Raw genomic sequence first — 57,513 nt, 5'->3', positions numbered from 1 at the left:
GCTCAGCCCGGGAATGCCCATGGCGGCGAAGTCGTAGTCATAGCGGACTTGCCACGATTTCTCATCTTCGTTACCGAAGTCATTGATCTGCAACAGATTGATCAGCGAGTTATCGCCGCCGCTGATGTAGGCAAAGCCGGTATCGCCACTCATCTTCTGATAGCCACCGGTGAAGCCATGACCACCGATCTTGTAGGTGAAGAGCGCGCCAAAGGCGTTGTTGTCGACGTTGCTGCCGCCATCGTCGGTGGAACGCACGTAGCGCAGATCGGTCTTGAAGCTCTGGTTGTCACCGATCGGCAAGATATGCACGACGTTGAAGTTGTGCTGGTCGTAAATGCCGTCCAGCCCGCCGTAGTAGTAGCTACCGGTCAGCTCAGGGGTGAACTGGTAACGGCCGCCGGCAAACAGGAATTCATCGCTGGTGGTCTTGTTGCCAAAGGTGATGTTGCGCAGGCCACTGTTGAAAACGGTCATGTCTTCGCTGTTCGACGAATCGCGATAGCTAATGTCGGTGAGCTTGCCGGCATCGAGGGTCAGCCCTTCGATTTCCTTGCTTTGCAGCCAGGCGCCGCGATAGGTGTTGGGCAACAGGCGGCTGTCGTTACGCATGATGACCGGCAGCACCGGCTGCAGGGTGCCGACATGCAGGGTGGTGCTGGACAGCTTCGCCTTGGCCGTCACCCCGGCCGAGCCATAATCGTCCTGCGGCTGATTGGACGAGTCCCGTTGCAAGATGCCGGTCCCCGAGCGATCGGGGCTGGAGTCGAGTTTGACGCCAAGCAAACCGAGGGCGTCGACGCCAAAGCCGATCGGACCTTCGGTGTAGCCGGACTCGACTTTCAAGATGAAGCCCTGAGCCCATTCCTCGGCCTTGGCTTGTGTGGACTCGCTGCCGCGAAAATCGCGGTTCATGTAGAAGTTGCGCAGCTCGATAGCCGCTTTGCTGTCGTCGAAGAAAGCCGCGCTGGCGGGTCCGGCGACGCTCAGTGCGGCGCCTGCGCATAGCAGTTGGCAGATGGTCTTGCGGTCATGTTGCATGGGGTTTCCTCTTGTTGTTATTGGTGCAGCGTTGCGGATGAATCATTGGCAAAGTCGTACCGATTCAGGTCTGCGCCTGTTTGGAACGATGGAACTGCTTGAGCGAATGCCGTGCCAGTCCCTGCGAACCAAGAGAAAAAGATGAATAGAATCTGAAACAAGCGAGCCAGAGGGGTGCAGGCGGTTGGCCGGCAGAGGCGAAGAGGGCGAGGGGTGAACCAAACATGTCCGCCATGTTGGACATGTACTGAAATGCGGGGCTGCTAATGTCCAGCAGGCCGGACGCTTGCTGGAGGTCGAGCGTGGATAACTGGAGCAGTCTGTGTCGCCGGCAGGGGCATCGCGCGAGCAGGTTTGTCGTTGCGCGCCATGCGCATGCATTGATCGGGGCAGGCGGCTTCAGTGGGGTGGGCTCGCACCCACCCCGCTTCATTACCAGCCTTTCTGGTTTTTTACGCAGACGAAGCTCGAGGCCTTGTTCACGTCGCGCTTGCTGACGTATTCGGCCAGGCCGGGTATTCGCACAGCGGACGGGTACGACCCGGCACCGCGGCGGTGTCGGTGACGACCTGCCGCTTGGGCACGATGCCTCGTTCGACCCAGTTTTCCAGCGTCGTCAGCGAATCCCAGGCGGCGTTGAATACCGTGCTGGCCGCATGGGCGTAGCCGGGGATTTCGTAATAGCGCATGAACCGTCGGGTCTGGCCGACGCCCATGTCCCGCTGCACGCGCTGGTAGTATTCGGCCGTCGCGCGAGTGCTGACCAGCTGATCCGAGGTGCCGTGAGCCATGAGAATTTTGCCGCCGTTGTCGGCGAACGCCGAGAGATCGGTCTGGTTGACGTCCTGACGCAGCGACAGCGCATCGACTCGCGCCTGCCAGGGCCCCAGGTTGGTCGGGTCCAGCGTCAACGAGTTGAAGGCTGGATTACGGGTGACGAAGTAGCGCACCCACTCATCCCAGAACCCCGAATGATAAGGCGCTCCCTCCGCGAAACCGGTGTCGTGTACGGGCATCGGATAGTCCGGCTGCAACGTATTCAAGCCCAGCCGATTGACCACCAATTGCAGCCCTTCGCCCGGGCGTCCGAGATCGGTGCCCCAGGTATTGAAGCCGGGGTAGCCGCGCTCGCCGCTGGCCAGTGGCCGGCTGAAGCGGATGGGCGTGTCGAACACCTTGAGGGCCTTGATCTGCGCATCGGACAGGCAGTCATTGCCGGTATCGGCTCCGCCACGACAGCGCAGCGGACGGCCGTTGAGCTTGGCCTTGGCGGGATCGAACCGGGCATTGCAGGCCGCCTGATTGCTGATCACCCGGTCACGTGCGCCGTCCAGCTCGTCGCAGGCTTGCATCGACGCCTCCAGCAATGCCGCGCGTTTCTCCAGGTTGGGAAAGGCGCCGGGAGCGGCCAAGGCTCTGGTGATGCGACCGAACTGCAGATCCAGCGCCGCCGCGTTGTAGGCGGGGTAAAGGACGATCGCGCCCTGGAAATCCTTTGGCCACTGCTGCACCACCGCCAGCGCCTCGCGCCCACCGGTTGAGCCGCCGGCGAAATAACTGCGCAACGGCTGGCGACCGTAACGTTGCTCGATCAGGTACATCGCGGTGTCGCGGGTTTTCTTCAGCGCATCGTGGGCGTAATTGGTCAGCGCTTCGTCGTTCCAGGCGAAATCGCCAGGGTTGACCGGATTGGCGACGTGCCCCGAGTCGCTGGCGAATACGGCATAGCCACGGCCCAGCGGCGTCGGCTGGTCGACCGGTCCGGCCGGGACGTTGCCCGCCACGTTGGGAACGGTGCCGTTGTAGCCGCCACCGCCGTACATCATCGCCTTGTCGTTCCATTGTTCTGGCAGAACGATGCGCATCTTGATCGTTGGTGCGCTCGGATCGACCGGGGCAATTTCGACGCTCAGGTCGCAATGCGCGCCGAAGGTCTACGGCGTGCTGCCACCGCCCGCCACCAGCGTGGCGGCGGTGACCTTGGCACCGGAAGTAGGCAACGCGATCGCCGCGCTGGGAACCTTGGTTCCGGCCATTTCGTTGCAACTGGCGGCGAGAGTGGGTTGGGCAATCGCCGCTGCCAGTAGAGCGGGAGCGGCAAGCAGCAGACGCGACGACGCCGAGCGGCGTGCGTGGGTTGCACGGAGTGCTTTCATGGGGGCTTCCTTCTTCTTGTTGTCGTGCCCGCGGCAGACGCCACGAGGCGAGTGCGCCCGGACGAAAGAATACGGCAGCGGCCAGGCGCATCAGCCGGAGCCAAACGCGTGCCAGGCCCAAGCGCTGAGGCTCAGCTCCCGATAGCCGGTCGATCGTCTGGTATCGCGCCGCTCTCGCTCGATGAAGATGAAATTAGTTCGGGTGCCCGTCAGTGCGGATCGCTGTCCAGTGGAAGCGACATGACGGGCTGTAATGTCCGCGTGAATGGACAGTCTGTCTTGCAGTCCGGACTGTCCGGCGGTGTGTGGTGCCAAGAACAATCGGTTCCCGCCTAGCGAGCGACAGGAAGCCCTATTGGATGCTGTTCGCCTAGCAAGCTTCCGGCACTTATCTCGGGATCTGGTGCTTCTGCCCAGACAACGATTATTATCGCCGCCCGTTTTTTCATTTCGGAACATTGGAATGAATTGCCGTCCCGGTTGTGGTGCCTGCTGTATTGCCCCTTCGATCAGTTCGCCTATCCCTGGCATGCCTTTCGGTAAGCCGGCTGGAGCGCGTTGTTCGCATCTTTCCGATTCGAATCTGTGCGGGCTGTTTGGGTCACCTGCAAGGCCAGCTGTTTGTGCTGCTTTCAAGGCCGATCGTAGTATCTGTGGCGATCATCGGGATGATGCGATTCGATTGCTTGGCTGGTTGGAGCAGGCGACTGCCTGATCACTGGCTTGATCGTTCTTGCGCTCCCGCCTGGTTTCGCCGATACCGTTGCTTGGAGTGTTTTCCCTTGGCCTTGTTTGGCCATTTGATCCGGATTCGCCGCGAGGGCGCGCCTCCTACAATTCGGTGCAGCCTTGGACAGCGATTGCCATTTATTCCTGCGTAGGAATGCTGTCCTGATCCCCGCGTCAGCGGCGAGTGGTCTAGCGCGCAGACCGGGCGTAGAACGTCCGGAGCAGTCACTCCCACGCGGAGCATCGAGCGATCAAGGATGGACCAGACTTTTCTGGATTTATCTGCCCAGAAAAAAGAAACCCCGCCGATTTGGCGGGGTTTCTCAGCAGTCTTGGACTGTATTTCCAGCTAACAACTCAGCGAGGCAGGTCGCGCTGCGGGTGGCCGGTGTACAGCTGACGCGGGCGACCAATCTTCTGGCCGGATGCGATCATTTCTTTCCAATGCGAAATCCAGCCGACGGTGCGTGCCAGGGCGAAGATCACCGTGAACATGCTGGTCGGAATGCCGATCGCCTTGAGAATGATGCCCGAGTAGAAGTCGACGTTCGGGTACAGGTTGCGCTCGGCGAAGTAGGGGTCGTTCAGCGCAATCTCTTCCAGCTTCATTGCCAGTTCGAGTTGCGGATCGTTGATACCCAGCTCACCCAGCACTTCGTCACAAGTCTGCTTCATGACCTTGGCGCGCGGGTCGAAGTTCTTGTAGACGCGATGGCCGAAGCCCATCAGCTTGAATGGATCATTCTTATCCTTGGCCTTGGCCAGGAATTTCTCGATGTTCGATACATCGCCGATCTCGTCCAGCATGGTGAGGACGGCTTCGTTGGCGCCGCCGTGTGCCGGGCCCCAGAGTGCTGCAATGCCAGCGGCAATACAGGCGAATGGGTTAGCGCCGGTGGAGCCTGCAAGGCGGACGGTAGAGGTAGAAGCGTTCTGCTCGTGATCGGCGTGCAGAATAAAGATGCGGTCCATGGCCTTAGCCAGCACCGGGCTGATCGGCTTCACTTCACAAGGTGTGTTGAACATCATGTGAAGGAAGTTTTCAGCGTAGTTCAGGTCGTTGCGCGGATACATCATCGGCTGACCCATGGAGTATTTGTAAACCATGGCGGCCAGAGTCGGCATCTTGGCGACCAGGCGTACCGCTGAAATTTCGCGATGCTTCGGGTCGTTGATGTCCAGCGAGTCGTGATAGAACGCCGACAGCGCACCGACAACACCACACATGATGGCCATGGGGTGTGCATCGCGGCGGAAACCATTAAGGAAAGACTTGAGCTGCTCGTGAACCATCGTATGGTTTTGCACGGTGCTGATGAACTTCGCCTTTTCCTCGGCGGTAGGCAATTCGCCATTCAGCAGGAGGTAGCAGGTCTCGAGATAATCTGCTTTTTCGGCCAGTTGTTCGATCGGGTAGCCGCGATGCAACAGAACGCCTTTGTCACCGTCGATGTAGGTGATCTTGGATTCGCAAGAGGCGGTGGACATGAAGCCGGGATCGAAGGTGAAACGACCCGTGGAGGTCAAGCCTCGAACATCGATTACGTCAGGCCCAACGGTGCCGGTTAGAACGGGCAGTTCGATGGCGTCTGCGCCTTCGATGATCAACTGCGCTTTGTTGTCAGCCATGTATGGCCTCCTGTTTTATGCTTGGAATCATCATGGCCCCCCACGCAGGGCCCGCATCACTATAGTGAGATAAATCTCAAAGTCAATTTGCGCGGGCTCCCTGTTACAGAGGGCTTTTAGGGGTGAATTCGCAACCAGAAGATGCTATTTACGGCATTTGTAAACAGGGGCGCCATCCGCCTTTAGTGGCACTTCACCACATTGTCATTAGCCACCTAACTGTTTATACTCGGCGACCGACCGGCAGGGGCCTAACAGGCAGTTTCCTGTGGGTTGTCACTCGTGGGTGGCGGGTACCGCTGCGTGCTCTTCCCAACAACTGCCCTGCGTTTTCGGGGGCTCTCAAGTGTGAAAAAAAGCCGTGAAAAGCCAACGACCTGTAAACCTAGATCTTAGGACAATAAAGCTCCCAATCACTGCCTACACCTCAATCCTTCATCGCATTTCCGGCGTGATACTGTTTGTTGGTGTGGCCATTCTGCTGCTTGCGCTGGATGTCTCGCTTTCTTCTGCCGAAGGCTTCGAAGAAGTGAAAGCGTATATCAGCAGCCCGCTAGCCAAGCTGGTGGTCTGGGCGCTGCTTTCTGCATTGCTGTATCACCTGGTGGCTGGTGTGCGTCACCTGATCATGGACACCGGGCATGGTGAGACGCTGGAAGGCGGCAAGCTGGGCTCGAAAATCGTTCTGGCCGTTTCGGCGGTGCTGATCGTTCTGGCGGGAGTCTGGATATGGTAACTAACGTCACGAACTTCTCGCGATCGGGTCTGTACGACTGGATGGCTCAGCGCGTCTCTGCGGTGGTTCTCGCGGCTTATTTCATTTTTCTGATCGGATACCTGCTTGTGAATCCGGGGCTGGAATACGCTCAGTGGCAGGGACTCTTCTCGTCCAGCTGGATGCGTATCTTCAGTCTGCTGGCGCTGGTCGCCCTGAGTGTGCATGCGTGGGTTGGTATGTGGACGATTTCCACTGACTACCTGACCAACATGGCAATCGGTAAGTGGGCTACCGGTGTGCGTTTCCTCTTCCAGGCAGTGTGTGGCATCGCCATGTTCACATTCTTCGTCTGGGGTGTGCAGATTCTTTGGGGTATCTGATCCATGGCTAGCATTCGTACTCTTTCTTATGACGCCATCATTATTGGTGGCGGTGGCGCGGGCATGCGCGCCGCGCTGCAGCTGGCCCAAGGTGGCCACAAAACTGCAGTGGTAACCAAGGTTTTCCCGACCCGTTCCCATACCGTTTCCGCTCAGGGTGGTATCACCTGCGCTATCGCTTCGGCCGACCCGAACGATGATTGGCGTTGGCATATGTACGATACCGTCAAGGGTTCCGATTACATCGGCGACCAGGACGCTATCGAGTACATGTGTTCCGTTGGCCCTGAAGCGGTGTTCGAACTGGAGCACATGGGGCTGCCGTTCTCTCGTACCGAGCAGGGCCGTATCTACCAGCGTCCATTTGGTGGACAGTCCAAGGACTATGGCAAGGGCGGTCAGGCTGCTCGGACCTGTGCTGCGGCCGACCGTACCGGTCACGCGCTGCTGCATACGCTCTATCAGGCCAACCTGAAAGCCGGCACATCCTTCCTTAATGAGTGGTACGGCGTCGACCTGGTGAAGAACCAGGATGGTGCCATTGTCGGCATCATCGCGATCTGCATCGAAAACGGCGAAACGGTTTATATCCGTTCCAAGGCCGTGGTTCTGGCTACCGGCGGTGCCGGTCGTATTTATGCTTCCACGACCAACGCCCTGATTAATACCGGTGACGGGATCGGTATGGCGCTGCGTGCCGGTGTGCCGGTTCAGGACATCGAGATGTGGCAGTTCCACCCGACTGGTATCGCCGGTGCTGGCGTGCTGGTAACCGAAGGTTGCCGTGGTGAAGGTGGTTACCTGATCAACAAGCATGGCGAGCGTTTCATGGAGCGTTATGCTCCGAACGCGAAAGACCTCGCCGGTCGTGACGTCGTTGCTCGCTCGATGGTCAAGGAAATCCTGGCTGGCAACGGCTGTGGCCCGGACGGCGATCATGTGATGCTCAAGCTTGATCACCTCGGCGAAGAAGTGCTGCACAGCCGCCTGCCGGGCATCTGTGAGCTATCCAAGACCTTCGCTCACGTCGACCCTGTCACGGCTCCGGTTCCTGTGGTTCCGACCTGCCATTACATGATGGGCGGCATCGCCACCAATATCCACGGTCAGGCAATGACTCAGGATGCCAACGGCAATGACAAGATTATCGATGGCTTGTTTGCCGTAGGCGAAGTGGCATGCGTATCCGTGCATGGCGCCAACCGTCTGGGCGGTAACTCGCTGCTGGATCTGGTCGTATTCGGCCGCGCAGCTGGTCTGCATTTGGAAAAGGCGCTGAAGGACGGTATCGAGCATCGCGGAGCTACGGAAACAGATTTGGACGTGGCGCTGAATCGCCTGGCCAGTCTGAACGAGCGGACCGCTGGTGAAGATGTTGCTTCGCTGCGTAAAGAACTTCAAAGCTGTATGCAGAACTACTTCGGTGTGTTCCGTACTGGCGAATATATGCAGAAGGGCATCGCCCAGTTGGCTGATCTGCGTCAGCGTATCGCTACCGTCAACATTTCTGACAAGAGTCAGGCGTTCAATACTGCGCGTATCGAAGCGCTGGAACTTCAGAATCTGCTGGAGGTTGCCGAAGCGACTGCCATTGCTGCTGAAAACCGCAAAGAATCCCGCGGTGCGCATGCTCGTGAGGATTACGAAGAGCGTGACGATGAAAACTGGCTGTGCCACACCCTGTACTTCCCAGGTGAGAAGCGTGTAGCCAAGCGTGCCGTGAACTTCTCTCCGAAGACAGTTCCGACTTTCGAACCCAAGGTCCGGACTTACTGAGGTCGCCGATATGTTGCAAGTGAGCGTTTATCGCTACAACCCGGATAAAGACGAAAAGCCATACATGCAGGACTTCCAGATCAATACCGATGGTAAAGATCTGATGGTTCTTGACGTCTTGGCGCTCGTCAAGGAGCAGGACGAAGGTTTCTCCTATCGCCGTTCCTGCCGCGAAGGAGTCTGTGGCTCCGATGGCATGAACATGAACGGCAAGAATGGTCTGGCCTGCATCACTCCGCTGTCTGCCGTGGTCAAGGGCAGCAAGCTGGTGGTTCGCCCGCTGCCTGGTTTGCCAGTTATCCGTGACTTGGCCGTCGATATGGGCATCTTCTATAAGCAGTACGAGAAGGTTCGTCCTTATTTGATGAACGATACGCCTGCTCCGGCTATCGAACGTCTGCAGAGTCCGGAAGATCGGGAAAAGCTTGACGGTCTGTATGAGTGCATTTTGTGCGCTTGCTGCTCGACCAGTTGCCCGTCCTTCTGGTGGAATCCGGACAAGTTCCTTGGCCCGGCTGCGCTGCTTCAGGCCTACCGCTTCCTGGCCGATAGCCGCGACACCGAGACTGAGAACCGTCTGACTGCGCTGGACGATCCGTTCAGTGTGTTCCGCTGCCGCGGCATCATGAACTGCGTAAGTGTTTGCCCGAAAGGGTTGAACCCGACCAAGGCGATTGGTCATGTGCGGAACATGCTGTTGCAGAGTGCAACCTGACGTGCCAACGGTGGCCACGGTTACTTGGGTGACCGTAGGCCCCTAATGCTTTACCGCGACACCTACGGCGCCGAAGTTCAAACGACGGCGCCGTAGTCTTAGTAGGAATCTCAGCCCACAAAGCCGAGATTTCGCTCTGAAAATTTGATGACCAGCAGGAGCATCCGGGGTGGTTCTCGGAAACTATCTGCGCGGTCCGTAGTGGCTTTACCTGGGTCGCTGCTTCAGAACTTGGGAAGTCATGCTGCGGTCTCCACGCTGGTGGTGTCTCCTTATCGAAGGTGACCAGACATGCAAGAAAGCGTAATGCAGCGCATGTGGGACAGTGCCCACCTATCCGGTGGTAACGCTGCCTATGTGGAAGAGCTTTATGAGCTCTACCTGCACGATCCCAACGCTGTGCCCGAAGAGTGGCGCACTTACTTCCAGAAGTTGCCCATCAGTGGCGGCGCTACGGCCGATGTTTCGCATTCAACGATTCGCGATCACTTCGTCCTGCTGGCCAAGAACCAGCGTCGCGCACAGCCTGTTTCGGCAGGCAGCGTTAGTAGCGAGCATGAGAAGAAGCAGGTCGAAGTCCTGCGTCTGATACAGGCATACCGGATGCGTGGGCATCAGGCTGCACAGCTCGATCCGCTCGGCTTGCAGCAGCGCCCGGCTCCGGCTGATCTTGCCATTAACAACTACGCTTTGACCGATGCCGACTTGGATACGGTTTTCCGCACCGGTGACCTTGCCATGGGCAGGGATCAGGCGACATTGCGGGAAATTCAGCAGGCGTTGCAAGAGACATATTGCCGCACCATTGGTGCCGAATTTACCCATATCGTCGATTCCGATCAGCGCAACTGGTTCATCCAGCGCCTGGAAAGCGTCCGTGGGCGTCCCGTCTTCTCGTCGGAAATCAAAAGCCATTTGCTTGAGCGTCTAACTGCTGCCGAGGGTCTTGAAAAGTACCTGGGTACCAAGTATCCGGGCACCAAACGCTTCGGCCTGGAAGGCGGCGAGAGTCTGATTCCACTGCTCGACGAGATTATTCAGCGTTCCGGTTCGTACGGCACCAAGGAAATCGTCATCGGCATGGCCCACCGCGGCCGTCTTAACGTGCTGGTCAATACCTTCGGCAAGAACCCGCGCGACCTGTTCGACGAGTTCGAAGGCAAGAAGGTCGAAGGTCTCAGCTCTGGCGACGTTAAGTACCACCAGGGCTTTTCCTCGAACGTGATGACGCCAGGTGGCGAAATCCATCTAGCGATGGCCTTCAACCCGTCTCACCTGGAAATCGTTTCCCCGGTGGTCGAAGGTTCCGTTCGTGCGCGTCAGGACCGTCGTTCTGATTCGGTAGGCGACAAGGTGCTCCCGGTAACCATCCATGGTGATGCGGCGGTCGCCGGCCAGGGCGTGGTCATGGAAACGTTCCAGATGTCGCAGACCCGGGCCTATCGTACCGGCGGCACCATCCGCATCGTGATCAACAACCAAGTCGGCTTCACGACGAACAAGCAGGAAGACGCGCGCTCTACCGAGTACGCGACCGACGTTGCGAAGATGATCCAGGCGCCGATCTTCCATGTGAATGCGGATGATCCGGAGGCTGTTCTGTTCGTTACGCAGTTGGCTGTCGATTACCGCATGCAGTTCAAGCGCGACATCGTCATCGACTTGATTTGCTATCGTCGTCGTGGTCACAACGAAGCGGACGAGCCGAGCGGTACTCAGCCACTGATGTATCAGAAGATCGCCAAGCAGCGCACCACCCGTGAGCTGTATTCCGATTCACTGATTCAGTCCAAAGTGCTGGAAGACGCGCAGGTGCAGGCGAAGGTCGATGAATATCGGGCTGCGCTGGACAACGGCTTGCACGTAGTCAAGAGCTTGGTCAAAGAGCCCAACAAGGAGCTCTTCGTCGATTGGCGCCCATATTTGGGCCATGCCTGGACTGCGCGCCACGATACCCGTTTCGACCTGAAAGCTCTGCAGGAACTGTCCAGCAAGATGTTGGCAGTCCCTGAAGGCTTCGTGGTGCAGCGCCAGGTATCCAAGATCCTCGAAGACCGTCAGAAGATGGGGGCCGGTGCGCTGGCGATCAACTGGGGCTATGCCGAGACGCTGGCGTACGCGACCCTGTTGTTCGAAGGTCATCCGGTACGCATCAGTGGCCAGGACGTTGGCCGCGGTACCTTCTCGCACCGCCACGCGGCGCTGCATAACCAGAAGGACGGCAGTACCTACATTCCGCTGCAGCATCTTTACGAAGGTCAGCCGCGCTTCGACCTGTACGACTCCTTCCTGTCCGAAGAAGCGGTGCTTGCGTTCGAATACGGTTACGCCACGACCATGCCCAACGCGCTGGTGGTCTGGGAAGCTCAGTTCGGTGACTTCGCCAACGGTGCGCAGGTTGTTATCGACCAGTTCATCACCAGTGGCGAGCACAAGTGGGGCCGTCTCTGTGGTCTGACAATGTTGTTGCCGCACGGCTATGAAGGTCAGGGTCCCGAGCATTCGTCGGCCCGCCTGGAGCGCTACCTGCAGCTGTGTGCCGAGCACAACATTCAGGTGTGCGTGCCGACCACGCCGGCGCAGGTCTACCATATGCTGCGTCGTCAGGCGATCCGCCCGCTGCGCAAGCCACTGGTAGCCCTGACCCCGAAGTCGCTGCTGCGCCACAAGCTTGCGACCTCGACGCTGGAGGAACTGACCCAGGGCTCGTTCCTGACTGTGATTCCTGAAATCGATCAGATCGAGCCGAGCAAGGTCGAACGTCTGATCATGTGCAGCGGCAAGGTCTACTACGATCTGCTAGACAAGCGTCGTAACGAAGGCCGCGAAGATATCGCGATTGTTCGTCTCGAGCAGCTGTACCCGTTCCCGGAGGATGATCTGGCTGAGGTGCTCGCGCCGTACCAGAACCTCAAGAGCATCGTCTGGTGTCAGGAAGAGCCGATGAACCAGGGCGCGTGGTACTGCAGCCAGCACCACATGCGTCGCGTTGCCGTCGCGCACAAGAAAGAGCTCTTCCTGCAGTACGCGGGTCGTGAAGCTTCTGCTGCGCCTGCGGTCGGCTATGCATCCATGCACGCCGAACAGCAGGAGAAACTGCTGCAGGACGCCTTCACCATTTAATCATTCTTGCAAGGGGCCGCGAAAACCGCGGCCTCGATGTAGAAACCGAATCAAATAGGACCCCAGCTAATGGCTATCGAGATCAAAGCCCCTCAATTTCCTGAATCGGTTGCTGACGGCACCGTTGCTACCTGGCACAAGCAGCCGGGCGATGCAGTCAAGCGCGACGAACTGATCGTCGACATCGAGACCGACAAGGTCGTGATGGAAGTACTGGCCGAAGCGGATGGCGTACTGAGCGAAATCGTCAAGAATGAGGGCGACACCGTACTGAGCGGCGAGCTGCTCGGCAAGCTGGATGCTGGCGCTACCGCCGCCGCGTCTTCGCCTGCTGCAGCCCCGGCTCAGGCCGCTGCCCCTGCTGCTGCGCCGGCACCTGCCGCGGGCGGTGAAGATGCCATCCTCGCTCCGGCCGCGCGCAAGCTCGCCGAAGAAAATGGCATTGATCCCAACAGCGTTAAGGGCACTGGCAAAGACGGTCGCGTCACCAAGGAAGATCTGGTTGCTGCAATCGAAGCTAAGAAGTCCGCACCCGCCGCTGCCGCCAAGCCCGCTGCAGTTGCTGCCGCGCCCGTCGTTACCGCTGCCGGTGATCGTACCGAGAAGCGCGTCCCGATGACCCGCCTGCGCGCCAAGGTTGCCGAGCGTCTGGTCGAAGCACAGTCGAACATGGCGATGCTGACCACCTTCAACGAAGTCGACATGACCGAAATCATGGCCCTGCGTTCGAAGTACAAGGATCTGTTCGAGAAGACTCACAACGGCGTTCGTCTGGGCTTCATGTCCTTCTTCGTCAAGGCGTCTGTCGAGGCGCTGAAGCGCTTCCCGGCAGTCAATGCATCGATCGATGGTACCGACATCGTCTATCACGGCTATCAAGACATCGGCGTCGCCGTGTCCAGTGACCGCGGTCTGGTCGTGCCGGTCCTGCGTAACGCTGAGCTGATGAACTTGGCCGAAGTCGAAAGCGGCATCGCCACCTTCGGTAAGAAGGCTCGCGACGGCAAGCTGTCGATCGACGAAATGACAGGGGGCACGTTCACTATTACCAACGGCGGTACGTTCGGCTCGATGATGTCGACTCCTATCGTTAACCCGCCCCAAGCTGCCATTCTGGGCATGCATAACATTCTGCAACGTCCCATGGCCGTCAACGGTCAGGTTGTCATCCGGCCGATGATGTATTTGGCGCTGTCTTATGATCACCGTCTGATCGATGGCAAGGAAGCGGTAAGCTTCTTGGTCACGATCAAGAACCTGCTAGAAGATCCAGCTCGCCTGCTGCTGGACATCTAACAAGCGTCACGGGCTGCAGTTGGCAGGCTAGGCGAATGCTGGGCCTACTGCCTGTGGCCTTTGATTTTTTAGCTGCACTCAAGAGGATTTGTAATGAGCGATAAATTCGACGTCGTCGTCATCGGGGCCGGCCCCGGCGGTTATGTAGCAGCCATTCGTGCAGCGCAGCTGGGCCTGAAGACCGCCTGCATCGAAAAGTATCAGGGTAAAGAAGGCAAAACCGCACTGGGCGGCACTTGCCTGAACGTCGGTTGCATTCCGTCCAAAGCGCTGCTGGACAGCTCTTACAAGTTCCACGAGGCCCACGAAAGCTTCAAAGTGCATGGCATCAGCACCGGCGAAGTGGCCATGGACGTTCCGACCATGGTGGCGCGCAAGGACCAGATCGTTAAGAACCTCACCGGCGGCGTTGCTGGCCTGATGAAGGCTAACGGCGTAACCGTCTTCGAAGGTCACGGCAAGCTGCTGAGCGGCAAGCAGGTCGAGGTCACTGGGCTCGACGGCAACACTCAGGTGTTGGCCGCCGACAACGTTATCCTCGCCTCCGGCTCCAAGCCGGTGGATATTCCGCCTGCGCCTGTCGACCAGAACATCATCGTCGACTCCACTGGTGCGCTGGATTTCCAGAGCGTTCCGGCCAAACTGGGCGTCATCGGAGCCGGCGTGATCGGCCTGGAACTGGGCTCGGTATGGGCTCGTCTGGGCGCTGAAGTCACCGTGCTGGAAGCGATGGACAAGTTCCTGCCGGCCGCTGACGAGCAGATCTCCAAGGAAGCTTTCAAGGTTCTGAGCAAGCAGGGTCTGAAAATCCTGCTGGGCGCGCGCGTCACTGGTTCCGAAGTGAAGGGCGACCAGGTCACCGTCAACTTCACCAATGCCGAAGGCGAGCAGCAGCAGACCTTTGACAAACTGATCGTTGCGGTTGGCCGCCGTCCGGTGACCGCCGACCTGCTGGCTGCTGATGCCGGTGTCGACATGGACGAACGTGGCTTCATCTTCGTCGACGATTATTGCGCTACCAGCGTTCCCGGCGTTTACGCGATCGGTGACGTGGTACGTGGCGCCATGCTCGCGCACAAGGCCTCGGAAGAGGGCGTGATGGTTGCCGAGCGCATCGCCGGACACAAGTCGCAAATGAACTACGACCTGGTTCCATCGGTCATCTATACCCATCCGGAAATCGCATGGGTCGGCAAGACCGAGCAGGCGCTGAAAGGCGAGGGCGTGGAAATCAACGTCGGTACCTTCCCGTTCGCTGCGAGCGGCCGTGCTATGGCTGCCAACGACACCGCTGGCTTGGTCAAGGTGATCGCCGATGCCAAGACCGACCGTGTATTGGGCGTTCACGTGATGGGGCCTGCTGCAGCTGAATTGGTCCAGCAGGGCGCGATTGGCATGGAGTTCGGTACCAGTGCCGAAGACCTCGGCATGATGGTCTTCTCGCACCCGACCATGTCCGAGGCGCTGCACGAAGCAGCTTTGGCAGTGAATGGCCACGCCATTCACATTGCCAACCGCAAGAAGCGCTGATAGCGCTGCGGTAGTGTAGACGGCTCGCGTTGGCTCCTTTGAGTTCTCGCGATGCCGTCGATACCTTCAATGCAAGGTATGACAGGTCCCTGAAAGGTGTTTTGTATAGTTTTCAGCGACTTGAGGCGACGCGGCATACGTGCAACGTCTGACGTACATCAAACCGAACGGTAGCTAAGATGAATCTTCACGAATATCAGGGTAAGCAGCTGTTTGCCGAGTACGGATTGCCGGTCTCTAAAGGCTACGCAGTTGATAGTCCGAAAGAAGCGGCTGAAGCTTGCGACAGAATTGGCGGTACTGAGTGGGTAGTAAAGGCCCAGGTACATGCTGGCGGTCGCGGCAAAGCGGGTGGTGTGAAGCTCGTGCGTAGCAAGGACGAAGCCCGTGCGTTTGCCGAGCAGTGGCTGGATAAGCGTCTGGTGACCTACCAGACCGACGCCAACGGCCAGCCAGTCAGCCGGATTCTCGTCGAAGCTTGCACTGATATCGATAAAGAGCTCTACCTGGGCGCAGTAGTTGATCGGGCCACTCGACGGGTCGTGTTCATGGCGTCCACCGAAGGTGGCGTGGACATCGAGAAGGTCGCTCATGACACTCCCGAGAAAATCCTCAAGGCTACGATCGACCCGCTAGTTGGAGCGCAGCCGTTTCAGGGCCGCGAGCTGGCTTTCCAGCTGGGCCTTAAGGGCGATCAGGTCAAGCAGTTCGTACATATCTTCGTAGGGTTGGGCAAGCTCTTCGTCGATTACGACCTGGCACTGTTGGAAGTCAACCCTCTGGTCATCAAGAAAGACGGCAATCTGCATTGCCTGGATGCCAAGTTGAACATTGATAGTAACGCCATCTACCGTCAGCCCAAACTGCGCGGCATGCAGGATCCTTCTCAGGATGATCCGCGCGAAGCCCACGCGGCCAAGTGGGAGCTGAATTACGTGGCGCTTGATGGCAACATCGGCTGCATGGTCAACGGTGCTGGCTTGGCCATGGGCACCATGGACATTGTTAATCTGCATGGTGGCAAGCCAGCCAACTTCCTCGACGTCGGCGGTGGCGCTACCGAAGAGCGCGTAACCGAGGCGTTCAAGATCATTCTCTCCGACGAAAACGTTGCCGCCGTTCTAGTCAACATTTTCGGTGGCATCGTCCGTTGCGACATGATCGCAGAAGGCATCATCGGCGCGGTCAAGGAAGTCGGCGTAAAAGTGCCAGTGGTTGTCCGTCTGGAAGGTAACAATGCTGAGCTTGGCGCAAAAATGCTGGGTGAAAGTGGTCTCAACATCATCGGTGCGACCAGCCTGACCGATGCGGCCATTCAAGTCGTCAAAGCCGCGGAGGGCAAATAATGAGCGTCCTGATCAATAAAGACACCAAGGTCATCTGCCAGGGCTTTACCGGCTCGCAGGGCACCTTTCACTCCGAACAGGCTATCGAATACGGTACCAAAATGGTCGGCGGTGTCACGCCGGGCAAAGGCGGCACTACGCACCTAGGCCTTCCGGTGTTCAACACCGTCAAGGAAGCCGTTGCGGCTACCGGTGCTGATGCGTCAGTCATCTACGTGCCAGCGCCTTTTTGCAAGGACTCGATCCTGGAAGCTGCGTTCGGTGGCATCAAACTGATCGTCTGCATTACTGAAGGTATCCCGACCCTCGACATGCTTGAAGTAAAGATCAAGTGCGACGAGCTGGGCGTGCGTCTGATCGGTCCGAACTGCCCGGGCGTAATCACTCCCGGCGAGTGCAAGATCGGCATCCAGCCTGGCCATATCCACCTGCCAGGTAAGGTCGGTATCGTTTCGCGTTCCGGCACCCTGACTTACGAAGCGGTCAAGCAGACTACTGACGCTGGTTTCGGTCAGTCCACCTGCGTCGGCATCGGTGGCGACCCGATCCCTGGCTCGACTTTTATCGACATCCTCAAGTTGTTCCAAGAAGACCCACAGACCGAAGCGATCGTGATGATCGGTGAGATCGGTGGTTCCGCCGAAGAAGAGGCCGCAGCCTACATCAAGGCCAACGTCACCAAGCCGGTCGTTTCCTACATTGCAGGTGTGACGGCTCCTGCCGGTAAGCGCATGGGCCATGCCGGTGCGATCATCTCCGGTGGCAAGGGTACCGCTGATGAGAAATTCGCTGCGCTGCAGGACGCTGGTGTCAAGACTGTTCGCTCGCTTGCCGATATCGGCAAGGCGCTTGCAGAACTGACCGGTTGGGAAGTCAAGCAGGGCTGATCCCTGACCTGCGACACGAGATGCCAGTCAGCCTGTCTGACTGGCATTTTTGTTTCCGGAGTCCTGAGTTGCAGCTGGTGCAGCTAACTCTCTTTAGTCGGCTGGCTAACAACGCACAGCATGGGCGTCAGCTGCATCGCTTAACTGGACCGCTTCAGCGGTTCAGAGCGAAGGCCGTTTTTGATCGGATCGTAAAAGGCTGAATTACGTGGCATGCGAAGGGCGCTTTTCCGATTTCGTAATGCTCAGCTGTTTATGCGCCGTCGCCGCAGGCGAAGTGGTTGGCTTTGTCAGCGCAACATCGTCGAAAATTGGCAAAGTCTCGCTCTAGAGCGGGAATTCCATTAATGTGCGCCCTTTTTTCTCGCGTGGCTCGGCGGATACTGTCCGCTTGCCGAGAAGGATGCGCCTGGGTGCGTCCTTCGAACCAGAACCTCCTGCAGTGGTAATAAACGATGACTCAATTGAAAGGCCTGGATCTGCTGGCCCTTGGATTCATGACATTCGCGCTCTTTCTCGGCGCTGGCAATATTATCTTCCCACCCAGCGCCGGTATGGCTGCCGGGCATTCCATCTGGCCCGCCGCGATGGGTTTCTTGTTGACCGGTGTTGGCTTGCCGCTGCTCACCGTAATTGCGCTGGCGCGTGTTGGCGGCGGTATGGACAGGCTAACCGCGCCACTGGGGCGGGGCGCCGGAACCCTGCTAGCCGTTGCCGTATATCTGGCCATCGGCCCGCTGTTCGCGACGCCGCGCACAGCGGTAGTGTCCTTCGAAATGGGCGTGGCGCCGTTCACCGGAAACTCGGCTATGCCGCTGTTCGTTTACACCGCGTTGTTCTTTGCTGCGACGCTGTTTCTCGTGCTGAATCCCGGTCAGCTGGTCGATCGGGTCGGTAAATTCATTACGCCGGTGCTGCTTGCGGCTTTGCTGGTTCTCGGTGGGGCAGCTCTTTTCGCGCCCGCCGGTGAAATCGGTACCACAGCTGAAAGCTACCGCAGCGGTCCATTACTCAAGGGCTTTCTCGAAGGGTATCTGACGATGGATACGTTGGGTGCGCTGGTGTTCGGCATTGTTATCGCCACCGCCATTCGTGACCGAGGTGTGACGGAACCCGCGCTGGTAACACGCTATTCTGTGATTGCCGGAGCCATTGCAGCGGTTGGGCTTTCGCTTGTTTATCTGGCGCTTTTCTATCTTGGCGCGACTAGCCAGGGCATTGCGGGCGAAGCGCAGAACGGTGTGCAGATCCTCACTAGTTACGTGCAACACACATTCGGTACTACGGGCAGCTTGTTGTTGGCTGCAGTGATAACCCTGGCGTGTCTGACCACTGCGGTCGGACTGACAACTGCCTGTGGCGAATATTTCAGTGGTCTCCTTCCGGTCAGTTACCGTGTGGTGGTGGTCGTGTTCACTCTGTTTAGCCTGTTGGTGTCGAACCAGGGGCTGACCCAGCTGATCAGCGTTTCCGTACCGGTGCTGGTCGGACTCTATCCACTTGCGATCATGCTGGTTGCGCTGAGTCTGCTTGACCGTTGCTGGGTCTCGCCGAGCCGTGTATTCGTTCCGGTGATGGCCGTGACCCTCGTTTTCGGCGTTGCGGATGGTCTTTCGGCTGCCGGCTTCACGAATCTGGTTCCCGATCTGTTCACCATGTTGCCGCTGGCGGCGCAGAGCATGGGTTGGCTAGTACCGGTGCTGGTCACTCTGGCGATAGCATTTGTGATCGATCGGCTGCTCGGTACCGCTCGGACCGCCCAGCGTTAACGAGCGCACCTGGAATTGCAAACCTGGAGCCGAGGCGTCGGTGTTGGCTGGCTATAATCAGGCGCGAGTGTTTGGAGGCGTTATGTCTATTCCGAGTCATCTGCTGCCGCACCTGATTGCCGTGGTCTGGTTCATCCTCTGTTGGGCCGGATATACCCGGTACGCCAGTTGGCGAGCCAGGGATACGGCTTGTCTGGCCTCGGTACTGCATCTTTACCGTCAGGACTGGATGCAGCGCATGTTGATGCGTGACAACCGGATCGCCGATGCGAACGTGATCGGCAATCTGGAGCGCAATGCCAGCTTCTTCGCATCCAGTACGCTGATTATCCTGGCGGGCATTCTCACCGCGCTGGGCGCTTCGGACAGAGCGGTTTCGCTGCTGGCTGATTTGCCGTTCGCGCAACCAGTGAGCCGAGGACTTTCCGAAATCAAACTGCTCTCACTGGGTATCGTCTTCGTCTACGCCTTTTTTACCTTCAGCTGGTGCATGCGGCAGTACAACTTTGCCGCTGTGCTGGTGGCCTCGGCGCCCATGGCCGGTGAGCGCAACGTCAGCGACCAGGAGCGCAAGTCATTTGCCGAGCGCTCCGCCCGAGTTATTTCGATGGCGGCCAACCAGTTCAACTTCGGGCTGCGTGCGTATTATTTCGGCATGGCCACGCTGGCCTGGTTCATCCATCCCTGGTTCTTCATGGGTGTAACGGCTGGAGTCGTGTTGATCCTCTATCGGCGCGAATTCCATTCCGACGTGTTGAAGGTGATGGTATTTACGCCAACCATGCCTGCCGAGCTTCCCAAGGAATAGAGCGCAACGAACGAGCCGGTTAATATGGCCGGCTTTTTTTACATTCGAGAGTTCGCATGAGCGATAGCCTGATACTGGAGCGTACCCAGCGCTTCCTTTCCTTCTTACGTCACTGCCAAGTCCTCGGCATGAGCGTCGAACACGCCGATGCTAAAGGGCTCACGCTGCGCCTCCCGTACAGCGAAAAGATCGTTAGCGATCCCGAAAGCGGGCGCGTTCACGGCGGGGCGATCACTACGCTCATGGACACGACCTGCGGTATCTCCACGGCGTGTGCGCTTCCCGAGCTGGAAATCTGTCCGACGCTCGACCTGCGCATCGATTACATGCACCCGGCGGAACCGAATCACGATGTGTTCGGCTTCGCGGAATGCTATCGGGTCACACCGACAGTAATCTTCACGCGCGGGGTGGCGTACCAGCGCAATATCAATGAGCCGATCGCACACGTCGTCGGGGCATTCATGCGTATGGGCACGAACGCCCCGCTTCCTGCGCCGGAGGTGCCTCGATGAGCCGTCTGGATCTTGATGCGTTGGTCAGCGAAGCTCACGCCAGCAACAATTACGATGCGCTGCTGCAAATGGTGCCGTATGCCAAGCTCATTGGCATCGAGTGTTTGCGGCTGGGCGATGAGATGGTATTCCGGCTGCCAAAGAACCTGGACAACATCGGCAATCCCACGCTTCCGGCCATCCACGGTGGTGTGATTGCCGGTTTCATGGAGCATGCTGCGATGCTCCATCTATTGATGTTCATGGGCGCGCCACATTTACCCAAAATCATCGACTTCTCGATAGATTATCTTCGGGCCGGTCACTATCGTGACACCTTTGCCGCATGCCAGGTCTGGCGTCAGGGGCGTCGGGTAGCCAACGTCGCCGTGACAGCCTGGCAAACGAATCAGGCCGAGCCAATAGCCACTGCACGTTGTCACTTCAAGGTCAACGAGCCCTGATACGTCTGGCGGTCGCCACTATAGATGTATGAAGGGTGTTGAATGGATGCGTTGCTGATACTGGGCGGGCTACTGCTGATAGTAGCGGGTATCGTCTGGTTGATCGTTCTGGCCTTTGGCACGGGCTTGCTGTGGGGTATTGGAAGCCTGCTTCCGCCTATTACTCTGATCTACGTGATTCGACACTGGAGTGTCGCTCGCAACGCCATCGGACTGTCGGGGCTGGGATTCATACCTCTGGTTGTTGGATTCATACTGCTCGCCAATCATGAGCCGGAACGAATCGCGGCAATTGCCAGCCTCAAATGGCTTGAGCCGGACGAACGTGCGCAGAGCCATGACCTGGCCATCCAACTGCACGGTCAGCTTGATGGGCGCCCGTTCAATCCCCACTCTGGCACCCTCATGGATGGCGTGCTGACGCTACGGGAGGGTGATGGTCTGTTCGCATTGCAGGAGATCAGCATTCGCTTGGGGGCCGTTCCGACGGGCGCGTTGCAGGTCGATGTGCTGCCGCAGGATGCCAATCCGATGCCCGAAATCGAGATTAACTGGATGCGTCCGGAGCAGGCTTTGCCGGAAGCGCGCACGATCAAGAGCGGCTACACCCTGCATCTCGATCTGCAGCCGGTACCACCGAACAGGCTGGCCGGCGGCTTTCATCTAGTTCTACCGGCTTATTACCGCACCAGTATCAGCGGCCATGTCGAGCTTTTCACGGACGGTCTTCGTTATCGCTCGGGTCAGGTCGATCTGACTCACGATTCGACCGATACGCTCTCCTATTTGGCCGAGGATTACCTGCAGAGACGTTTCCAGACGCCCGCCGTAACCATCGAATCGCTTGCGCGGGTCAGCTTTCCGGCATCGGCCCTGGTTGTCTCTGTGCAAGCAGCGGTGAAAGGGACGACTGACCGTTTCGAGCTGAATGTTCGTAAGGATGAACGAGGCTGGGCGGTCGAAAACGACGATTATCCTCCTCTGCTTGTAGACGTCGAAACACAACCCAAGGTGGCGGCAATCCAGCCGGAAGTGCTTATGGACAGCACGCCGCTGCCTCGCACCGATCGCCGTCAGCGGTTTTCGCTCGAGCGGTTACTGCGTAATCCAGCGCGCTATGAGCATCTTCAGGTGCGGGCACATACGGAACGCGGCGGGGTAGCGGAAGGGCGCTTCGTTGGTGTCGATCGAGACGGAAGCCTGGCAATTCGGCGGATTCTGAAAGGGCCTGGAGAGGCTATCTACAATCTTGCGCCGGACGACATCGTCCTCCTCGAACTGCTTGAGCCGTAGCACGGGCCACCGTCACCTGTCTGGCGTTTCCGGCTTCGAGCTGAAGTAGAGGCTGCCGCTCGACGCACTTGATTTTCCTCACCCAGCCCCCATCTGCTTGTCATTGCCGCAATCGCGGTCCCTGCCATTGACGATGTGGAGTTTGCAAGACGATGAGTGTGGAAACTCAAAACAAAGAAACCCTGGGCTTCCAGACCGAGGTGAAGCAACTGCTTCACCTGATGATCCATTCGCTGTATTCGAACAAGGAGATCTTCCTCCGCGAGCTGATTTCCAACGCGTCCGATGCCGCCGACAAACTGCGTTTCGAAGCGCTGGCCAAGCCGGAGTTGCTCGAAGGCGGTGCCGACCTGAAGATCCGTGTCACGTTCGACAAGGACGCCAAGACCGTTACCCTCGAGGATAACGGCATCGGCATGAATCGCGATGACGTCATCACCCATCTGGGTACCATTGCCAAGTCTGGTACCGCAGATTTCATGAAGCACCTCTCGGGCGATCAGAAAAAGGATTCGCACCTGATCGGTCAGTTCGGGGTGGGTTTCTACTCTGCATTCATCGTTGCTGATCAGGTCGAGGTGTTCAGTCGCCGCGCCGGTACGCCCGCCGAGGAAGGCGTGTACTGGTCGTCGAAGGGTGAGGGTGATTTCGAAGTCGCTACCCTCGACAAGCCGGAGCGCGGAACCCGTATCGTTCTGCACCTCAAGTCGGGCGAAGAAGAGTTCGCCGATGGCTGGCGTCTGCGCAACATCATCAAGAAGTACTCCGACCACATCGCCTTGCCAATCGAATTGCCCAAGGAATTTCATGGTGAGGAGAAGGACAAGCCGGCCGAGCCCGAATGGGAAACCGTCAACCGGGCCAGCGCGCTCTGGACCCGTCCACGTACCGAGGTGAAGGACGAAGAGTATCAGGAGTTCTACAAGCACGTCGGTCATGACTTCGAGAACCCCTTGGCTTGGAGCCACAACAAGGTCGAAGGCAAGCTCGAATACACGTCGCTGCTATACGTTCCGGGACGCGCTCCGTTCGATCTGTATCAGCGCGAGGCGCCCAAGGGGCTCAAGCTCTACGTACAGCGCGTGTTCATCATGGACCAGGCCGATGAGTTCCTGCCGCTGTACCTGCGTTTCATCAAGGGCGTGGTCGATTCCAACGACCTGTCGCTGAACGTGTCGCGGGAAATCCTGCAGAAAGATCCGGTCATCGACTCGATGAAGTCGGCACTGACCAAGCGCGTCCTGGACATGCTGGACAAATTGGCCAAGGATAAGCCGGAGGACTACAAGAACTTCTGGAAGCAGTTCGGCCAAGTGCTGAAAGAAGGTCCGGCCGAAGACTTCGCCAACAAGGAGAAGATCGCTGGTCTTCTGCGCTTTGCTTCGACCCTGGACGCTTCTGGTGAGCAGAGTGTGTCGCTGGCCGACTACCTGGGTCGCGTGAAGGAAGGACAGGACAAGGTCTACTTCTTGACCGGTGAATCCTACGCCCAGGTCAAGAACAGCCCGCATCTAGAAGTCTTCCGCAAGAAGGGCATCGAAGTGCTGCTGCTTACCGATCGTATCGATGAGTGGCTGATGAGCTACCTCACCGAGTTCGATGGCAAGCAGTTCGTAGACGTCGCGCGTGGCGATCTGGATCTTGGCAAGCTGGACTCGGAAGAGGACAAGAAAGCCCAGGAAGAAATCGCCAAGGCGAAGGAAGGTCTGGTCGAGCGTCTGAAAGGCGCGCTGGGTGATGAGGTGGCCGAGGTGCGGGTATCGCACCGTCTCACCGATTCGCCGGCGATCCTCGCGATTGGTGAGCAGGATCTGGGGCTGCAGATGCGCCAGATTCTCGAGGCCAGCGGGCAGAAGGTGCCGGAGTCCAAGCCGATCTTTGAGATCAACCCGCAGCATCCGTTGATTGAAAAGCTTGATGCCGAGCCGGACGAGGATCGCTTCGCCGATTTGGCGCACATTCTCTTCGATCAGGCCGCGCTGGCCGCCGGTGATAGCCTCAAGGACCCAGCCAGCTATGTTCAGCGGTTGAACAAGCTGCTGGTTGAGCTTTCAGCCTAAGGTACGCATAGGCGTTTGGAAGGCCCGTCATTGACGGGCCTTTTGCGTTCAGGTCTATAGCCTGCTTTTTCGGGCGTTCGCCGACACCCGAGCCAAACCGCATTCTGCTACTGAACCGCCACGCGGTAAGGTGGTCTATCCGCTTGGCTGTCAGGAGGTCATTGGTTGTTCAACTTACGAAACTGTTTTGTCGCGATGTGTCTGGTCGCCTCGATCGCACCGGTCCAAGCGCGGGACTATCGCTACAGCGACTCGCATCTGCATTTCGTTGATTTCTTCCAGGAAAGCGATGGCATGGCAAAGTTGCTCGAGGCCATGGACGCCGGTGACATTGACCATGTGATGATCAGCGGCATCCCCGTTGCCAAAAAGTGGCACGAAAACGAACCCAAGCGGCCTCGCTACTATGCTGGCGACGACGCGCCGGTTTATTGGTACAGCGCGACCGATGTGGTGGTTGCCGCGGCCCTGAAAGAGCTGAGCGACGAGCAGCGACGCCGTTTCCATCCGTTTCTCTCAGGCTTCAATCCCAACGACAAGAATGCCGATGCGCATATCCGGCGAATGCTCGAACTCGATCCGGGTCTTTGGCAGGGGCTGGGAGAAATATTCACGCGGCACGACGACGTCACTGCCTTGACCGAAGGCGATACACCTCGCGCCAACAATGAAGCGCTGACACGCGTCTACCACCTCGCGGCCGAGTTCGATTTGCCGGTGATGTTGCACTCCAACGTTACTTCCAAGCGTGAGCGTAATCCGTTGTATCTGGGTGAGCTGGAGGAGGCGCTGCGTAATCATCCCCATACCCGCTTCATTTGGGCGCACGCGGGCACGAGCATGGAGCTACACCGCCATCAGGAAAAGCTCAATTTTCTTCTGGAAACGGTCACTCGATTGCTGGATGACTATCCAAACCTTTACATCGATCTATCATGGACGATGCTCAAGCCCTACCTGCTCGATGGAGAAGAGCAGCCCAATCCGGATTGGATAAAGCTCGTAGAGCGCCATCCGAGCCGTTTCGTGTTGGGATCGGATGTCGTCGGACGCTTCGATAGCCTGGGCGAATCCATGCAGGCTTTTGTGCCGTTCCTCGATGCACTGTCTCCCGATACGGCACGCATGGTTGCGCGCGATAACTTCCTGGCGCTCTTGCCTTCTCGGTGACTTCGACATAAACCGTTCATCTGGACGAACGGTTTTTGGCGCCAAAAAATAGTTGTACCCCTTTAGAAAAAGCTAAGCGGGGACGATAAGCTCGCTAACGGCATCGGCTTGTCCGGTGTGTGCGTCTTTAATTCATGGTGTGGAGAAGTCCCATGTCCCTGCGAAAACTAACCATTCCCCGACGCTCAGTGTTGGGATTTGGCCTCATCGGCTTGATTGTTCTGCTTCTGGGCCTGCTGTCGCTCAAACAGATGGGGCAGATGAATGCTGAATCGAAAGACGTTAATGAAGGCTGGCTGCCTAGCATTATGGCGCTCGGCGATCTGAATCAGCACATCCTACGGATTCGGCTTTACAACCTCCGGCTTGCGGTGAACCGTGATGCGGCGACGTTGGAAAATACAAGGGCGACCCTGGCCAGCTTCGATGAGCAGCTGAAAGATATGGAGAGCGCCTATAAAAAGACAATCATCTCCCCCCAAGAGGAAGAGCTGTTTCGCCAATATCAGGCAACACGGGAAAGCTATTACAAGGTAGTCAACGAAATTATCCCGCTGGATCGCGAAGGACGAATTCAGGAAATGGTTTCGATCATCGAAACCAAAATGAATCCTGCCGCCAGTCATCTTAGTGAAGCTTTGCGCGCCCTGGTGGCTTACAACAATCAGGGCGCAGCTCGTTCCGCTGAACGATCGTCCGAGATATTTGACTCCGCCAAGCTCTGGACCATCTTCACAATCGCACTGGCAGCGTTGCTCACCTTTGGGCTGGCTTGGTTGTTCACTCGCAGTATTGTTCATCCCTTGAACCAAGCGGTAGGCATCGCCGAGACCGTAGCCTCTGGCAACCTGACGCAGGATTTCATCATTGATGGTAATGACGAGCCTGCTCGTCTGCTAGTGGCGCTCAAAGCCATGCAAGGAAATCTGCGCAACACCCTCCAGGGCATTTCCGATTCGTCCAATCAACTCGCTTCGGCGGCCGAAGAACTCAACGCCGTAACCGAGGACTCGACCCGCGGGCTGCATCAGCAGAACCACGAAATCGAGCAGGCCGCTACCGCCGTGAATGAAATGACTGCAGCAGTGGACGAGGTTGCCCGCAATGCGGTGGCAACTTCAGAAGCTTCGCGCGAATCGGACAAGACTGCGCAGCATGGCCGTGAGCAGGTGATCAAAACAGTTGAATCCATCGGTTTGCTGGCGGGTGACGTCACCACTACAGCGAGTCAGGTCGAGCAACTGGCCGGCCAGGTACGAGACATTAGCAAGGTATTGGATGTGATCCGCTCGATCGCCGAGCAGACAAATCTGCTGGCACTCAACGCAGCCATCGAAGCGGCACGCGCTGGGGAGGCTGGGCGCGGGTTTGCGGTCGTTGCGGATGAAGTAAGAGCACTGGCGCACCGTACTCAGCAGTCCACTCAAGAAATCGAGCAGATGATCGGTGACGTGCATCAGGGTACCGACAAGGCTGTTCACGCTATGCGCTCCAGCAACGAAAGGGCGCGTAGCACGCTGGACGTTGCTCGCACGGCCGGTGAGGCGCTTGAGGATATCACCAAGGCCATCAGCCAGATCAGCGAGCGCAATCTGGTCATCGCCAGCGCATCGGAGGAACAGGCCCAGGTGGCACGTGAGGTCGACCGTAATCTAGTCAATATCCGTGACCTCTCATTGCAGTCCTCGGCAGGCGCCAATCAGACCAGCGCAGCGAGCCAGGAGCTGTCGCATTTGGCGACCCGATTGAACGAGATGGTTGCGCGTTTCCGGATCTGATCGACCCATGACGCCCCGGTCCGCCGGGGCGTCGCTGTACCGCAGCCAAATCGGCGGCAGCCCTCGGTTCGTCTCAATGCTGGGCATATCGGCGTAGGATGCGTACTATTCGGCGTTTTTATTCGAACCTTCGCTTGCTCCATTGCCGGGAAAGCCTTGGGTTCGCTCCAGCCTCTTACGCCGAGACTCTGTAATGTCCAACCTATCAACCCGTCTTTTCAGAGCTTATAACCGCGTCGGTCTGGTAACGCAGATCGTTGTTGGGCTTGTCGCCGGTTGTCTGCTGGCCTGGTTGTTTCCGCAAGCGGCAAAGTCGGTCAGCTTGCTGGGTGATCTGTTCGTGTCTGGATTGAAGGCTGTCGCCCCGATCCTGGTGTTCGTGCTGGTGACAGCGTCGCTGGCCAACCATAAACGCGGGCAGCCGACGCATATCCGGCCGATTCTGATGCTCTATGCCTTGGGTACCTTGAGCGCCGCTGTGGTAGCGGTGATAGCCAGTGCACTGTTTCCAACGACGCTGATATTGACCAGCCAGGCGAACGATGTGATCCCGCCCACCGGTGTTGGCGCGGTGCTGCAAACGCTGATGTTCAACGTGGTAGACAACCCGGTACGGGCACTTATCGAAGGGAACTTCATCGGCATTCTGGCATGGGCCATAGGTCTCGGATTTGCCTTCCGCCATGCACGTGACAGCACGCGTGACCTGATAACCGATATGTCGGAAGGTGTAACGCTGATCGTCAAGATGGTGATCCGCTTTGCGCCGCTGGGCATCTTCGGTCTGGTAGCCGGAACGCTTGCCGAGTCCGGCTTCTCGGCGCTGACTGGCTACCTGAAACTGCTACTAGTTCTGGTCGGCAGCATGCTGTTCATGGCGCTGGTAGTGAATCCGTTGATCGTGTTCTGGCAGATTCGCAAGAATCCCTATCCTCTGGTCTTCACCTGTCTGCGTGAAAGTGGCATCACTGCGTTCTTCACGCGCAGTTCGGCGGCAAACATCCCAGTCAACATGCAGCTGTGTGAGCGTCTCGGGTTGCATAAGGACACCTACTCGGTGTCGATTCCGCTGGGCGCGACCATCAACATGGGCGGGGCAGCCATCACCATCACGGTGCTGACCCTCGCCGCTGTCAATACGCTGGGTGTCGTTGTAGATATTCCTACCGCCATTCTGCTCAGTCTGCTCGCTTCTATCTGCGCTTGCGGTGCTTCCGGTGTGGCTGGTGGCTCGCTGTTGTTGATTCCGCTAGCTTGCAGTCTGTTCGGAATATCCAACGATATGGCCATGCAGGTGGTTGCGGTCGGATTCATCATCGGTGTGGTGCAGGATTCGGCTGAAACTGCGCTGAATTCATCCACTGACGCGCTGTTTACAGCGGCGTCCTGTATGGCTCATGGCGACACAGTCGCAGTGACGGATGAAGGCTTAAGCTGAACCGACTCCCTGCGATTTACTTCAGCTTGAGCTTTGAAGCTTTGAAGCTCACATGAAAACGCCCCGATCAGCTTGCTGATCGGGGCGTTTTCATTACTGCGCTGTTCGGACGATCAGCCTTTCCAGCGCTTGAGTACCAGCGTTGCGTTGGTGCCGCCAAAGCCGAAGCTATTGCTCATGATGGTGTCGATCTTGGCATTCTCGCGGGTCTCGCGAACGACTGGGAGATCAGCAACTTCCGGATCCAGCTCATCGATGTTGGCCGAGCCGGCAATAAAGTTGCCTTCCATCATCAGCATGGAGTAGATCGCTTCGTGCACGCCTGCGGCGCCCAGTGAATGACCGGACAGGCTCTTGGTCGAGCTGATGGCCGGAAGCTTGTCACCGAACATGTTGCGCACGGCCTTGGCTTCAGCCACGTCGCCCACTGGCGTGGAAGTGCCATGGGTGTTTAGGTAGTCGATCGGGCCTTCGACGGTGGCCATCGCCTGCTGCATGCAGCGCAGCGCGCCTTCGCCGCTCGGGGCGACCATGTCATAGCCGTCGGATGTGGCGCCGTAGCCGACGATTTCCGCGTAGATCTTGGCACCGCGCTTGAGCGCATGCTCCAGTTCTTCGACCACCACCATGCCGCCGCCGCCAGCGATGACGAAACCGTCACGCTTGGCATCGTATGCGCGCGAGGCTTTTTCCGGCGTGTCGTTGTACTGGCTGGAGAGGGCGCCCATGGCGTCGAACAGGCAGCTCTGGCTCCAGTGTTCCTCTTCGCCGCCGCCGGCGAAGATCACGTCCTGCTTGCCCAGCTGGATCTGCTCCATCGCCGCGCCGATACAATGCGCGCTGGTGGCGCAGGCCGAAGCGATGGAGTAGTTGATGCCCTTGATGCGGAACGGCGTGGCCAGACAGGCCGATACGGTGCTGCTCATGGTGCGCGGCACGCGGTATGGGCCGATGCGCTTGACGCCCTTGTCCCGCAGGATGTCGATGGCTTCCATCTGGTTGATGGTCGAAGCACCACCGGAACCGGCGATCAGGCCGATGCGTGGATTGGAAATGTCATCGGCGCTGAGGCCGGAGTCTTCCAATGCCTGCTGCATGGCCAGATAGGCATAAGCCGCCGCATCGCCCATGAAGCGCAGGACCTTGCGGTCAATCAGCTCCTCGAGGTTCAGATCAACCGAGCCTGAGACCTGGCTGCGCAGACCCATGTCTGCATAGGCTTGATTGAAGCGAATGCCGGGGCGGCTGGCGCGCAGGTTGGCGGAAACGGTGTCTTTGTCATTGCCGAGGCAGGAAACGATACCCAGGCCGGTGATCACGACGCGACGCATGCGGAAGTCCTTCAGAAGCTATCGGTAGAGGTAAACAGGCCGACACGCAAACCTTCGGCACTGTAGATCTCGCGGCCATCGACGCTGACTGTGCCGTCGGCGATGCCGAGGATCAACGAGCGACTGATGGTGCGCTTGATATGAATGTTATAGGTGACCTTCTTGGCGGTCGGCAGGACCTGGCCGAAGAATTTAACTTCTCCTGAGCCTAGCGCACGACCACGGCCCGGATTGCCTTGCCAACCGAGGTAGAACCCTACAAGTTGCCACATGGCATCGAGACCCAGGCAGCCCGGCATTACCGGATCACCTTCGAAATGACAGGCAAAGAACCAGAGATCGGGGTTGATATCCAGCTCGGCGACCAACTCGCCCTTGCCGTACTTGCCGCCCACTTCGCTGATATGAACGATGCGATCGACCATCAGCATGTTCGGCGCAGGCAGTTGCGCATTACCGGGCCCGAAAAGCTCGCCGCGGCTGCAACGGAGCAGATCTTCCCGAGTAAAGGCCTGTTGTTTGGTCATGCGTATTCCTCAATGGTCCCTTTTATGGAGGGCTTGCTGCTTTTTATCTGACTCAAGATTGAAGAGTCCGATCATAAAGACTAGTCATAGACTGTCACCCTGCGCTGAAAGTCACAGCCCAAGGATACCGCTCGTTTCGACCAACTCGTAGGAAGACCATGGTAGAAACGGGCCGATACTTTAACACTCCTGATCTATGACAACGACCATGTGACGTTCTGTCCGTTATGACCCGATGAACAAAGTGTCATGACGATAGCGAGAGCTAGCCGAATAAAGCGGCTTCTGCCGGCTCAATATACCGCTGGAAACTGTAACCTGATGATTCCAATGACGTTGGGCTTTGCACTGGCTGCGCACTGACGGCTACGTATAATGCCGGCACTGCCACCGAGTGGCTCAGAACGGATACCCCATGACTGAACAGCAACCCATTGCGGTGCTTGGCGGCGGTAGCTTCGGTACCGCCATTGCGAATCTACTGGCCGAGAATGGTCAAGGAGTGCGCCTGTGGATGCGCGATGCCGAACAGGCCGAGTTCATTCGCACGCAGCGCCAGAACCCTCGATACCTCAAAGGCGTGACGATCCTTCCTCAGGTCTGTCCAGTCACTGATCTGGGACAGACGCTGGCGGATTGCTCGCTGGTCTTCGTGGCGCTCCCGTCCAGCGCGCTACGCCAGGCGCTAACGCCGTTCGCCGCTCAGCTGTCGGGCAAGATGCTGGTCAGCACGACCAAGGGCATCGAGACGAATGGCTTCATGCTGATGAGCCAGATCTTGGAGGAAATCGCACCGCAGGCTCGAATCGGTGTGATCTCGGGTCCGAATCTCGCTCGCGAGGTGGCCGAGCATGCGCTGACCGCAACCGTGGTGGCCAGCCACGACGAGGCGCTATGCCGATGCGTGCAGCAGGCTTTGCACGGGCGGACCTTCCGCGTCTATGCCAGTGCCGATCGGTTCGGTGTGGAACTCGGGGGCGCGCTGAAAAACGTTTACGCGATCATGGCCGGTATGGCCGCCGCGCTCGGCATGGGTGAGAACACACGTAGCATGCTGATCACGCGTGCGCTCGCCGAGATGACGCGCTTTGCCGTCCGGCTGGGAGCCAATCCCATGACGTTTCTTGGACTGGCGGGCGTCGGAGATCTGATCGTCACCTGCACTTCGTCGAAAAGCCGCAATTTTCAGGTGGGCCATGCGCTTGGCGAGGGCCTGAGCCTAGAACAGGCCGTGTCACGCCTGGGTGAGGTTGCCGAGGGCGTCAACACCATCAAGGTATTGAAAACCAAGGCCGAAGAGCTGCAGGTCTATATGCCGCTGGTCACGGGGCTACATGCCATTCTGTTCGAGGGGCGTACGCTGGAACAGGTAATCGAGCTGCTGATGCGCGGCGAGCCGAAGACAGACGTGGATTTCATCTCCACCGATGGCTTCTGAACGACACCGGAGGTATGGATGAACACATCACAACGTAGCGCGGAACGTGAGTCGCTGATCTTGCGCGCAATCTGGATGCTGCTTTTCTTTTTTGTCTGGCAAGTGGCCGAGCTGGTGCTGCTGGTCGTCGTGGTGGCGCAGATGGTCCTGCGGGCGCTGAACGGTAAGGTCAACGTGAGCCTGCAAGAGCTGGGTGACAGCCTCAGCCAGTACGTGGCGCAAATAGGTCGCTTCGGCACGTTCAACACCGATCGCAAGCCGTGGCCGATGTCGGATTGGCCCAAGCCGCGTCCCGCTGACATTGAAACGGCATCGCCTGTCGCGCCCGAGGCTCCGAAGCAGGAGCCGCAGCCATGAAGCTGTGGCTACTGCGCCACGGCGAGGCCGAGCCCAGAGCCCGTACCGATGCGGAGCGCAACCTGACGGCGGCCGGCCAACTTGAAGTGGAGCATGCTGCCAGTCATTTGCAGGGACAACCTCTTCAGGCCATCCTCGTCAGTCCGTACCAGCGAGCTCAGCAAACCGCCGAGATCATCCGTCAGACGCTTGGCTTTACCGGAGCGGTCGAGACGGTGCCCTGGCTGACGCCGGAGTCCGACCCGAAGGATGCCATGCTCTATCTCGACCGTCGCATCGAGCAGCATTTATTGCTCGTGACTCACCAACCCTTCGTCGGTGTGTTGGGCGGTTGGCTGGTCAGTGGCCATCGCGATGCGCCGCTGTCCATGGCCACGGCCAGTCTGGCCGAGCTGGAAGGAGATTATCTTGCGACGGGCTCGATGCGCCTCGTCGGGCTACGGCATCCCGAATGAGCTAAGGCACCTGCAGGCACACGCCAGCCCTAAATTTAGAATAAAAACCACGGAGAGCGTCACTTGAGCATTTGGCATCGTCCCCCGGACCTCGATCAATTCAATGCAAACCGCCAGAACACCATCGTCGAACTGCTCGACATTCGTTTCGAAGCGGTCGATGACCAGTCCCTTACCGCGAGCATGGTGGTCGATTCACGAACCCATCAGCCCTTTGGTTTGCTGCATGGCGGCGCCTCGGTAGTACTCGCCGAAACCGTGGGCTCCATGGCCAGCTTCCAGTGTATCGATCCGAGCCGATTCTATTGCGTTGGGCTCGAAGTCAATGCCAACCACATCCGCGCGCTGCGCAGCGGTCGCGTCACGGCGGTCTGCCGTCCTGTTCACCTGGGGCGTTCCAGCCATGTCTGGGATATCCGTCTGAGTGGCGATGACGGCAAGCTCAGCTGCATTTCCCGGCTGACCGTAGCTGTCGTGCCGGTGGGTGAGAAGAGCCCTCGGCCCTCAGAAGCGTCATAAATGCCTTGTTTGGCAGGACCGCCTTGGGTTCTGCCGCTCAGGCCGTTTGCCGTAAGGGGAAAGGTGACCAGAAAATAGCTGTCTTTCACTTATTGCAGCGAGCCCATGACGCAACGCATCTTCTTCGCGCACGCCAACGGTTTTCCTTCGGGCACCTATCGCAAGCTGTTCGGCGCCTTGGCGCCGGAGTACACCGTTACTCATCTTGACCAGCACGGCCATGATCCGCGCTTTCCGGTGGATGACAATTGGCAAAACCTGGTGCAGGAACTCATCGAACAGCTCACAGCTCTGAACGAGCCGGTGTGGGGTGTCGGCCATTCGCTGGGAGGCATGCTGCATTATCACGCTGCCTTGCAACGTCCCGAGCTTTACCGCGGGGTTGTCATGCTCGATTCGCCGATGACGACCTGGTTCGATCAGACCCTGATCTGGGTGGCGAAGCGTTTCGGCTTCATCGATCGGCTCACTCCAGCGGGTCGTACCGTCGGTCGCCGCGAGGCGTTCAGTTGCGTGAATGAGGCGCGGGAATATTTCGCCAGCAAGACGTTGTTTCGTGCATTCGATCCCGAGTGCCTGGACGCCTACGTCGAACATGGACTGGAGCCAACCGCCGAGGGGTTGCGTTTGCGCTTCGATCCCGAAACGGAAATCCGTATCTACCGCAGCGTGCCGCATGTTACGCCCGGCTGGCCGCATGCTCTGAAGATTCCGCTTGCCGTGGTGCGCGGCAGCCAAAGCCGGGTGGTGCTGCCGCATCATGCGTATCTGCTTCGGCTGGTTGCGCACGGCGAGTCGCATACTCTGCCCGGTGGACACATGTTTCCGCTCGAGCACCCTCGCGCCACGGCCGCTTTACTCAAACAATTGTTCAGCCGCTGGAGCGATCTGGATAGAAGAGGTGCCGCATGACTGTTGTGTTCGAAGAGATTCGCCTGAGCCTGCCGCATATCGAAGTTGCGGCGCATCTCTACGGTCCAGAGGATGGCCGGCCCGTCATTGCATTGCACGGCTGGCTGGACAACGCCGCCACCTTTTCCCGTCTGGCGCCGTTGCTGAACGGCGTCCGTATCGTCGCGTTGGACCTACCGGGACATGGTCATTCCGATCATCGTCCGGTCGGCGCCGCCTACAACATCTGGGATTACGCTCACGACGTGCTGCAGACTGCCGAGCAATTCGGCTGGCAGCAGTTCTCCCTGCTGGGCCATTCGATGGGGGCGATCGTGTCGGTGCTATTAGCTGGCGCCATGCCTGATCGAATCGAGCGTCTGGCATTGATCGATGGGGTGATTCCCTATACCGGCGAGGCCGACACCGCGCCGCAGAAGCTCGGCGAATCGTTGCAGGCGCTGCTCGCCGTCGATGAGAAACGCAAACCGGTCTATGCCACTTTCGAACAGGCTGTCGCGGCACGCATGAAAGGTGTCGGAGCGGTCAGCCGGGAGGCGGCCGAACGCCTTGCCCAGCGGGGGTTGATGCCGGTTCCGGGTGGCTATACCTGGCGCACCGATGCCCGACTCATGCTGCCATCCCCAATGCGCCTGACGCGTGCGCACGCGCTGGCATTCGCTCAGCGGGTGACCTGTCCAGCCAGCTTGATCCTGGCGGAGCAGGGGCTGATGACCCGGCCCGAAACACTTGAGTTGTGTGAATCCCTGCCGTTCACGCTGCACCGTTTGCCGGGCGGGCACCATCTGCACCTGGATGATCAGGCAGGTACCGAAGCGGTTTCGGCTGTTTTCAATCCGTTCTTTGCGTCCTGATTCAGGCGGTAGCGCAGTTACGCAAGAATCTGTCGCAAAGCCTTGCTTGACTTGCTTTTGCCAACTGGTGAGGCTGGGCAATCGCCTCACCAGGGACCACCCATGATTACCTTCCTTACCCGCCATGCCCAAGGCCACACGGTATCCGTTGTGCTCGATGAACTCGGCCTGTCTTCTTGCTCGCGGCTGCTCGGAAGCGCACCCGCATGTCTAGAAGCCAGCGGTGCGATCCGTTGAGGGCCGGTATGCGAGCTGCATGGATTTTCACGTTGGGAGCTTTTGCCGGTGTGGTGAGCGCTGCCGACCTTCCTGGCAGCCGGGATTTCGAGTCGCTGCCACGCTATCCGCAGGCGCAGATCGTGGCGTTCGAGGAACAGCCAGTGCTGGAGCGGACCTACCCGCTGGATTCGATTCGGCGCATTAGCGGTCGCTTGCGGATGAGCGATCAGGTTACGGCGAGCGGGCAGCTGACGGCCGTGACTTACCTGTTACCGGCGGTCCATACCGGTATCGAAGCATTCGAGCTGGCGCGCAATAGCCTGTTGGAAGGCGGTGCCGAATTGCTTTTCTGGTGCGAAGGGCGCCAGTGTGGATCGAGCAGCCTGTGGGCCAACGAGATTTTCGGGCGCTCGACGCTTTATGGCCCGGAGGCCAGACAGGCCTATCTGCTGGCGCGCCTGCCCGGCGATTCTGATCGCTTCATGGCGCTCTACGGCATTACCCGCGGCAATGGTCGCCCTTATCTGCAAGTGGAACAGTTCAGTCCCGATGAGACGCTTGGCGTCATTCTGCCGAATCCGGCGACGTTGTTGCGCCAACTGAAGGATACCGGCGAGCTCTGGCTGCCGCGGTTGCCTCAAGAGCCCACGGCGGAGTGGGGCGCCCTGCTGGCCAATGTGCTGCGGCTCGACAGCACCGTACGAGTGGCGCTCGAAGGTGAAGGGGCGGCAGAGTGGCATGAAGCCTTGACGCAGGAGCGAATCCGGGCGCGACGCCTGGAGGCCGAAGTGTCCGAAGAGAGTGGCTTGCGAATCAAACTGTTGCGCTGAAGGGCGTTTCAGACTGCAATGGCGCACTGCCCGGTGCGCTTTGCTCGCACCACGTTTTTCTTCGATAGGTAACCTGATGCTCAACAACGATCGTCTGCTGGTGCAGATTCTGCTCCTGGTGCTGCTCGGTGCCTGTGTGTGGGTGCTGGCTCCGTTTGCTTCCGCGCTGTTCTGGGCTGCGGTACTGGCGTTCGCGAGCTGGCCGGTCATGCGCATACTGACACGCTGGTTGAAGGGCAACTCCACTCTCGCCGCAACGCTGCTGACGTTTGGCTGGATGGTGTTGGTAGCGGTACCGCTGGTGTGGCTGGGCTTTAACATTGCCGACCACATTCGAGAGGTCAACGTGCTGGTGCACGACCTCCAGATGCAGGGCTTGCCGCCGCCCCCCGACTGGCTCGGCGAGTTGCCGCTGGTAGGCGACCGCTTGTTGGGGCTATGGAACACCCTGGATGAACAGGGCACAGCCTTCTTCGCCACCATTCGCCCTTACATCGGCCAGGTCGGCAACTGGGTGCTGGTGCGCAGTGCGCGCATTGGCGGTGGGATGCTGGAATTGGCGCTCAGCCTGGTGCTGGTGTTTTTCTTCTATCGCGACGGACCTAAACTCGCAGCCTTCATTCACAGCCTGCTGCATCGGTTGATTGGCGACCGTGCCGATCATTACCTAGAGTTGGTAGCCGGTACGGTACAGCGTGTCGTCAACGGTGTGATCGGTACGGCCGCTGCTCAGGCGATCCTCGCTTATGTGGGGTTCAGCATTGCCGGCATACCGGGTGCGTTGATTCTCGGTCTGCTGACCTTCGCGTTCAGCTTTCTGATGGTTCCGCCACTGATATGGGGGCCAGCGGTGGCCTGGCTGGCCTGGCAGGGCCAGTACGGTATGGCAGTGTTTCTCGGTGTCTGGGGTATGTTCATCATCAGCGGCGTGGACAACGTGCTGAAGCCCTATTTGATCAGCCGGGGCGGTAATCTGCCGTTGGTAGTCGTGCTGCTTGGCGTGTTTGGTGGCGTACTGGCGTTCGGTTTCATGGGCCTGTTCTTAGGGCCGACGCTACTGGCGGTTGCCTACAGCCTGCTGGGTGACTGGCTGATCAAGGAGGTGCCGGAAGTCACCAGTCCGGAGAAGCTGGCGGGCAGTGGATTCGATCAGACGCACCCTCGCTGAAAGGGCGATCAGCGGTGACTAACGCTGTTCTTCCTCGTACTTGTCGAGCGTGTCTCGGGCGACGATCTGGCCCAGCTTGATCAGCTCTGGCGCCTTGTAGAACTCATAGAAACGGCACGCACGCTTAGGAATGTTGACTAGCACGTTCGGGGGATAACCGGCGATCTTGTACTGCGTCAGCGAGGATTGCATGACCTCGAAGCTCTGGTTGATAAGCTCCAGCAAGGACGCTGGGCTACCCACATCCACGACCATCGATCCTTCTGCCGATTTCGGTGCGCTCTGCCCGGAGGGCGCTGCCGGCGGCTGGGTGCCATCGCCTTCTTCCGCAGCCTGAAGCTCGGCAAGTTGCTCTTCCAGTCCCTTGCTGCGCCAGAACGGAATGTGCGAGCTGATCGAGTTGACCATCGCATCGAAGCGACCCGGACGGATTACCTCCGGCAGCGGGTATTGCAGATGGTTGTTGGCGTTGAGGTTGACCGCGATGATGATGTCGCAGTGGGCGGAAACGACCGGCACGATCGGCAACGGATTGAGGATGCCACCGTCGACTAGCATCCGGTTGCCCTGCATGACCGGCGTGAACAGGCTCGGGATGGCTGCCGAGGCGCGCATCGCCTGCTCCAGGTTGCCTTCCTGAAACCAAATTTCCTGCTGGTTGGTCAGGTCGGCCGCGACGGCTGTGAAGGGGATCGGCAGATCCTCGATGTTGATCGAGCCCAGCATGTCGCGAATACGTCCGAAGATCTTTTCCCCTCGTATCGCCCCGAGACTGAAACTTGGATCGACCAGGCGCAGCATGTCCAGGTAATCCAGGCTTTCGACCCAATCGCGATATTCGTCCAGCTTGCCCGCTGCGTAGATTCCGCCAACTACCGCACCCATCGAGCAGCCTGCGACGCATTTGATTTCATAGCCCCGCGCCGTCAGCTCATCAATGACTCCAATATGCGCATAACCCCGCGCGCCACCCGACCCCAATACCAGTGCGACCTTGTTGCCCATGCGATTCTCCCTAATGGCAGGGGCGATAGCTTCAAGCTTCATGCCGCAAGCTTCAAGTTAAAGCCAGGCGTGGCAACGAAAACATCACCATCGCGGCGCAGCGAAGGCGGCTTCGGCCTTTGCTACAATCGGCGCCCGTTTTGCCAGCGTCATGAGGGCCTTTCCAGATGAGCGAACCCATCCGCCTTACTCAGTACAGCCATGGTGCCGGCTGCGGCTGCAAGATTTCGCCCAAGGTGCTGGATGTGATCCTCGCCGGCAGTGGCGCGCAGAATCTCGATCCGCGCCTGTGGGTCGGCAACGCCTCGCGTGACGATGCCGCCGTGTATGGCATCGACGAAGAGCGCGGCGTGGTGTCGACCACCGATTTTTTCATGCCCATCGTCGATGATCCGTTCGACTTCGGTCGCATCGCCGCCACCAACGCGATCAGCGACATCTATGCCATGGGCGGTGATCCTCTGATGGCCATCGCGATTCTTGGCTGGCCGGTCAACCTGTTGCCGCCGGAAGTGGCCCGCGAAGTGATTGCTGGAGGGCGAGCCGTCTGTGACGCGGCAGGTATTCCCCTGGCCGGCGGCCATTCGATCGATGCGCCCGAGCCGATCTTCGGCCTGGCGGTAACCGGGCTGGTGAACAAGGCCCAGATGAAGCGCAACGACACGGCATCGGTCGGCTGCAAGCTCTATCTGACCAAGCCGCTGGGCATCGGCATTTTCACCACGGCGGAAAAGAAGGCCAAGCTGCGCGACGAAGACGTTGGCCGGGCGCGTGACCTGATGTGCACGCTCAACCGGCCGGGCAGTCGTTTCGGCAAACTCGCGGGCGTGCGCGCCATGACCGACGTCACCGGTTTCGGCCTGCTCGGGCATCTGGTGGAAATGGCCGACGGCAGCGGTGTGACCGCGCGCATCGACTACGCCCGCGTGCCGCGTCTGGAGGGCGTCGAGTATTACCTGGAGCAGGGCTGCGTTCCCGGTGGCACCGAGCGCAACTTCGAAAGTTATGGCGACCGCATCGCTACGCTCGATGAAGCGCACAAGCAGCTGCTCTGTGACCCGCAAACCAGCGGTGGACTGCTGGTGGCGGTGGCGCCCGGAGGCGAGTCGGAATTTCTCACGGTGGCGGCCGAGCTCGGTCTGGCATTGGAACCGATCGGCGAGTTGGTCGATGCCGGCGCCTTTGCGGTCGAGGTTTGTTGATGCGCAGCGATACCAACAACTTTCGTGAACTGTTTCTCAACGATGTTCCGATGATGGATGCCCGTGCGCCCGTGGAGTTTGCCAAGGGTGCTTTCCCGGGCGTGGTCAATTTGCCGCTGATGGACGACGTCGAGCGGCAGAAGGTCGGCACCTGCTACAAGCAACACGGCCAGCAGGCGGCGCTCGAACTCGGTCACCGCCTGGTCAGTGGGACGATCAAGGCCGAGCGCATCCAGGCGTGGGCCGACTTCGCACGTAACAATCCGCAGGGCTACATCTACTGTTTCCGTGGCGGGCTGCGTTCGCAATTGGTCCAGCAATGGCTCAAGACCGAGGCGGGAATCGACTATCCGCGTGTGACCGGCGGCTACAAGGCGATGCGCCACTTTCTGCTCGATACGCTTGAGCACGCGGCGGCGCACGACGACTTCGTGCTGGTGGGTGGCATGACCGGCACCGGCAAGACCGAAGTGCTGGCACGCCTGGAACACAGCGTCGACCTGGAAAACATCGCCAATCACCGAGGCTCGAGTTTCGGCAAGCGCGCCACGCCGCAACCGGCGCAGATCGATTTCGAAAATGCCTTGGCGATTCGCTTGCTGAAGCTGCAGCACGCCGGTGTCAGGCAGTTCGTGCTTGAAGACGAGGCGCGGCTGGTGGGGCGTTGCTCCATTCCGTTGCCGTTGTTCCACGGCATGCAACATTATCCGCTGGTGTGGCTGGAAGACAGCATCGATGGACGGGTCGAGCGAATTCTCAAGGACTACGTGATCGATCTCTGCGCCGAATTCGTCGCTGAGGAAGGCGAGGAAGGCTTCACAGCATTCGCCGAGCGTTTACGGCAAAGTCTGGTCAATATCAGTAAGCGGCTTGGGGGCGAAAGCTACAAGCAACTGGCTGAGGTTATGGAGCAGGCGCTTGCCGAGCAGGCCGCTACCGGCTCGGTCGATTTGCATCGCGGCTGGATCGAGGCATTGCTGAAGCAATATTACGATCCCATGTATGCCTATCAGCGCGAGAGCAAGGCTTCCCGAATCGAGTTTGCGGGCGAGCAGGACGCCGTGGTCGAGTTCCTGCGCGAGCGCGCCGCAGATAAGCACAATGGAGAGATGCAGCGATGAAAAACCTGATCTGTTTGACCGTACTGGCGCTGGCCCTGACAGGCTGCGCCGCGAAAACCGCCTATCGAGATAACTGTGCCTCTCAGCTGAACGCTGCCTGGGAAGAGCAGAGCCTAGCGGAAGCGGAAGGTTTCGCCGGTACCGTGAGCTATTCCAAAGCAATGGCGCTGCTGACTGGTGCCAAGACCCAGCAGCAATTCGAGGCGTTCCAGGGCTGCGTTGAAAAGGCCAAGAAGGCTCGCTTCTACTTGCGTGAGTCGCGCGCGGGACGTTAGTGCCGTTACCGTCTTGCTGGAAGAAAGTCGTAGGGCCGAACGTGTTCGGCCCTACGAGGAAGCTTATGCTTCGGAGCCGAGTGGTCCGTTCGATCCATCTTCGTTAACGCCGGCCTTCGATCACAACCTGGAACCTCGTCACAACAGGTTTCCTGCGCCTTTGCCTGAGGCTCCCGGTGTCAGTAGCATCGCTGGACGAACTGAAGGAGAGCGGCATGCGCACGAGATTGGACGTCTGTCTGCGAGCGGTGAATGAGGTACTGCTCGGCAAGCAATCACAGGTGCGGTTGGCCATGGCCTGTCTGCTGGCGAGAGGGCATCTGCTGATTGAGGATCTGCCAGGCATGGGCAAGACGACCCTCAGCCACGCTCTCGCCAAGGTAATGGGGCTGGAGTTCCAGCGGATTCAGTTCACCTCGGACCTGCTACCGGGCGACATCCTCGGCACCTCAGTATTCGACAAGGACAGCGGCCAATTTGCGTTTCATCCGGGGCCGATCTTCTCCGAGCTGATCCTGGCGGACGAAATCAACCGGGCCACTCCAAAAAGCCAGAGCGCATTGCTCGAAGCCATGGAAGAAGGGCAGGTGACCATTGAGGGCGCCACGCGACCGCTACCCGATCCCTTCTTCGTTGTCGCCACGCAAAACCCGGTCAGCTCTGGCGGTACTTTCTCTTTGCCCGAATCGCAGCTGGATCGCTTCCTCATGCGGCTGTCGCTGGGTTATCCGGCTAAAGCCGCGGAAAAGGCATTGTTATTGGGCGATTCGCGCCGCGATCTGCTCGTTCGGCTGGAGCCTCTGCTCGACCGCGCCGCGCTGGTGGAAATTCAGAATGCAGTGGCGCAGGTTCGAGTTAGCGATGCATTGGTCGATTACGTTCTGCGACTGGTCGAGGCCACCCGCACGCAACCACAGTTCGCCTGGGGCCTGTCGCCGCGTGGCAGCCTCGCGATGCTGGCCGCGGCACGCGCCTGGGCCTTTCTCGATGGTCGCGACTACGCCATACCTGAAGATGTGCAAGCCGTGCTGCCGTCCGTCGTCGGCCATCGTCTGCGTGAGCGCGCCGATGCCACCGGCCACGGCGGCGGTGCGCTGGTGCAGTGGCTGTTGCGCGAAGTGCCGGCGCTCTGATGGGCAATCGCAGCAATTGCGCAAAGGATCAACATGCGACTACTACCGCGGCTACGTGATCGCTGGCTGTTGAAGCGCATTCCGCCGGGCCCGAGCATGCGCCTCGACCAGCGGCGAATATTCATCATGCCGACGCCGGTGGGGATGACCTTTCTGATTGCGTTGCTGCTGATGCTGGTTGCGGCGATCAACTACCAGAACAGCCTCGCCTATGCGCTGACGTTTCTGCTCGGCTCGGTCTATATGGTCGCGATCCTGCATACCTGGCGCAATCTAGCCGGGTTGACGCTACATGCCGGCGGCTCGCAGGCCGTATTTCTCGGTGAACAGGCGCGTCTGCAGGTCAGGCTGGAAAGTCGTGGACGTCTTTATCAGGCGGTCGCGCTGGGATGGCCGAAAAGCGGTCTGCAAGTGGTCGACGTGCCGGCAGGCGGGACTTGCGAGGTCGACTTGAGCTTGGCGACCGAGCACCGTGGCTGGCTGCGGCCCGGGCGCCTGCGTGTCGAGAGCCGCTTTCCACTGGGCATTCTGGTGGCTTGGAGTTGGGTCGATCTGCAGCTGGCCGCGCTGGTGTATCCCCGCCCTGCGATTGGCGAGCTGCCAGAAGCAGCCGGGGCGGCCGAAGAAGAGCGTGAGGGAAGCCGCGCATCGGGGCCTGGCATTGACGATTACCAGGGGCTCAAGCCCTGGCAGCCGGGCGACTCACGGCGACGACTTAACTGGAAGGCCTATTCCCGCGGTCAGGGCTTGCTAGTCAAGGATTTCACTGCCTTGCTCGGGGAGGAGCCGTTACTCGATCTGGATGCGCTCGACGGTGATATCGAGGCACGGCTGTCGCTGCTCTGCCATTGGGTCGTCGAGTTGTCGGCACGTCAGCAACCCTTCGCCTTGCGCATCGCTGCGACAACCATCGGCCCGGACGCCGGCGTCGATCACCGCAACCATTGCCTGCGCGAGCTGGCGCTGTTCGGCCTGGAGCGGGAGGGCCGCCGATGAGCAGGCTCCAGACGATTCCACGAAACGGGCTGATCTGGCTGCTGGTCGCTCAGGTGCTGGTGATCCTGCCGCATCTCGGTCATCTGCCGTTGTGGATCATCGGCCTCTGGCTGGCCTGCGCCAGTTGGCGAGTGCAAATATTCCGTATGCGCGCTCGTTATCCGCGAGGCTGGATAAAAGCGCTGATGATGATCGGCGTGGGCGGCGGTGTGTACCTTTCTCGCGGCGGCCTGATCGGGCTCGACGCTGGCGTCGTGCTGCTGATCGCCGCGTTCATACTCAAGCTGTTAGAAATGCGCAGCCGGCGCGATGCCTGGGTGCTGATCTTCCTCGGCTTCTTCACCGTGACCACGAGTTACCTATTCAACGACAGCCTGCCGGCCGGGCTCTACAGCCTGCTGCCGGTCACCGCGCTGCTGGCGGCGATGATCGGCCTGCAGCAGAGCAGTACCGATACTCATCCCTGGCCGACGCTGCGTCTGGCAGGATCGTTGCTGTTGCAAGCCGTACCGCTGATGCTTGTGCTGTTCGTGCTGTTCCCACGCATGGGGCCGCTTTGGTCGTTGCCGCAGCCCAATGATCGTGGTGTGACCGGGCTTTCCGACAGCATGTCGCCAGGTGATATTGCCGAGCTGAGCCGGTCCGCCGAGCTGGCATTCCGGGCTAGCTTCGAAGGTCCGATTCCAGAGCGGGACCAGCTGTACTGGCGGGCCGTCACCTTCGAGCGCTTCGATGGCCGGCGCTGGTCCCAGTCGCTCGCGTCGCAGTTTTCGCCGGCGCCTGAGTGGACGCCCGACGGCACTGCGGTGAGTTACACCGTCGTCATGCAGCCCAGTGGCCGATCTTGGCTCTACGCGCTGGACGTGGCCCAGGTCGATGTCGAAAACGGTCAACTGATGGCTGATTTCCATCTGCAGCGTCCGCGCCCGATCCATCAGGCTTTGCTTTACCAGGCGACCTCATGGCCCGAGTCGTTGCGCGAACCCGCAGCCGAGCCCGCCACGCTGGAGCGTGCCTTACAGCTTCCAGCGCAGGGCAATCCGCGCAGTCGTGCCTGGGCTGCGGCGTTGCGCCGTGAGCATTCGGACCCCGAAGCCGTCGTGCAGGCGCTCCTTCAGCATTTCAATCGACAGCCTTACCGTTACACGCTGCAGCCTTCATCGGTCGGCGCCGATATCGTCGATGGCTTTCTGTTCGATACGCTGAATGGCTTCTGTATTCACTACGCTGGCGCGATGACCTTCGTCCTGCGCGCCGCTGGTATACCGGCCCGGGTCGTGGCGGGTTATCAGGGCGGCGAAATCAACCCGTCGGGCAACTACCTGTCGGTTCGTCAGCTCGACGCCCACGCCTGGGTCGAATACTGGAGTGCGGATCGAGGCTGGATTGCGGTCGATCCGACATTTCAGGTAGCGCCCGAGCGCATTGAGCTGGGGCTGGAGCAAGCGCTCTCCGAGGAAGACGCGCTTCTCGATGACTCCCCGCTGGCGCTGCGGCGCTATCGTGACATTGGCTGGCTGAACCAGCTGCGATTCGGCTGGGACAGCCTCAACTATGGCTGGCAGCGTTGGGTGCTCGGCTATCAGGGCGAGCGTCAGCTGGACGTTCTGAAAGGTCTGTTCGGCAAACTCGACGAACGCAAGCTCGGGCTGCTGACCGTCATCACTACCGCTGTGTTGATGATCATCCTGGCCTTGGTGCTGCTGAAACCCTGGCGACGTGAGCGCGACCCGCAGCTGCGCCTGTTTCGCCGCTTCGAACGGCTGCTGGCTCGTCAGGGCGTCGAGCGACAGGCGGGCGAGGGGGCGAGGAATTTCGCCGAGCGTGCGGCAAGTCAGCTTCCGGTAGCCGCCGATTCGATCCTCGATTTTTCTCGGCTCTATGAGATGGCTCGTTATGCCGGCCGTCCGGCTGACAGAGGCGCGATGCAAGCGGCCCTTGCAAAGGTGAGACGTCAGCTCCCGTGGCGCTCCGGTATCGGCAGAAACAGAAGAACAGCCTCGCCCGAACGATAGTGATGCGCGATGGTGCGTTATCACCGAATGCCAATCGCATGCCGTTACTCGCGTGTCGGCGATAAGATGACCGACTGAAAAGAACAAGCCGAGGTGGGCATGACCCTTTCCGAATTGATACAAGCCGTGCGTGAAAACCCGAACGACATTATCGTGCCCGCCACATGGGGGCAGGGTCGCGCGGGCTTTGGTGGGCTGGTTGCAGCACTGGTCTATGAGGCCATGCACGCGCAGGTGCCGGAAGGCCGGCCGGTACGCTCGCTGGCCATTACCTTCGTCGGCCCGCTGATGGTCGATACCCCGGTGAGTTTCGAGGCCGAAGTGCTGCGCGAGGGCAAGGCTGTCAGTCAGGTGCTTGGGCGGGCTGTGCAGGACGGCCAGGTGGTGACCATCATCCAGGGAAGTTTCGGCGCGGCGCGGACATCGGCCATTCAGGTCCCGGCGGAACCGGCACCGGCAATGCCGCCGGTTGATGAGTGTCAGGAGCTGCCCTACGTTCCAGGCGTGGCGCCAGAATTTACACGTTATCTGGCGATGCGTTGGGGGATCGGCGGGTTGCCGTTCAGCGGCAATCCTTCACGCGAAATGGGCGGCTGGGTGCGGCTGCGCGGTGAGGTCGAACGCGAGCCGGTCACCGTCGCGCATCTACTGGCATTGGTGGACGCATGGCCGCCAGCGCCACTGTCGCACTTGAAGCGCTTCGCACCTGGCAGTTCGCTGACCTGGACCATCGAGTTCATCCAGCCGGTACCGCAGTTTGACACCCACGAATGGTGTCGCTATCGCGCGGTGATCGAGCACGCCCAGGATGGCTACGGTCATTGTGCCGCGGCACTCTGGACAGCCGAGGGTGAACTGGTGGCGTTGAGTCGCCAGACGGTAACGGTGTTCGGCTGACCTATCCTTCAAGGTCGGACTCGAAAGGGCTACCAGAAAGGGCTGCTATCGACGGCGCCGGCGCAAAATCGAGCTGATCTTGCGCCGGCTAACATTTCTTATAGCTTGAATTGCTGAATCGCCTTGCTCAGCTCTCCGGAGAGCGCCGCTAGCTCTGAACTGGTAGTAGCCGAAGCGGCGGTCTGCGTGACGGTCTGTTCGGTGACGTCGCGAATGCCGGTCACCGAACGATTGAGCTCTTCGGCCACATCGCTCTGCTGCTCTGCGGCATCAGCGATCTGCGTGTTGCTCTCACGCATCTGCGCCACAGCCGCGGTGATCGCTTCCAGCGCCAGTCCTGCCTCACGAGCTTCGTTCACGCAATCATCAGCCTTCAACGAGCTTTCCTGCATGAATTCCACCGCATCGCGGGTCATGGCCTGGAGTCCGGCAATCATCTGAGTGATTTCGTCAGTCGAGACTTGTACGCGTTTGGCCAGATTGCGCACTTCATCGGCGACCACCGCGAAGCCACGGCCCATCTCGCCGGCACGAGCCGCTTCGATGGCTGCATTCAGCGCGAGTAGGTTGGTCTGCTCGGCGATGCTGTGAATGACGCTGACGACACCGTTGATCTTCTGACTGTCGGCGGCAAGCTGGCCAATCGTCTCGGCCGTTTGCTGCACGCCTTGGGACAGGCTGGAAATGGAGCGTTCGACGCGGGACACGACACTGTGCCCGTCGCCTGCGAGGCGGTCGGCATGCTGGGATTGGTCCCGTGTTTCTCGCGCATGATCGGCGATGTGGTGGACGGTCGCGGTCATTTCGTTGATCGCGGTAGCCGCCTGATCGGTTTCGCTCTTTTGGCCGAGCATGCCTTGGCGAACATCGCTCATGCTAGAAGCCAGGCGGCTGGCCCCTTCGTCCAAACGTGTCGCAGCCTGGGTCACCGTACCGACGATGCGCTGGTACCCGGCCTGCATGGCATTGAACGCGGCGGCCATCTGTCCCACTTCATCGCGGCTTTCTAGCGGTACTCGTACGGCAAGATCACCGCTGCGCTCTACATGCAGCATGACGTCTTTCAAGGTGTTGAGATGGCTGAGGAGGAAGCGAATCATCACCTGCGAAGCCGCCAGCAACGCCAACATCAGCACAGCGACCGCCAGCGCATAGCTGAAGAAATGCTCCTTTATCAGCTGCAAGACGCTAGGTGTGCGAGCCAGAACCGCAAGGATTTCGCCGCCTGGCCTGGCAATCAGCTGCGCGCCGATGACCGGGTTGGTCGCGAAAAAGCGGTCGTGATCGATGTCCATCCAGCCCTGGCGCGGTGCGGCGCTTTGGCCTTCGATGACTACCGGCTGACCTGCCGCAAATACCAGTAGATCGGGGTGCCGCGCAAGCGCGCTTTCCTGCGGCCAGCTCTGCAACACGTTGGCCATTTCTTGGGCGCTGGTCTGCGCATCTTGGCTGCGTGCCCGCTGCTCTAGCTGTAACGCGAATAGCACCAGCAACAGGGTGGTGACGAAGGTCACCATATTCAGAGCCCAGAATTTGTACTTCAGGGAAAGATCGCGAATCCAAAGAACCATGAGCGCGCTTCTTATGTAGTGGCAGGAGGTGTTAGCAAAACGTTGAGAACTAGTTCTTATAACGGCAGGACAACGTCTGGCTTTAGGGCTGTTTGGACTCAGTCAGAGGCGAGATACCAAAAAACGTCTGGGCGCACGCGGTGCTGGAGGCAGCCAGTTCCTCTTCGCTTACGCGGCGATGGCGGGCGACCTCGCGCAAGACCTCCGGCAGAAAAGCGGGTTCGTTCTGACCACCCTTGGGTTTGGGCCGTAGCGTACGGGGCAGCAGGTAGGGCGCATCGCTTTCGAACATCAGTCGTGCTGCAGGAATCTCGCGAACCAGCGGATGCAGGTGGGTGCCGCGACGCTCGTCGCAGATCCAGCCGGTGATGCCGATATGCAGGTCGAGATCCAGATAGGCGTAAAGGGCGCGTTTCTCGCCAGTGAAGCAATGCACGACCGCGGCGCTGAGCTGATCGCGAAAAGGTCGCAGGATCTCTACCAAGCGCTGATCGGCGTCGCGCTCATGAAGGAACACCGGCAGCCCGGTCTCCACTGCCAGTTGCAGGTGCTCTTCCAAGACCCGCTCCTGCTGAGCGCGAGGGGAGAAGTCGCGGTTGAAGTCCAGGCCGCACTCACCGACTGCCCGAACCTCCGGTTCGGCGAGTAAACCTTTCAGTTGGGTGGCGGTTTCAGCGATCCACTGGTTCGCAGCATGAGGATGAATGCCCGCCGTGCAAAACAAGCGTTGCCGGCTTTCATCCAGTTCGCGACAGAGCGCCAGAGCCGCTTCGCTTTCATCAATGCTAGTACCCGTCAGAATCAGCTGTGTGACGCCTGCCGCGTAGGCGCGATCCAGTATGGCGCGGGGATCGCGAGATAAGCTGGGGTGGGTCAGGTTGACGCCAATATCGACAAGCTGCATGAAACCTCTCGCTTATAAGATGAAAATATAACAATGGAAATCAAACAGTTAGATTTGATATCTAATGTTGGGTAAAAGCTGTCGCTGGCGGCTCGGCAACGCCTGTGAGAACCTTCGCCACCTTGCGGCAGGGTAGTCCACTCCTGCTTGTTATCCCATCGAGCGTATAAATCACGAATGATCCGTCTATTGCCCCTGCTGTGGCTGCTGATGCTTGCATCCTGGCCAGCCGCTGCGCGCGTGGTTGGCCCGCAGGCATGGCAGCCGACGGAGACGGTGCGCGATCTGGCCGAGATTCGCCGCAGTGGGACGTTGCGTGTCCTAGTCAATCAGAGTCGCAACAGCTCGGGCGAGGTCAAGGGAGAAGCCATAGGTGTCGAATATGTGCGTTTGCGTGCATTCGAGCAGTTTCTCAATCGCGGTTCGAAGGGTTCGTCGATCACCCTGGAAATCATTCCGAAAGCCAAAGACCAGTTGCTTGGCGCGCTGCAAAGAGGCGAGGGTGATCTGGTTGCACCCGGAGAGCTCCTCGAGCTTGGAGCGATGCACAGGGTAAGTCGCAGTCGGGCTGTTGTCGACGAGGTTCCGATGGTGCTGGTGGGTCGACAGGGCGGCCATCGCTATAAAAGCTTCGAGCAGTTGTCGGGGCGTAGCCTGGCACTACCGGCCGGCAGCGCTGCCGGCGCTGCGCTGGAAGCCGTCAACCAAGGCTTGATGCAGGCTGGGCGCGCGCCGATTGCAGTCGAGTGGGTCGACCCAACGCTTGCCGTGGAGGATGTGCTGGAGATGGTGCAGGCCGGCGTCTACCCGGCGTCTGTGGTCGAGCAGACCATCGCCGAACGTTGGGCAAAAGTGCTGCCGAAGCTGCGCATCGAATCGCAGCTGACGCTGGGTAAGCGCGCCGATATGCACTGGTTCATGCGAAAGGAGGCGAGTACGTTGCGCGCAAATGTCGATCGCTTCCTCAAGGGCTACAGTGCGCCGGATAATCAGGACGCCGCTTTCGTTCGGGTTTATCGGCGCCTCTATCGGGTGCAGTATCCGCTCGATCGCGTCGGGCGACAGCGCCTGGAGAAGGTGCGTCCGACCCTGCAGCGGCATGCTCAGCAGCAGGATATGGATTGGCTCAACTTGGCTGCGCTCGCGTTCAAGGAGTCGACCCTCAACCCGGCGGCTCGGGGCGCATCCGGTGCCACCGGGCTCATGCAGGTTACCCCGGCCACCGCCCGCAGCATGGGCGTCAGCGACATCGGCAAGCTGGACAACAATGTATTGGCCAGCGCGAAGTACCTGGCCAACATCCGTCGCGAATTCTTCGCCAGCCCCAGGCTGAACGAGCGCGAACGCATGGCGTTCGTCCTGGCTGCCTACAACATGGGGCCTCAGCGGGTGCAAAGCATGCGGGCCGAGGCCCGCCGACGTGGGCTGAACCCTGACCAATGGTTTTTTCAGGTCGAACGGATCGCCATGGAAACCATGGGCATGGGCGTGGTCAGCTACGTCAACGCGGTGAACAAGTACTACCTGGCCTATACGCGCGAGCGCTATCTGCTCGAAGGCGGGCCGCAAAGCGCCGCCAATTGAGTAACGCTGTTCAGTTAAGTCATTCGCCCCGAAGTCGGGGCTCCCACGAAGCAGCGGTCGCATTCTGCGGCTCCAGTGGGAGGCGCGCCCTCGCGGCGAATACAGGCCGCAGGCCTGCCTGAAACGCAGATTTGCCTGAGTGAACAGCATTACGCCAACCGAGCGCTTTGCCAGTCCTGTTTCCAGAAGTGGCTAGTCGCTTCTTTCGATTACTGACTGTCCAGCGACCAATAGGCGCTTGCGTTCGTTTTCATCGAAACGCTCTGCTGCCAAGCGCTCGATGGCGGTGCGTTTTTCTGTCTCGCCAAGGCCGCGGCTATTTTCCACAAGGGCTTTTTCTTCGAGATAGGCATTCAGCCGTTGCTTCCATTGCTGCCTTTTTTGATCGAGCTTTTCCAGGCGTTCGGTTGCCGCGTTGCCTACCAACTGCTGGCGCAGCTGACGCAACTCCCCGGCGGTGGCGCCGCTGGCTTGCAGCGCTTGTGTCTGCTCGCGTAGCTCGTTCTGCAGTCGGGGAACGAGCGTATCCAGCAATTCGGCCGGCAAGCTGGCTTGCAGACGGTCGATGGCGGCGCCTTTCGCGGCCGCATCCAGGGTTCGATCATGACGAATTGCCAGCCTATCCAGCGTGAAACTATCGCTGGCTTCATCCAGCTTGAAGAACGCCTGATGGACGTGGTCGTCGAATATTCCGGCGCGCAGTTGCCGAACCGCACTCAGCCGTTCGCGCATGGCATTCAGATCGGCCAGTTGCGCATGGTCCTTTTCAAGTATTAGCAGTCGCCGCTTGTAGTCGAGGTACTGGCCCAGCAGGCGCAATGCCTGGCCTTCAGCGGGCTGCGAAAGCTTCTCTTCCAGATAGCGACGCAGGCGGGTAACGCTGGCCTCGATCGACTCCTCACCAATCGAGGCCAGGAAATAGTCGAAGACACGACGGATATCGCCGTCGATGATCAGCTCGCCGTGGGAATCCGTTCGAAGTTGACCATCGATTTCGGTGCCGGCGAAGGAGGCCGGTAGGCGGGGGTTTGCCTGGGTTTGCACCGCCGGTTGGGCCGGCGGGAGGCTTCTTGTCTGGGTCGGTGCGGATAATTTGGCGAGCGGTAGCTCAGGCGTTGCGGAGGCCGGCTCAGCCTTACTACGCCAATCGACCAGGACGCCAATGGCCACAGCGAGAACGAACAAGATCGAAAGTTTTTTCATCGATATGCCTTGTGTCAGTGCCGGGGCCGATTGGCCCCGGCCGCAGCTCAGAGACCCGCGTTCTTGAGGCGATTGGCATGCTGACGGTATACGGTCAGCGGATCGGTTTCGAACAAGCTGGTCAGCCCGAGAACTTGGTTGACCTGATCCAGATGGTTCATCCGATAGTTATCGCGGATCACCATGCCGAGGTGAGAGCTGCAGCGTCCGACCAGGCCATCATTGGGCCCGTCGAAAGCGAGCGAGCCGACGCCCATCATGGCGTCGCTGATGTCCAACGGATTGGTCAGCGGGCTGGTACCGCTCCAGGAGTAGTAGCGCACGCCGTTGACCTTGTACGCGCCTTCGCCGCATTCGCTGGTCGGGATGCCCTGGGGGTATTTCGCGTTGAAGCGCGCTGCACCTTCGCTATGGAGCGATTCGAGTGTCCCAAGCGAATTTTGTGGAGCGCTGCTCGGGCTGCCGGAAAGGAAGTGAATCAAGGCGCCCATGCTGTTGACCAGTCCGGCGACGATGGCCTCGCCGGCAGAGCCCTCTGGGATTTTGCGGATCAGATCGGCCACATCCGAGCCCTTGTGAGGTGCGCCAACCGTCGTGACTGACGCAACCAGATCGGGACGTACGGCGGCAACGTAACGCACCGTCGGGCCGCCGTGACTATGGCCGATCAGGTTCACCTTGGATTTGCCGCTGATCGCGACGATCTCCTCGACCTGATTCAGCAGTTCTTCGCCGCGGAGTTCCGAGGTGTTGAGCTGGCTGACTTCAGTCACATACACCTGCGCGCCGTCGCGCCGAAGCGCATGCGGAATGCCATACCAATAATCGATTCCCAGAATGCTGTCGAAGCCGAGCATGCCGTGCGAAAGCACGATCGGGTAACGCGTCTGGGTGTAGCCGCTCGAGCCGAACAGGCCTGCATGCACTTGGCTGCTGGCCATGGCGGCACCGAGACATAGAGCGATCAACGTCTTTTTGTTATTCATGGATGCACTCAATCAGTAGGTGAATCGGGCATGAGCAGTCCCTCGCCATTCACCGCGCGCTGCGCGTACTGCCGCCGAACAAGTGCAGCAATCGTGCCAATTCCACAATGATCGAGAGCGTCCGCTCTGGCGTGGCGGACCCGGCATCGCTGATATCGTTTAGCTATCGCGATGCCCCGATTCGTCTGTTACCGGACGGAACGCTGAAGTGGGTAAGAAAGTGATCGTTTCGAAAGTTAACGGCCACATCGAAGCAGTTCGAGAAAGATGGCGACTCGTTAGTCACTTATAAACTACTCGGTCATGGATAGGCGATGCCGATTATGTACCAAAGTTTCGGGCCGGTTGGCGTTTGCACCTGCACCTCGGCATCCAGTGCTTTGCCCACCAATGCTCTGGCCAACGGAGAATCAATGCTGATCAAGCCTTGGCGCAGATCTAGTTCGTCCGGTCCGACGATGCGGTAGCGGGCCTGTTCACCTTCTTCGTCTTCTACCGTCACCCAGGCGCCAAAGTACACTTTGTTCGGGTCGCTCGGCTTCTGGCTGACTACCTTGAGCTTTTCTAATCGTTTCGTGAGAAAGCGCACCCGGCTGTCTATCTCCCTCAGCATTTTCTTGCCGTAGGTGTATTCGGCATTTTCGGAGCGGTCGCCCTGTGCCGCCGCTTCGCTAACCGCTTGGGTGACTTGCGGACGCCTGACATGCCAAAGCTCGTGCAGCTCGGCACGCAGCCGTGCCTCCCCCTCGGGCGTGATTAGTGGTGTGCCGGCGGGGCGGGGAGGACGATAGCGGCTCATGGGTTATCCGGTAAGGCAAGAAAGGCACATTCTAAAAGCACTTGTGCTTCGCTGGCTTAGCTTTCGCGAAGCACACTTAGCGGGCTGGCGTTCAATGCTCGGCGCGTGCCTATTACGCCAGCCGAACCGACCAGCAGCGCGCCGATCAATGGCAGCAACAAGAGCCAGGGATGGGGTTCCCAGCGCAAGTCGAAAACGAAGTGGTAGAGCAGGGCGCTGACCAATTCGCAGCCCAATGCCGCAAGCAGGCCGCTGGCGGCGCCGAGCACGCCGAACTCAGCACGCCTGGCTTTGAGCAACAATTTGCGTTCTGCTCCCAGTGCGCGCAGAAGGGCCCCTTGGCGGATGCGCTCGTCCAGGGTCGCCTGCAGCCCAGCGAACAGTACCGCCAGGCCTGCCGCCAGAACGAACATCAGCACGTATTCCACCGCGAGCGAAACCTGCGCCAGGATGCTGCGCAGCTGACTGAGCAAGGCCTCGACTTGCAATATCGTCGCCGACGGGAAATCTCGTGCCAGCTGCACCAGTTCACGGTCCTTGCCTTCGGGCAGATGAAAGCTGGTCATGTAGGTTGCGGGCACGTCCTGCAAGGTGTCTGGTTCGAAGATCATGTAGAAGTTAGGCTGGAAGCTGTCCCAGTTGACCTCGCGCAGGCTGGTCACGCTGACGTCTCGGGTCAGCCCGCCGACCGTGAAGCTGAGTCGGTCGCCTAGCTTCACTTGCAGACTTTCGGCCAACTCGGCTTCGACAGAGACGCCCGGCAGCTCGCTGCGTTTGCCGTCCCACCAGTGGCCTGCGGTCAGATGATTGTCGGATGGGAGCTCAGCCGCCCAGGTCAGGCTCAGGTCCCGGCGAATCGCTCGCTCACCCTGGCTTTCCTTGCTGACCAGCTGGCGCACCGGTTTACCGTTGATCGCGACCAGGCGACCAGGCACCACTGGATACAAGGGTGCGCTGTGATCCGACAGGCTCTCGATACGTTCGGCGAACGCATCGCGGTCAGCCGGCAGGATGTTAAGCACGAAGTGGTTGGGTGCGTCGTCCGGTAGCTGGTCTTGCCAGGTATCGAGCAATTCGCCGCGCAGCAGTGCAATCAGCGCCATGGCCAGCAGGATCAGCCCAAAGGCCAGTGATTGGCCGGCTGCGGCAAGCGGATGGCGAAGCAGCTGTCCAAGACCCAGACGCCATCGCAGCGAGGCGCCCGAAAGGGTGCGGCGCAATCCGCGCAGCGCCAGTAACAGCAGTCCGCCGAGTACGAGAGTGGCCAGCAGTCCGCCACCCAGTAATGCCAGGGTGATCTGCAAGTCCAGGCTCAGGCGCCACATGATCAGCCCGAGAGCTAACACTGCGGCTCCATACACCAGCCAGGAACTAGGCGGGACCGGCAACATGTCACGGCGCAGCACCCGCAGTGGCGGCACGCGGCCTAACGCAGCCAGCGGCGGCAAGGCGAAACCAGCCAGGGCGACCAAGCCGGTCGCGATCCCCGCCAGAGCTGGCCAGAGCGTGGCCGGCGGCACTTCGCTGACTACAAGATCGCGAAGTAGGAAAAACAGACCATGTTGAGCCGCCCACCCCAACAATGCGCCAGCTACGCTGGCAACCAGGCCTAGATAACCCAACTGCAATGTGTAGAGCATCAGCGCCTCGCGCCGGGACAGCCCAAGGCAGCGCAGCAGGGCGCTGGCGTCGAAGCGGCGAGCAGCGAAACGAGCAGCCGACAAGGCTACCGCGACACCGGCAAGCAGCACTGCGGCCAAGCTGGCCAGGTTCAGGTAGCGCTCGGCGCGCCCCAAGGCGCCACCGATCTGGCGATTGCCGTCCTTGGCTGTCTCGATGCGTTGATGCGCTTGCAGCTCAGGTTTAATCGCCTCTTCATAGGCTTTGAGCTGAGTCGCCGAGCCGCGCCAGAGTTCGCGATAACGTACGCGGCTACCAGGCTGCACGACGCCGGTTGCATTCAGATCGTCGAGGTGCATCAAGACGCGAGGGGTCAGGCTGTAGAAATCTCCGACTCGGTCCGGTTCGTAAGTCAGCACCCGAGTCAGCTGCAATGGCTTGTTGCCGACTTCGATGTAGTCGCCGATCTGCAGGTCGAGCGCGGCGAACAGGCGCGCTTCGGCCCAGGCTTCGCCCGGCTGCGGGCCGGGGCCGGCTTGTTCCGGTTGATAAGGCGCGGCTGCGCTGCGCAGTTCGCCGCGCAGTGGGTAATTACTGTCGGCGGCCTTGACGCTAGTCAGTTGCAGGTTGTCATCGGTCGCGACAACGCTGGAAAACTCCACAACACCAGAATGGTCGAGCTGAAGGCGGAGGCCCGCCTCAACCTGGGCTGGCTCGGCGGGTTCGCTGCCTCGCAAGACCAGATCGGCACCCAGAAACTCAGTGGCGCGCAGCAGCATCGCATCGTTCAGGCGTGCGCCGAAATAGCCGATGGCGGTGCTGGCCGCGACTGCAATCAATAGCGCGAAAAACAACACGCGCAGCTCTCCAGCGCGAGCGTCCCGTAACAGTTGGCGCAGCGCCAGGGCAGCCAGTCGGCTGGCGGGCACGCGCTTCATCGGGTCTGCTCGTCGCGAAGTTCGCGACCGCCTTCCAGGCGGAGCAGGTGCTGGCAGCGCTGTGCCAACCGTTCGTCATGGGTGACCAGCACGAGTGTCGTTCCGCGCTCCCGATTCAGTTCGAAAAGCAGTTCGGTAATGTTCGCACCGGTGTGGCTATCGAGATTGCCGGTCGGCTCGTCGGCAAACAGTATTTTGGGTTCCGCGGCGAAGGCGCGGGCGACCGCGACGCGTTGCTGTTCGCCGCCAGACAACTGCCTGGGATAGTGATGCAGGCGAGCGCCGAGGCCGACTCGTTCGAGCAGCTCGGTCGCCTTCGTCTGGGCGTCGCGGCGGCCATGCAACTCCAGCGGGAGCATGACGTTCTCCAGCGCATTGAGGCTGTCGAGCAGTTGAAACGACTGGAAAACGAAGCCGACATGTTCAGCACGCACCCTGGCGCGCTGATCTTCGTCCAGCTCTGTTAATGAATGGTCAACCAAACGCACCTCGCCCGAACTGGGGAGGTCCAGACCGGCGAGCAGGCCGAGCAGGGTCGACTTGCCGGAACCTGAAGTGCCAACGATGGCCAGGCTGTCGCCCTTGTTCAGACTCAGGGACACATCGTCGAGTATCGCCAGCTCGCCTTCCGCGCTGGGTACCGCTTTGCTAAGGTTCCGGGCGTAGAGAATGCTGGCGCTCATGGAGATTCCGATGCGAAATTGGCTGAAATATGGAGTTCTAGTGCTGTTGTGCTGGGCTCAGGGAGCCTTGGCGGGAACGGTGTTGGTGGTCGGGGATAGTATCAGCGCTGCTTTTGGGCTGGAAACCAGCCAGGGCTGGGTACATATGCTTCAGCAACGCCTTGATACAGAAGGGGGGGATTATCGGGTGGTGAACGCCTCGATCAGTGGCGACACCAGTGCTGGTGGGCTGGCCAGACTGCCCACGCTGCTCAAGGAGCATGGCCCCGAGGTGGTTATTCTGGAGCTGGGTGGCAACGATGGTCTGCGCGGGCAATCACCAGCGCAGCTGAAAGAGAATCTCGCGGCGATGGTTGAGCAATCGCGAAAGGCAAACGCCAAGGTCGTATTGCTCGGCATGCGTTTGCCGCCCAACCTTGGGCAGCGTTACACCACGGCGTTCGCCCGGGCGTTCGACTCGCTTGCCGAGGAAAAAGAATTACCTTACGTGCCGTTTTTTCTTGAGGGCGTAGGCGGGGTCGAGGGCATGATGCAGTCCGATCGCATCCACCCTACGGCTGCCGCGCAGCAGAGGCTGCTGAATAACGTCTGGCCAGTGCTCGAACCCTTGCTTTGAGGTGCGCGCGCGGCTACTGTCGCGGCCCTCGATTGGAGCCTCAGATGCCGCGCCCAGCCTGGACCCTATTTGCCTATCGCCTCATCGTCCCGGACGAGCAGTTCGACCTTTTCGCCTGTCGCGAGAATCGTCTGCATCTTGCGCTGCGTCAGCTCGAATTGAGTGGCCGGGGCGACCGTACGCTCTGCGGCGGTTTTTTGCCTGCGCGACCACATTGGCAGGATGTCGAGCGCTCTACTCTCAAGAGTCGCCAGCTCTGTCCGGCATGCCGCGACGCGCTGGGCGCGCAGCGCAAAGGCCTCCCGTCTGCCGTTAGCGCCTGGTAGCTCGGCTGCCGCCGTCGCTTCGAGTACAATCGCCGGCAACACAATCAATTTTTCAAGGAACACCTGATGCTCTCGCGTGCGTCTGTAGTCGCCTCCTGTTTGTCCTTCGCTGCGTTGCTGTTGGCTGGCCGCTCTGCTGCGCTGGAGTTGCCGTTGCCCCCGGAAGGCGAAGACGTGGTTGGGCAGATCCAAGTCATCAAGGCCAAATACGAGGACACCTTCGCGGCTTTGGGCGAGACGCATGATCTGGGCTATCTGGAGCTGGTTGCGGCTAATCCGGGCGTCGATCCATGGCTGCCGGGTGAAGGTACCGACATCATTCTGCCGACGCGCTTCATTCTTCCGCCTGGGCCGCGGGAGGGCATCGTGATCAACCTGGCTGAGTATCGGCTGTATTACTACCCGAAGGGCGAAAACGTCGTACACACC

At 59.5% G+C, this 57,513-nt stretch carries 50 protein-coding genes and 2 pseudogenes (1 of these 52 only partly in view); 39 read left to right on the top strand and 13 right to left on the bottom strand.

From position 1 onward, the window contains the following. Together NA647_RS08825 and NA647_RS08820 are read right to left on the bottom strand one after the other, a co-directional pair. Positions 1-1,041 carry the 5' portion of an OprD family porin gene (locus NA647_RS08825; protein ID WP_256057343.1) on the bottom strand. It extends 219 nt beyond the left edge of the window, so the window shows 1,041 of its 1,260 coding nt (coding positions 1-1,041); the start codon lies at positions 1,039-1,041; its stop codon lies beyond the left edge, outside the window. A 432-nt stretch (positions 1,042-1,473) separates the two neighbouring features. Next, positions 1,474-3,197 (bottom strand): annotated as a pseudogene (locus tag NA647_RS08820) (tannase/feruloyl esterase family alpha/beta hydrolase). 463 nt (positions 3,198-3,660) lie between these two features. Here NA647_RS08820 and NA647_RS08815 point away from each other — a divergent pair. Continuing rightward, positions 3,661-3,912 carry a YkgJ family cysteine cluster protein gene (locus NA647_RS08815; RefSeq protein ID WP_256057342.1) on the top strand — a complete coding sequence of 84 codons (252 nt, stop codon included), beginning with the start codon at positions 3,661-3,663 and terminating at the stop codon, positions 3,910-3,912. Between the two features lie 371 nt (positions 3,913-4,283). On the opposite strand, the gene gltA is transcribed toward NA647_RS08815, so the two are convergent. After that, the gene (gene gltA, locus NA647_RS08810) at positions 4,284-5,555 is read right to left on the bottom strand and encodes a citrate synthase (protein ID WP_131651551.1); all 1,272 of its coding nucleotides are present in this window, start codon (positions 5,553-5,555) and stop codon (positions 4,284-4,286) included. 361 nt (positions 5,556-5,916) lie between these two features. Here gltA and sdhC point away from each other — a divergent pair, with 361 nt between their 5' ends. From sdhC to sstT, 18 genes are all read left to right on the top strand, one after another. After that, the gene (gene sdhC / locus NA647_RS08805) at positions 5,917-6,291 is read left to right on the top strand and encodes a succinate dehydrogenase, cytochrome b556 subunit (RefSeq protein ID WP_256057341.1); all 375 of its coding nucleotides are present in this window, start codon (positions 5,917-5,919) and stop codon (positions 6,289-6,291) included. Further along, the gene (gene sdhD, locus NA647_RS08800) at positions 6,285-6,653 is read left to right on the top strand and encodes a succinate dehydrogenase, hydrophobic membrane anchor protein (protein ID WP_181104146.1); all 369 of its coding nucleotides are present in this window, start codon (positions 6,285-6,287) and stop codon (positions 6,651-6,653) included. Before sdhC ends, sdhD begins: the two co-directional genes overlap by 7 nt. A gap of 3 nt (positions 6,654-6,656) precedes the next feature. Continuing rightward, positions 6,657-8,429: a succinate dehydrogenase flavoprotein subunit gene (gene sdhA, locus NA647_RS08795; protein ID WP_256057340.1), complete on the top strand. Its 1,773-nt coding sequence runs from the start codon at positions 6,657-6,659 to the stop codon at positions 8,427-8,429. A gap of 10 nt (positions 8,430-8,439) precedes the next feature. Next, a complete protein-coding gene (locus NA647_RS08790; RefSeq protein ID WP_256057339.1) occupies positions 8,440-9,144 on the top strand; it encodes a succinate dehydrogenase iron-sulfur subunit in 705 nt (234 codons plus the stop codon). Between the two features lie 291 nt (positions 9,145-9,435). After that, positions 9,436-12,267 carry a 2-oxoglutarate dehydrogenase E1 component gene (locus tag NA647_RS08785; RefSeq protein WP_256057338.1) on the top strand — a complete coding sequence of 944 codons (2,832 nt, stop codon included), beginning with the start codon at positions 9,436-9,438 and terminating at the stop codon, positions 12,265-12,267. Between the two features lie 69 nt (positions 12,268-12,336). Further along, positions 12,337-13,563: a 2-oxoglutarate dehydrogenase complex dihydrolipoyllysine-residue succinyltransferase gene (gene odhB / locus NA647_RS08780; protein WP_256057337.1), complete on the top strand. Its 1,227-nt coding sequence runs from the start codon at positions 12,337-12,339 to the stop codon at positions 13,561-13,563. 93 nt (positions 13,564-13,656) lie between these two features. Further along, positions 13,657-15,093 (top strand): dihydrolipoyl dehydrogenase, encoded by a 1,437-nt coding sequence (lpdA, locus tag NA647_RS08775; RefSeq protein WP_256057336.1) that lies wholly within the window; start codon positions 13,657-13,659, stop codon positions 15,091-15,093. A 179-nt stretch (positions 15,094-15,272) separates the two neighbouring features. Further along, positions 15,273-16,439, top strand: coding sequence for an ADP-forming succinate--CoA ligase subunit beta (sucC, locus tag NA647_RS08770; protein ID WP_256057335.1), 1,167 nt, complete (start codon positions 15,273-15,275; stop codon positions 16,437-16,439). After that, entirely contained in the window at positions 16,439-17,326 is an 888-nt protein-coding gene (gene sucD / locus NA647_RS08765; protein WP_256057334.1) for a succinate--CoA ligase subunit alpha, read from the top strand. Before sucC ends, sucD begins: the two co-directional genes overlap by 1 nt. 455 nt (positions 17,327-17,781) lie before the next feature. Continuing rightward, positions 17,782-19,095, top strand: coding sequence for a branched-chain amino acid transport system II carrier protein (gene brnQ, locus NA647_RS08760; protein ID WP_256057333.1), 1,314 nt, complete (start codon positions 17,782-17,784; stop codon positions 19,093-19,095). A gap of 82 nt (positions 19,096-19,177) precedes the next feature. After that, positions 19,178-19,903, top strand: a complete 726-nt coding sequence (locus NA647_RS08755; protein ID WP_256057332.1) for a DUF599 domain-containing protein — start codon at positions 19,178-19,180, stop codon at positions 19,901-19,903. A 56-nt stretch (positions 19,904-19,959) separates the two neighbouring features. Further along, positions 19,960-20,418, top strand: coding sequence for a PaaI family thioesterase (locus NA647_RS08750; RefSeq protein WP_256057331.1), 459 nt, complete (start codon positions 19,960-19,962; stop codon positions 20,416-20,418). Further along, the gene (locus NA647_RS08745; protein WP_131651538.1) at positions 20,415-20,861 is read left to right on the top strand and encodes a PaaI family thioesterase; all 447 of its coding nucleotides are present in this window, start codon (positions 20,415-20,417) and stop codon (positions 20,859-20,861) included. The genes NA647_RS08750 and NA647_RS08745 overlap by 4 nt, the downstream gene beginning before the upstream one ends. 42 nt (positions 20,862-20,903) lie before the next feature. Beyond that, positions 20,904-22,154 carry an MFS transporter gene (locus NA647_RS08740; protein WP_256057330.1) on the top strand — a complete coding sequence of 417 codons (1,251 nt, stop codon included), beginning with the start codon at positions 20,904-20,906 and terminating at the stop codon, positions 22,152-22,154. Positions 22,155-22,306: 152 nt separating this feature from the next. Beyond that, entirely contained in the window at positions 22,307-24,214 is a 1,908-nt protein-coding gene (gene htpG, locus NA647_RS08735; protein ID WP_256057329.1) for a molecular chaperone HtpG, read from the top strand. Between the two features lie 195 nt (positions 24,215-24,409). Beyond that, entirely contained in the window at positions 24,410-25,384 is a 975-nt protein-coding gene (locus NA647_RS08730; protein ID WP_256057454.1) for an amidohydrolase family protein, read from the top strand. A 152-nt stretch (positions 25,385-25,536) separates the two neighbouring features. Then, entirely contained in the window at positions 25,537-27,162 is a 1,626-nt protein-coding gene (locus NA647_RS08725) for a methyl-accepting chemotaxis protein (RefSeq protein ID WP_256057328.1), read from the top strand. 193 nt (positions 27,163-27,355) lie between these two features. Further along, a complete protein-coding gene (gene sstT, locus NA647_RS08720; RefSeq protein ID WP_256057327.1) occupies positions 27,356-28,600 on the top strand; it encodes a serine/threonine transporter SstT in 1,245 nt (414 codons plus the stop codon). 113 nt (positions 28,601-28,713) lie between these two features. On the opposite strand, the gene fabB is transcribed toward sstT, so the two are convergent. Together fabB and fabA are read right to left on the bottom strand one after the other, a co-directional pair. Next, the gene (gene fabB / locus NA647_RS08715) at positions 28,714-29,931 is read right to left on the bottom strand and encodes a beta-ketoacyl-ACP synthase I (protein WP_256057326.1); all 1,218 of its coding nucleotides are present in this window, start codon (positions 29,929-29,931) and stop codon (positions 28,714-28,716) included. 11 nt (positions 29,932-29,942) lie between these two features. Continuing rightward, positions 29,943-30,458: a 3-hydroxyacyl-[acyl-carrier-protein] dehydratase FabA gene (fabA, locus tag NA647_RS08710; RefSeq protein WP_045161538.1), complete on the bottom strand. Its 516-nt coding sequence runs from the start codon at positions 30,456-30,458 to the stop codon at positions 29,943-29,945. Between the two features lie 415 nt (positions 30,459-30,873). Between fabA and NA647_RS08705 the strand changes: the two genes are divergently transcribed. The 9 genes from NA647_RS08705 (at position 30,874) to NA647_RS08665 (ending at position 37,210) form a co-directional block, all read left to right on the top strand. Further along, a complete protein-coding gene (locus NA647_RS08705) occupies positions 30,874-31,896 on the top strand; it encodes an NAD(P)H-dependent glycerol-3-phosphate dehydrogenase (protein ID WP_256057325.1) in 1,023 nt (340 codons plus the stop codon). An 18-nt stretch (positions 31,897-31,914) separates the two neighbouring features. After that, entirely contained in the window at positions 31,915-32,253 is a 339-nt protein-coding gene (locus NA647_RS08700; protein ID WP_256048708.1) for a DUF4389 domain-containing protein, read from the top strand. Beyond that, positions 32,250-32,708 carry a phosphohistidine phosphatase SixA gene (gene sixA, locus NA647_RS08695; protein WP_256057324.1) on the top strand — a complete coding sequence of 153 codons (459 nt, stop codon included), beginning with the start codon at positions 32,250-32,252 and terminating at the stop codon, positions 32,706-32,708. The genes NA647_RS08700 and sixA overlap by 4 nt, the downstream gene beginning before the upstream one ends. Before the next feature lie 63 nt (positions 32,709-32,771). Then, positions 32,772-33,227, top strand: coding sequence for a hotdog fold thioesterase (locus tag NA647_RS08690; protein ID WP_131651529.1), 456 nt, complete (start codon positions 32,772-32,774; stop codon positions 33,225-33,227). Between the two features lie 105 nt (positions 33,228-33,332). Continuing rightward, on the top strand, positions 33,333-34,139 hold the full coding sequence (locus NA647_RS08685) for an alpha/beta fold hydrolase (protein ID WP_256048710.1): 807 nt from the start codon (positions 33,333-33,335) through the stop codon (positions 34,137-34,139). Continuing rightward, positions 34,136-34,993: an alpha/beta hydrolase gene (locus NA647_RS08680; RefSeq protein WP_256057323.1), complete on the top strand. Its 858-nt coding sequence runs from the start codon at positions 34,136-34,138 to the stop codon at positions 34,991-34,993. Before NA647_RS08685 ends, NA647_RS08680 begins: the two co-directional genes overlap by 4 nt. A 102-nt stretch (positions 34,994-35,095) precedes the next feature. Beyond that, the gene (locus NA647_RS08675) at positions 35,096-35,230 is read left to right on the top strand and encodes a hypothetical protein (protein ID WP_256057322.1); all 135 of its coding nucleotides are present in this window, start codon (positions 35,096-35,098) and stop codon (positions 35,228-35,230) included. Between the two features lie 8 nt (positions 35,231-35,238). After that, entirely contained in the window at positions 35,239-36,042 is an 804-nt protein-coding gene (locus NA647_RS08670; protein WP_256057321.1) for a DUF4892 domain-containing protein, read from the top strand. A 76-nt stretch (positions 36,043-36,118) separates the two neighbouring features. After that, positions 36,119-37,210, top strand: a complete 1,092-nt coding sequence (locus NA647_RS08665) for an AI-2E family transporter (protein WP_256057320.1) — start codon at positions 36,119-36,121, stop codon at positions 37,208-37,210. An 18-nt stretch (positions 37,211-37,228) separates the two neighbouring features. Here NA647_RS08665 and NA647_RS08660 read toward each other — a convergent pair whose 3' ends face one another. Further along, entirely contained in the window at positions 37,229-38,215 is a 987-nt protein-coding gene (locus tag NA647_RS08660) for a patatin-like phospholipase family protein (RefSeq protein ID WP_256057319.1), read from the bottom strand. A 167-nt stretch (positions 38,216-38,382) separates the two neighbouring features. Here NA647_RS08660 and selD point away from each other — a divergent pair, with 167 nt between their 5' ends. The 7 genes from selD to NA647_RS08625 all read left to right on the top strand — a co-directional run bounded on the left by selD (position 38,383) and on the right by NA647_RS08625 (position 45,854). Then, positions 38,383-39,417: a selenide, water dikinase SelD gene (selD, locus tag NA647_RS08655; protein WP_256057318.1), complete on the top strand. Its 1,035-nt coding sequence runs from the start codon at positions 38,383-38,385 to the stop codon at positions 39,415-39,417. After that, positions 39,417-40,538 (top strand): tRNA 2-selenouridine(34) synthase MnmH, encoded by a 1,122-nt coding sequence (mnmH, locus tag NA647_RS08650; RefSeq protein ID WP_256057317.1) that lies wholly within the window; start codon positions 39,417-39,419, stop codon positions 40,536-40,538. Before selD ends, mnmH begins: the two co-directional genes overlap by 1 nt. After that, positions 40,535-40,813 (top strand): hypothetical protein, encoded by a 279-nt coding sequence (locus NA647_RS08645; protein ID WP_256048717.1) that lies wholly within the window; start codon positions 40,535-40,537, stop codon positions 40,811-40,813. Before mnmH ends, NA647_RS08645 begins: the two co-directional genes overlap by 4 nt. Before the next feature lie 215 nt (positions 40,814-41,028). After that, positions 41,029-41,946 carry an AAA family ATPase gene (locus NA647_RS08640; protein ID WP_256057316.1) on the top strand — a complete coding sequence of 306 codons (918 nt, stop codon included), beginning with the start codon at positions 41,029-41,031 and terminating at the stop codon, positions 41,944-41,946. Between the two features lie 33 nt (positions 41,947-41,979). After that, positions 41,980-42,942 carry a DUF58 domain-containing protein gene (locus NA647_RS08635; protein ID WP_256057315.1) on the top strand — a complete coding sequence of 321 codons (963 nt, stop codon included), beginning with the start codon at positions 41,980-41,982 and terminating at the stop codon, positions 42,940-42,942. Further along, the gene (locus tag NA647_RS08630; RefSeq protein ID WP_256057314.1) at positions 42,939-44,957 is read left to right on the top strand and encodes a transglutaminase TgpA family protein; all 2,019 of its coding nucleotides are present in this window, start codon (positions 42,939-42,941) and stop codon (positions 44,955-44,957) included. Before NA647_RS08635 ends, NA647_RS08630 begins: the two co-directional genes overlap by 4 nt. 99 nt (positions 44,958-45,056) lie before the next feature. Next, complete coding sequence (locus tag NA647_RS08625) at positions 45,057-45,854, top strand: acyl-CoA thioesterase (protein WP_256057313.1); 798 nt, start codon at positions 45,057-45,059, stop codon at positions 45,852-45,854. 98 nt (positions 45,855-45,952) lie between these two features. Here NA647_RS08625 and NA647_RS08620 read toward each other — a convergent pair whose 3' ends face one another. Together NA647_RS08620 and NA647_RS08615 are read right to left on the bottom strand one after the other, a co-directional pair. Then, positions 45,953-47,425, bottom strand: a complete 1,473-nt coding sequence (locus NA647_RS08620; RefSeq protein ID WP_256057312.1) for a methyl-accepting chemotaxis protein — start codon at positions 47,423-47,425, stop codon at positions 45,953-45,955. 82 nt (positions 47,426-47,507) lie between these two features. After that, entirely contained in the window at positions 47,508-48,329 is an 822-nt protein-coding gene (locus NA647_RS08615) for a TatD family hydrolase (RefSeq protein WP_256057311.1), read from the bottom strand. Positions 48,330-48,506: 177 nt separating this feature from the next. Between NA647_RS08615 and NA647_RS08610 the strand changes: the two genes are divergently transcribed. Next, entirely contained in the window at positions 48,507-49,913 is a 1,407-nt protein-coding gene (locus tag NA647_RS08610) for a transglycosylase SLT domain-containing protein (RefSeq protein WP_256057310.1), read from the top strand. 192 nt (positions 49,914-50,105) lie between these two features. Here NA647_RS08610 and NA647_RS08605 read toward each other — a convergent pair whose 3' ends face one another. The 5 genes from NA647_RS08605 to NA647_RS08585 form a co-directional block, all read right to left on the bottom strand. Continuing rightward, a complete protein-coding gene (locus NA647_RS08605; RefSeq protein ID WP_256057309.1) occupies positions 50,106-51,116 on the bottom strand; it encodes a lipase secretion chaperone in 1,011 nt (336 codons plus the stop codon). A 47-nt stretch (positions 51,117-51,163) separates the two neighbouring features. Then, entirely contained in the window at positions 51,164-52,102 is a 939-nt protein-coding gene (locus NA647_RS08600; RefSeq protein ID WP_256057308.1) for a triacylglycerol lipase, read from the bottom strand. Positions 52,103-52,403: 301 nt separating this feature from the next. Beyond that, complete coding sequence (gene greB, locus NA647_RS08595) at positions 52,404-52,901, bottom strand: transcription elongation factor GreB (protein WP_256057307.1); 498 nt, start codon at positions 52,899-52,901, stop codon at positions 52,404-52,406. Positions 52,902-52,957: 56 nt separating this feature from the next. After that, a complete protein-coding gene (locus NA647_RS08590; RefSeq protein WP_256057306.1) occupies positions 52,958-55,459 on the bottom strand; it encodes an ABC transporter permease in 2,502 nt (833 codons plus the stop codon). Next, complete coding sequence (locus NA647_RS08585) at positions 55,456-56,142, bottom strand: ABC transporter ATP-binding protein (RefSeq protein ID WP_131651509.1); 687 nt, start codon at positions 56,140-56,142, stop codon at positions 55,456-55,458. The genes NA647_RS08590 and NA647_RS08585 overlap by 4 nt, the downstream gene beginning before the upstream one ends. A gap of 10 nt (positions 56,143-56,152) precedes the next feature. Between NA647_RS08585 and NA647_RS08580 the strand changes: the two genes are divergently transcribed. The 3 genes and pseudogenes from NA647_RS08580 to NA647_RS08570 all read left to right on the top strand — a co-directional run. Then, positions 56,153-56,758, top strand: coding sequence for an arylesterase (locus NA647_RS08580; protein ID WP_256057305.1), 606 nt, complete (start codon positions 56,153-56,155; stop codon positions 56,756-56,758). Between the two features lie 44 nt (positions 56,759-56,802). Then, positions 56,803-57,084 carry a hypothetical protein gene (locus NA647_RS08575; protein WP_256057304.1) on the top strand — a complete coding sequence of 94 codons (282 nt, stop codon included), beginning with the start codon at positions 56,803-56,805 and terminating at the stop codon, positions 57,082-57,084. A 66-nt stretch (positions 57,085-57,150) separates the two neighbouring features. Continuing rightward, positions 57,151-57,513 (top strand): annotated as a pseudogene (locus NA647_RS08570) (L,D-transpeptidase family protein); the annotation flags it as partial.

Source organism: Stutzerimonas stutzeri (genome assembly GCF_024448985.1).
GTDB classification, from domain to species: domain Bacteria; phylum Pseudomonadota; class Gammaproteobacteria; order Pseudomonadales; family Pseudomonadaceae; genus Stutzerimonas; species Stutzerimonas stutzeri_AP.
Note: the sequence above shows the minus strand (reverse complement) of the source record. Positions and strands in the feature narration are given on the sequence as shown.

Bases quoted from the DNA above. Each gene is read 5' to 3' on its own strand.
- NA647_RS08815 (WP_256057342.1), top strand. From the start codon at position 3,661: ATGAATTGCCGTCCCGGTTGTGGTGCCTGCTGTATTGCCCCTTCGATC.
- gltA (WP_131651551.1), bottom strand. From the start codon at position 5,555: ATGGCTGACAACAAAGCGCAGTTGATCATCGAAGGCGCAGACGCCATC.
- sdhD (WP_181104146.1), top strand. From the start codon at position 6,285: ATGGTAACTAACGTCACGAACTTCTCGCGATCGGGTCTGTACGACTGG.
- sdhA (WP_256057340.1), top strand. From the start codon at position 6,657: ATGGCTAGCATTCGTACTCTTTCTTATGACGCCATCATTATTGGTGGC.
- NA647_RS08790 (WP_256057339.1), top strand. From the start codon at position 8,440: ATGTTGCAAGTGAGCGTTTATCGCTACAACCCGGATAAAGACGAAAAG.
- NA647_RS08785 (WP_256057338.1), top strand. From the start codon at position 9,436: ATGCAAGAAAGCGTAATGCAGCGCATGTGGGACAGTGCCCACCTATCC.
- odhB (WP_256057337.1), top strand. From the start codon at position 12,337: ATGGCTATCGAGATCAAAGCCCCTCAATTTCCTGAATCGGTTGCTGAC.
- lpdA (WP_256057336.1), top strand. From the start codon at position 13,657: ATGAGCGATAAATTCGACGTCGTCGTCATCGGGGCCGGCCCCGGCGGT.
- sucC (WP_256057335.1), top strand. From the start codon at position 15,273: ATGAATCTTCACGAATATCAGGGTAAGCAGCTGTTTGCCGAGTACGGA.
- sucD (WP_256057334.1), top strand. From the start codon at position 16,439: ATGAGCGTCCTGATCAATAAAGACACCAAGGTCATCTGCCAGGGCTTT.
- brnQ (WP_256057333.1), top strand. From the start codon at position 17,782: ATGACTCAATTGAAAGGCCTGGATCTGCTGGCCCTTGGATTCATGACA.
- NA647_RS08755 (WP_256057332.1), top strand. From the start codon at position 19,178: ATGTCTATTCCGAGTCATCTGCTGCCGCACCTGATTGCCGTGGTCTGG.
- NA647_RS08750 (WP_256057331.1), top strand. From the start codon at position 19,960: ATGAGCGATAGCCTGATACTGGAGCGTACCCAGCGCTTCCTTTCCTTC.
- NA647_RS08745 (WP_131651538.1), top strand. From the start codon at position 20,415: ATGAGCCGTCTGGATCTTGATGCGTTGGTCAGCGAAGCTCACGCCAGC.
- NA647_RS08740 (WP_256057330.1), top strand. From the start codon at position 20,904: ATGGATGCGTTGCTGATACTGGGCGGGCTACTGCTGATAGTAGCGGGT.
- htpG (WP_256057329.1), top strand. From the start codon at position 22,307: ATGAGTGTGGAAACTCAAAACAAAGAAACCCTGGGCTTCCAGACCGAG.
- NA647_RS08730 (WP_256057454.1), top strand. From the start codon at position 24,410: ATGTGTCTGGTCGCCTCGATCGCACCGGTCCAAGCGCGGGACTATCGC.
- NA647_RS08725 (WP_256057328.1), top strand. From the start codon at position 25,537: ATGTCCCTGCGAAAACTAACCATTCCCCGACGCTCAGTGTTGGGATTT.
- sstT (WP_256057327.1), top strand. From the start codon at position 27,356: ATGTCCAACCTATCAACCCGTCTTTTCAGAGCTTATAACCGCGTCGGT.
- fabB (WP_256057326.1), bottom strand. From the start codon at position 29,931: ATGCGTCGCGTCGTGATCACCGGCCTGGGTATCGTTTCCTGCCTCGGC.
- fabA (WP_045161538.1), bottom strand. From the start codon at position 30,458: ATGACCAAACAACAGGCCTTTACTCGGGAAGATCTGCTCCGTTGCAGC.
- NA647_RS08705 (WP_256057325.1), top strand. From the start codon at position 30,874: ATGACTGAACAGCAACCCATTGCGGTGCTTGGCGGCGGTAGCTTCGGT.
- NA647_RS08700 (WP_256048708.1), top strand. From the start codon at position 31,915: ATGAACACATCACAACGTAGCGCGGAACGTGAGTCGCTGATCTTGCGC.
- sixA (WP_256057324.1), top strand. From the start codon at position 32,250: ATGAAGCTGTGGCTACTGCGCCACGGCGAGGCCGAGCCCAGAGCCCGT.
- NA647_RS08685 (WP_256048710.1), top strand. From the start codon at position 33,333: ATGACGCAACGCATCTTCTTCGCGCACGCCAACGGTTTTCCTTCGGGC.
- NA647_RS08680 (WP_256057323.1), top strand. From the start codon at position 34,136: ATGACTGTTGTGTTCGAAGAGATTCGCCTGAGCCTGCCGCATATCGAA.
- NA647_RS08675 (WP_256057322.1), top strand. From the start codon at position 35,096: ATGATTACCTTCCTTACCCGCCATGCCCAAGGCCACACGGTATCCGTT.
- NA647_RS08670 (WP_256057321.1), top strand. From the start codon at position 35,239: ATGCGAGCTGCATGGATTTTCACGTTGGGAGCTTTTGCCGGTGTGGTG.
- NA647_RS08665 (WP_256057320.1), top strand. From the start codon at position 36,119: ATGCTCAACAACGATCGTCTGCTGGTGCAGATTCTGCTCCTGGTGCTG.
- NA647_RS08660 (WP_256057319.1), bottom strand. From the start codon at position 38,215: ATGGGCAACAAGGTCGCACTGGTATTGGGGTCGGGTGGCGCGCGGGGT.
- selD (WP_256057318.1), top strand. From the start codon at position 38,383: ATGAGCGAACCCATCCGCCTTACTCAGTACAGCCATGGTGCCGGCTGC.
- mnmH (WP_256057317.1), top strand. From the start codon at position 39,417: ATGCGCAGCGATACCAACAACTTTCGTGAACTGTTTCTCAACGATGTT.
- NA647_RS08645 (WP_256048717.1), top strand. From the start codon at position 40,535: ATGAAAAACCTGATCTGTTTGACCGTACTGGCGCTGGCCCTGACAGGC.
- NA647_RS08640 (WP_256057316.1), top strand. From the start codon at position 41,029: ATGCGCACGAGATTGGACGTCTGTCTGCGAGCGGTGAATGAGGTACTG.
- NA647_RS08635 (WP_256057315.1), top strand. From the start codon at position 41,980: ATGCGACTACTACCGCGGCTACGTGATCGCTGGCTGTTGAAGCGCATT.
- NA647_RS08630 (WP_256057314.1), top strand. From the start codon at position 42,939: ATGAGCAGGCTCCAGACGATTCCACGAAACGGGCTGATCTGGCTGCTG.
- NA647_RS08625 (WP_256057313.1), top strand. From the start codon at position 45,057: ATGACCCTTTCCGAATTGATACAAGCCGTGCGTGAAAACCCGAACGAC.
- NA647_RS08620 (WP_256057312.1), bottom strand. From the start codon at position 47,425: ATGGTTCTTTGGATTCGCGATCTTTCCCTGAAGTACAAATTCTGGGCT.
- NA647_RS08615 (WP_256057311.1), bottom strand. From the start codon at position 48,329: ATGCAGCTTGTCGATATTGGCGTCAACCTGACCCACCCCAGCTTATCT.
- NA647_RS08610 (WP_256057310.1), top strand. From the start codon at position 48,507: ATGATCCGTCTATTGCCCCTGCTGTGGCTGCTGATGCTTGCATCCTGG.
- NA647_RS08605 (WP_256057309.1), bottom strand. From the start codon at position 51,116: ATGAAAAAACTTTCGATCTTGTTCGTTCTCGCTGTGGCCATTGGCGTC.
- NA647_RS08600 (WP_256057308.1), bottom strand. From the start codon at position 52,102: ATGAATAACAAAAAGACGTTGATCGCTCTATGTCTCGGTGCCGCCATG.
- greB (WP_256057307.1), bottom strand. From the start codon at position 52,901: ATGAGCCGCTATCGTCCTCCCCGCCCCGCCGGCACACCACTAATCACG.
- NA647_RS08590 (WP_256057306.1), bottom strand. From the start codon at position 55,459: ATGAAGCGCGTGCCCGCCAGCCGACTGGCTGCCCTGGCGCTGCGCCAA.
- NA647_RS08585 (WP_131651509.1), bottom strand. From the start codon at position 56,142: ATGAGCGCCAGCATTCTCTACGCCCGGAACCTTAGCAAAGCGGTACCC.
- NA647_RS08580 (WP_256057305.1), top strand. From the start codon at position 56,153: ATGCGAAATTGGCTGAAATATGGAGTTCTAGTGCTGTTGTGCTGGGCT.
- NA647_RS08575 (WP_256057304.1), top strand. From the start codon at position 56,803: ATGCCGCGCCCAGCCTGGACCCTATTTGCCTATCGCCTCATCGTCCCG.